This is a genomic window from Psychrobacter urativorans, assembly GCF_001298525.1.
GTDB lineage: Bacteria > Pseudomonadota > Gammaproteobacteria > Pseudomonadales > Moraxellaceae > Psychrobacter > Psychrobacter urativorans_A.
In genome coordinates, this window is sequence record NZ_CP012711.1 from 1 (window position 1) to 49,020 (window position 49,020).

At 40.7% G+C, this 49,020-nt stretch carries 35 protein-coding genes, 11 pseudogenes and 2 other annotated features; of the genes and pseudogenes, 26 read left to right on the forward strand and 20 right to left on the reverse strand.

Features of this window, described 5'->3' with window-relative positions; all coding sequences use genetic code 11:
- Positions 1-125: 125 nt before the first annotated feature.
- Positions 126-983 carry a restriction endonuclease subunit S gene (locus tag AOC03_RS12290; protein WP_084785925.1) on the reverse strand — a complete coding sequence of 286 codons (858 nt, stop codon included), beginning with the start codon at positions 981-983 and terminating at the stop codon, positions 126-128.
- 143 nt (positions 984-1,126) lie between these two features.
- Positions 1,127-2,713 (reverse strand): annotated as a pseudogene (locus tag AOC03_RS12295) (type I restriction-modification system subunit M).
- A gap of 530 nt (positions 2,714-3,243) precedes the next feature.
- On the opposite strand from AOC03_RS12295, the gene AOC03_RS12300 reads away from it, so the two are divergent.
- The 8 genes and pseudogenes from AOC03_RS12300 to AOC03_RS12330 all read left to right on the forward strand — a co-directional run bounded on the left by AOC03_RS12300 (position 3,244) and on the right by AOC03_RS12330 (position 10,646).
- A complete protein-coding gene (locus AOC03_RS12300) occupies positions 3,244-4,155 on the forward strand; it encodes a replication initiation protein (RefSeq protein ID WP_062536897.1) in 912 nt (303 codons plus the stop codon).
- A gap of 158 nt (positions 4,156-4,313) precedes the next feature.
- Positions 4,314-4,952, forward strand: coding sequence for a ParA family partition ATPase (gene parA, locus AOC03_RS12305; RefSeq protein ID WP_062536899.1), 639 nt, complete (start codon positions 4,314-4,316; stop codon positions 4,950-4,952).
- A 3-nt stretch (positions 4,953-4,955) separates the two neighbouring features.
- The gene (locus tag AOC03_RS12310; RefSeq protein WP_062536901.1) at positions 4,956-5,165 is read left to right on the forward strand and encodes a hypothetical protein; all 210 of its coding nucleotides are present in this window, start codon (positions 4,956-4,958) and stop codon (positions 5,163-5,165) included.
- A 215-nt stretch (positions 5,166-5,380) separates the two neighbouring features.
- Positions 5,381-5,629, forward strand: a pseudogene (locus tag AOC03_RS13060) (enoyl-CoA hydratase/isomerase family protein); the annotation flags it as partial.
- Between the two features lie 321 nt (positions 5,630-5,950).
- Positions 5,951-6,607 (forward strand): GntR family transcriptional regulator, encoded by a 657-nt coding sequence (locus AOC03_RS12315; RefSeq protein ID WP_062536903.1) that lies wholly within the window; start codon positions 5,951-5,953, stop codon positions 6,605-6,607.
- A 58-nt stretch (positions 6,608-6,665) separates the two neighbouring features.
- Positions 6,666-7,802, forward strand: coding sequence for a mandelate racemase/muconate lactonizing enzyme family protein (locus tag AOC03_RS12320; protein ID WP_062536905.1), 1,137 nt, complete (start codon positions 6,666-6,668; stop codon positions 7,800-7,802).
- 99 nt (positions 7,803-7,901) lie between these two features.
- The gene (locus AOC03_RS12325; protein ID WP_062536907.1) at positions 7,902-9,017 is read left to right on the forward strand and encodes a mandelate racemase/muconate lactonizing enzyme family protein; all 1,116 of its coding nucleotides are present in this window, start codon (positions 7,902-7,904) and stop codon (positions 9,015-9,017) included.
- 51 nt (positions 9,018-9,068) lie between these two features.
- Positions 9,069-10,646: a BCCT family transporter gene (locus AOC03_RS12330; protein WP_084785929.1), complete on the forward strand. Its 1,578-nt coding sequence runs from the start codon at positions 9,069-9,071 to the stop codon at positions 10,644-10,646.
- Positions 10,647-10,896: 250 nt separating this feature from the next.
- On the opposite strand, the pseudogene AOC03_RS12945 reads toward AOC03_RS12330, so the two are convergent.
- The 5 genes and pseudogenes from AOC03_RS12945 to AOC03_RS12350 form a co-directional block, all read right to left on the reverse strand.
- A pseudogene (locus AOC03_RS12945) lies at positions 10,897-11,103 on the reverse strand (resolvase); the annotation flags it as partial.
- A gap of 38 nt (positions 11,104-11,141) precedes the next feature.
- Positions 11,142-11,747: pseudogene (locus AOC03_RS12335) on the reverse strand (DDE-type integrase/transposase/recombinase); the annotation flags it as partial.
- A 300-nt stretch (positions 11,748-12,047) separates the two neighbouring features.
- Entirely contained in the window at positions 12,048-12,740 is a 693-nt protein-coding gene (locus AOC03_RS12340; RefSeq protein ID WP_062536909.1) for a hypothetical protein, read from the reverse strand.
- Between the two features lie 12 nt (positions 12,741-12,752).
- Positions 12,753-14,780 carry a hypothetical protein gene (locus AOC03_RS12345; protein WP_084785928.1) on the reverse strand — a complete coding sequence of 676 codons (2,028 nt, stop codon included), beginning with the start codon at positions 14,778-14,780 and terminating at the stop codon, positions 12,753-12,755.
- 23 nt (positions 14,781-14,803) lie between these two features.
- Positions 14,804-16,309, reverse strand: coding sequence for a hypothetical protein (locus AOC03_RS12350; protein WP_062536911.1), 1,506 nt, complete (start codon positions 16,307-16,309; stop codon positions 14,804-14,806).
- Positions 16,310-16,994: 685 nt separating this feature from the next.
- Here AOC03_RS12350 and AOC03_RS12625 point away from each other — a divergent pair.
- Positions 16,995-18,230 (forward strand): annotated as a pseudogene (locus AOC03_RS12625) (IS3 family transposase).
- Positions 17,222-17,339: a sequence feature (AL1L pseudoknot), on the forward strand. (Overlaps the previous pseudogene by 118 nt.)
- A gap of 141 nt (positions 18,231-18,371) precedes the next feature.
- On the opposite strand, the gene AOC03_RS12365 reads toward AOC03_RS12625, so the two are convergent.
- The 3 genes from AOC03_RS12365 to AOC03_RS12375 all read right to left on the reverse strand — a co-directional run bounded on the left by AOC03_RS12365 (position 18,372) and on the right by AOC03_RS12375 (position 20,514).
- On the reverse strand, positions 18,372-19,115 hold the full coding sequence (locus tag AOC03_RS12365; RefSeq protein WP_062536913.1) for an SDR family NAD(P)-dependent oxidoreductase: 744 nt from the start codon (positions 19,113-19,115) through the stop codon (positions 18,372-18,374).
- Between the two features lie 52 nt (positions 19,116-19,167).
- Positions 19,168-19,527, reverse strand: coding sequence for an IacB protein (locus AOC03_RS12370; protein ID WP_062536915.1), 360 nt, complete (start codon positions 19,525-19,527; stop codon positions 19,168-19,170).
- 558 nt (positions 19,528-20,085) lie between these two features.
- Positions 20,086-20,514: an Rrf2 family transcriptional regulator gene (locus tag AOC03_RS12375; RefSeq protein WP_062536917.1), complete on the reverse strand. Its 429-nt coding sequence runs from the start codon at positions 20,512-20,514 to the stop codon at positions 20,086-20,088.
- 247 nt (positions 20,515-20,761) lie between these two features.
- On the opposite strand from AOC03_RS12375, the gene AOC03_RS12380 reads away from it, so the two are divergent.
- The 4 genes from AOC03_RS12380 (at position 20,762) to AOC03_RS12395 (ending at position 25,117) form a co-directional block, all read left to right on the forward strand.
- Positions 20,762-21,403, forward strand: coding sequence for an NAD(P)-dependent oxidoreductase (locus tag AOC03_RS12380; RefSeq protein ID WP_062536918.1), 642 nt, complete (start codon positions 20,762-20,764; stop codon positions 21,401-21,403).
- A gap of 432 nt (positions 21,404-21,835) precedes the next feature.
- Positions 21,836-23,077 carry an efflux RND transporter periplasmic adaptor subunit gene (locus AOC03_RS12385; RefSeq protein WP_062536920.1) on the forward strand — a complete coding sequence of 414 codons (1,242 nt, stop codon included), beginning with the start codon at positions 21,836-21,838 and terminating at the stop codon, positions 23,075-23,077.
- Positions 23,074-24,345 (forward strand): ABC transporter permease, encoded by a 1,272-nt coding sequence (locus AOC03_RS12390; protein WP_157049365.1) that lies wholly within the window; start codon positions 23,074-23,076, stop codon positions 24,343-24,345. The genes AOC03_RS12385 and AOC03_RS12390 overlap by 4 nt, the downstream gene beginning before the upstream one ends.
- A 64-nt stretch (positions 24,346-24,409) precedes the next feature.
- Positions 24,410-25,117 (forward strand): ABC transporter ATP-binding protein, encoded by a 708-nt coding sequence (locus tag AOC03_RS12395; RefSeq protein ID WP_062536956.1) that lies wholly within the window; start codon positions 24,410-24,412, stop codon positions 25,115-25,117.
- A gap of 266 nt (positions 25,118-25,383) precedes the next feature.
- Here AOC03_RS12395 and AOC03_RS12735 read toward each other — a convergent pair whose 3' ends face one another.
- From AOC03_RS12735 to AOC03_RS12405, 3 genes and pseudogenes are all read right to left on the reverse strand, one after another.
- The gene (locus tag AOC03_RS12735) at positions 25,384-25,521 is read right to left on the reverse strand and encodes a hypothetical protein (RefSeq protein ID WP_157049366.1); all 138 of its coding nucleotides are present in this window, start codon (positions 25,519-25,521) and stop codon (positions 25,384-25,386) included.
- A gap of 242 nt (positions 25,522-25,763) precedes the next feature.
- On the reverse strand, positions 25,764-26,324 hold the full coding sequence (locus AOC03_RS12400; RefSeq protein WP_062536922.1) for a PepSY domain-containing protein: 561 nt from the start codon (positions 26,322-26,324) through the stop codon (positions 25,764-25,766).
- 163 nt (positions 26,325-26,487) lie between these two features.
- Positions 26,488-27,748 (reverse strand): annotated as a pseudogene (locus AOC03_RS12405) (ferric reductase-like transmembrane domain-containing protein).
- Positions 27,749-28,016: 268 nt separating this feature from the next.
- Here AOC03_RS12405 and AOC03_RS12410 point away from each other — a divergent pair.
- The 4 genes and pseudogenes from AOC03_RS12410 (at position 28,017) to AOC03_RS12425 (ending at position 31,688) form a co-directional block, all read left to right on the forward strand.
- A complete protein-coding gene (locus AOC03_RS12410) occupies positions 28,017-28,625 on the forward strand; it encodes a TetR/AcrR family transcriptional regulator (RefSeq protein WP_062536924.1) in 609 nt (202 codons plus the stop codon).
- Positions 28,622-29,774 (forward strand): annotated as a pseudogene (locus AOC03_RS12415) (efflux RND transporter periplasmic adaptor subunit). Before AOC03_RS12410 ends, AOC03_RS12415 begins: the two are co-directional and overlap by 4 nt.
- The gene (locus AOC03_RS12420; protein WP_062536926.1) at positions 29,771-30,973 is read left to right on the forward strand and encodes an ABC transporter permease; all 1,203 of its coding nucleotides are present in this window, start codon (positions 29,771-29,773) and stop codon (positions 30,971-30,973) included. The pseudogene AOC03_RS12415 and the gene AOC03_RS12420 overlap by 4 nt, the downstream one beginning before the upstream one ends.
- Positions 30,974-30,977: 4 nt before the next feature.
- Complete coding sequence (locus tag AOC03_RS12425; RefSeq protein ID WP_062536928.1) at positions 30,978-31,688, forward strand: ABC transporter ATP-binding protein; 711 nt, start codon at positions 30,978-30,980, stop codon at positions 31,686-31,688.
- 331 nt (positions 31,689-32,019) lie between these two features.
- Here the strand turns inward: AOC03_RS12425 and AOC03_RS13065 are convergent.
- Positions 32,020-32,233: pseudogene (locus tag AOC03_RS13065) on the reverse strand (hypothetical protein); the annotation flags it as partial.
- Between the two features lie 279 nt (positions 32,234-32,512).
- Here AOC03_RS13065 and AOC03_RS12430 point away from each other — a divergent pair.
- A complete protein-coding gene (locus AOC03_RS12430; RefSeq protein WP_062536958.1) occupies positions 32,513-33,721 on the forward strand; it encodes an MgtC/SapB family protein in 1,209 nt (402 codons plus the stop codon).
- A 565-nt stretch (positions 33,722-34,286) separates the two neighbouring features.
- Here AOC03_RS12430 and AOC03_RS12435 read toward each other — a convergent pair.
- Complete coding sequence (locus tag AOC03_RS12435; RefSeq protein WP_062536931.1) at positions 34,287-35,201, reverse strand: hypothetical protein; 915 nt, start codon at positions 35,199-35,201, stop codon at positions 34,287-34,289.
- Between the two features lie 719 nt (positions 35,202-35,920).
- On the opposite strand from AOC03_RS12435, the gene AOC03_RS12440 reads away from it, so the two are divergent.
- Both AOC03_RS12440 and AOC03_RS12445 read left to right on the forward strand, forming a co-directional pair.
- A complete protein-coding gene (locus AOC03_RS12440; RefSeq protein WP_062536934.1) occupies positions 35,921-36,613 on the forward strand; it encodes a methyltransferase domain-containing protein in 693 nt (230 codons plus the stop codon).
- Positions 36,601-37,659 carry an FAD-dependent oxidoreductase gene (locus AOC03_RS12445; protein ID WP_227514349.1) on the forward strand — a complete coding sequence of 353 codons (1,059 nt, stop codon included), beginning with the start codon at positions 36,601-36,603 and terminating at the stop codon, positions 37,657-37,659. The genes AOC03_RS12440 and AOC03_RS12445 overlap by 13 nt, the downstream gene beginning before the upstream one ends.
- Here AOC03_RS12445 and AOC03_RS12450 read toward each other — a convergent pair.
- Positions 37,656-38,744 (reverse strand): type III polyketide synthase, encoded by a 1,089-nt coding sequence (locus AOC03_RS12450; protein WP_062536938.1) that lies wholly within the window; start codon positions 38,742-38,744, stop codon positions 37,656-37,658. The genes AOC03_RS12445 and AOC03_RS12450 overlap by 4 nt on opposite strands.
- A gap of 259 nt (positions 38,745-39,003) precedes the next feature.
- On the reverse strand, positions 39,004-39,129 hold the full coding sequence (locus AOC03_RS13000; RefSeq protein ID WP_227514350.1) for a hypothetical protein: 126 nt from the start codon (positions 39,127-39,129) through the stop codon (positions 39,004-39,006).
- A gap of 708 nt (positions 39,130-39,837) precedes the next feature.
- Between AOC03_RS13000 and AOC03_RS12455 the strand changes: the two genes are divergently transcribed.
- The 5 genes from AOC03_RS12455 (at position 39,838) to AOC03_RS13070 (ending at position 43,383) form a co-directional block, all read left to right on the forward strand.
- Positions 39,838-40,158, forward strand: coding sequence for a hypothetical protein (locus AOC03_RS12455; protein WP_062536940.1), 321 nt, complete (start codon positions 39,838-39,840; stop codon positions 40,156-40,158).
- A 294-nt stretch (positions 40,159-40,452) separates the two neighbouring features.
- A complete protein-coding gene (locus tag AOC03_RS12460) occupies positions 40,453-41,469 on the forward strand; it encodes a hypothetical protein (protein ID WP_062536942.1) in 1,017 nt (338 codons plus the stop codon).
- A 431-nt stretch (positions 41,470-41,900) separates the two neighbouring features.
- Positions 41,901-42,491 (forward strand): recombinase family protein, encoded by a 591-nt coding sequence (locus AOC03_RS12470; protein WP_062536946.1) that lies wholly within the window; start codon positions 41,901-41,903, stop codon positions 42,489-42,491.
- 144 nt (positions 42,492-42,635) lie between these two features.
- A complete protein-coding gene (locus AOC03_RS12475) occupies positions 42,636-42,986 on the forward strand; it encodes an IS630 transposase-related protein (protein ID WP_062536948.1) in 351 nt (116 codons plus the stop codon).
- Between the two features lie 280 nt (positions 42,987-43,266).
- Positions 43,267-43,383, forward strand: a complete 117-nt coding sequence (locus AOC03_RS13070; RefSeq protein WP_227514355.1) for a transposase — start codon at positions 43,267-43,269, stop codon at positions 43,381-43,383.
- 183 nt (positions 43,384-43,566) lie between these two features.
- On the opposite strand, the gene AOC03_RS12895 is transcribed toward AOC03_RS13070, so the two are convergent.
- From AOC03_RS12895 to AOC03_RS12490, 3 genes and pseudogenes are all read right to left on the reverse strand, one after another.
- Positions 43,567-43,740, reverse strand: a complete 174-nt coding sequence (locus AOC03_RS12895; protein ID WP_227514352.1) for a hypothetical protein — start codon at positions 43,738-43,740, stop codon at positions 43,567-43,569.
- A gap of 77 nt (positions 43,741-43,817) precedes the next feature.
- Positions 43,818-44,624: pseudogene (locus AOC03_RS13020) on the reverse strand (CoA transferase).
- Between the two features lie 951 nt (positions 44,625-45,575).
- A pseudogene (locus AOC03_RS12490) lies at positions 45,576-47,675 on the reverse strand (type I restriction endonuclease subunit R); the annotation flags it as partial.
- Positions 47,676-47,724: 49 nt separating this feature from the next.
- On the opposite strand from AOC03_RS12490, the pseudogene AOC03_RS12500 reads away from it, so the two are divergent.
- Positions 47,725-48,966 (forward strand): annotated as a pseudogene (locus AOC03_RS12500) (IS3 family transposase).
- Positions 48,022-48,138: a sequence feature (AL1L pseudoknot), on the forward strand. It overlaps the preceding pseudogene by 117 nt.
- Positions 48,967-49,020: the final 54 nt, after the last annotated feature.

The following is a 49,020-nucleotide window of genomic DNA, read 5'->3' on the forward strand; positions in this document are numbered from 1 at the left end:
TCAAACTTCAATAGTTGCAGTAAAAAATTAGATTTTCTAGAATCTTTTAGTCTGATAAATGCAACAGCTTGATTAATATTAGAATTATCTAGTTTTTTTGGAATAATCGAAGTTCGACCAATCGTTCAAGCAATAGAGAATAAAACGTCATCTTCTCTTACAATAGACCTTTTAAGCGAACCTTCGTGAATACTCTTTGGGATATTCTCCAGTCTTTCTGCTTTAATAAATCCATTATTATCGATATTCATCACTTTCAAAAATGGGATAATTGCTTCGTCTTTGGCTTTGGATAAATCAGCTTTGCTAGGAGTGGTTCCTTTAGTTAGTTTCTCTGATACATCCAATACTTTTGTTATATTCCAACCCTCCAGAATCCAGCCCATTTCTTCCGTAAACTCAAACGCATCAGGGAATAATGCTCGAATGGCGTGATTGTTGGTGTCAGTTTTTGGTATGGCTTGACGTTGTTCGTCACGTGCTGATAATTCGTCAGGTATGGGATTTCCTGCTGCGAGCGCATTATCAAGCACAGGATCAAAATCCACAAACCAACTTTTAAACAACGCTTGCGCCATCGCTTCTAGTGTCTCGTTCATTTGGCGGTTAAGCTCAATTTTGTCATCTAACGAGCCAAGAATATGGGCAATGGCTTTTTGTTTTGGGAGCGGTGGGATTAGTAATGGAAGCTCTTTGATTGTAGGTATATTTGTATAACCTTGCACTGAACCTGATTTATAGGCTAAATGTATTGCTTTAAATACATCACCTGTAACAACATAATAAAGAAAATCAGAATCCAGAATCTCTATGTCTGGACAAATAATTGCTATAGAGCTAGAAATTCCAAATATATCGCCTTTTTTATATCTATAAGCATTTCCAAATGTACCAATTATACCTATCAGGATATCTCCATCCCGTGGTCTACGTTGAGCCTTAGATTCAGTTGAAAATAATTTTTCATAATCAGCTTCACTGATATAATCTACCTTATCTAAGGATAAGTGTACCCACTTTTATATTTTTGGAAGTTAAATATAAAATACCATCTTCTTGACGTTTTACTTTAGAGTGCGCCCCATCTGTGACATGACAAGTTTCACCAATTGTAAGACTCTTATACTCACTCGCCATAACCCAACCCCTCCAAATTCTGACGAATCACCGCATCGAGCTGCTCAGACGCTTGCATTTGTGCGTATAGCGTTTGGCTCAGTTCCGCCATTTTGGTCTCAAACGGGATGCCGTCATCCTCAATCGCCGCTGCGCCCACATAACGCCCCGGTGTCAGCACGTAGTCATTGGCTTTGATATCAGCAATACTTGCTGATTTGCAATAGCCTGCTTCGTCTTCATAGGCTTCATAACCGCCTGCTTCCGCTTCACCGCGCCATGCGTGATAAGTGTTGGCAATGCCTGCAATATCATCAACGGACAGCTCTTTATGAGTGCGGCTAATCATACTGCCGATGTTAGGCGCATCAATGAATAACGTCTCACCGCTACGATTACGCAGTCCACGGGCTTGGCTATGGGCAGAGGTGGCTTGTTTGTCACGGCTGATAAACCATAAGCACACCGGAATTTGAGTGGTATAAAACAGCTGACCCGGTAGCGCAATCATGCAATCGACGAGGTCGTTTTCGATGATTTGTTGACGGATTTCGCCCTCACCACTGGTGGTCGACATGGAGCCGTTTGCGAGTACGAAACCAGCAGTCCCGTGTTCGGACAGCTTGGATATCATGTGCAATATCCACGCATAGTTGGCGTTGCCCGTGGGCGGCGTGGTGTAGCCTGCCCAACGAGGGTCATCGACCAGCTCGTCAGGCGCGCGCCAGTCCTTTTGGTTAAAGGGTGGATTGGCCATGATGAAGTCGGCTTTGAGGGTTTCGTGTTGGTCTTTTAAAAAGGTATTGGCCGCCACATCGCCCAAATTACTTGAGATACCGCGAATGGCAAGGTTCATCTTCGCCAATTTATAAGTGGTACTGGTGTACTCTTGCCCATAGATAGACACGTCTTTGGTGTTGCCGTGGTGACTTTCGATAAACTTCACCGACTGCACAAACATACCGCCTGAGCCGCAACAGGGGTCATAAATCTTACCTTGATAGGGTTCAATCATCTCAGCGATCAGATTGACCACTGATTTTGGCGTGTAGAACTCGCCACCGCCTTTGCCTTCACTTGCCGCAAATTTACCTAAGAAATATTCATAGACGCGTCCAACAGTGTCTTCCTCAGGATTACCAATGCTATCAATGTTATTGACCACATCAATCAGCGCTGACAATTTACTGCTATCTAAGCCCAGACGTGAGAAGTAATTGTCCGGCAATGCGCCTTTTAGGGCTTTATTGGTTTTCTCAATGGTGCTGAGTGCCGTATCAATTTTTAGGGCAATGTCTTCTTGCTTGGCGTGTTGCTGGATAAAGTCCCAACGGCTGTCCTCTGGCAAATAGAACACATTATCTTTGGTATAAGCGGCGACCATGTCGATGTGTTTTTCATGACCCGTGGCAATTAGCTTTTGGCGCTGTGCCTCAAAGGTATCACTGATGAATTTTAGGAAAATTAAGCTGAGGACAATACGCTTATATTCAGAAGATTCGACACTACCACGCAGCTTATTGGCAGTATACTAAAGGGCTTCTTCAAAGCGCACGTCTTTAGTAGTGTCATTTTTATTGACGGCAGGTTTTGCCATAATCGGTGGTCTCAATGTGGGTGATAAGTGATGGTTGGCTGCAAAGTGGTGGACGGGCAGCACAAAGATGACATATGGTAACAGTAAAGGTCTGATCATGACCATTGCTTACCTTAAAGACCTCAATACAATGATTTTAATTTTTGTAATTATTAATGTTGCTTAATCTATTTTCCCTTCATATTTAAACTATAAAAATGTAGAGGGTGAAACTCTATTATTTTTCCATCTTTATTAAGTTATCCACAGAAAAAATTGATTTTTTATTAAAAGGTTTTTATTTAATCGTGTTTAACCTTGTTTACTCTTGTTTAGAGCACTTTTTCCTTTTTAAAATCAAAGGGTTACAAGCCGAGAACACACAAAATGACGCGAGAACACACAAAATGACGCGAGAACACACAAAATGACGCGAGAACACACAAAATGACGCGAGAACACACAAAATATCAAACATGTTTTTTTATATGGTTGATAACTGATTTTATTCGTTATAATATATCTCCTAATTTGGGCAGAGAGAATCTCATATGGAAAACAATCTGGTCGCTAAATCAAATGATTTAGTAGTCGCTAGCTATGCGTTAACTCGTCACGAGCAAAATTTATTATTGGCGTGTGTCAGTCAAATAAACTCGCTACCAGACGCACCGATTGTTTCTATTGAAAGTCGGTTCATCGTTACTGTTGAACAGATTAAAGGTTTATTTTATCGAGGTTCTACTGAGCGTAATGCTTATAGAGATTTGAAAAAAGCCGCTGACCATCTTTTTGAGAGAGAGGTGACGATAAAGTTAGATAATGATGAGACGCTACGCACGCGATTTGTATCTAGTGTTAAATTTCAGCCCAATGATGCACAAGTGACTCTTAGGTTCGCTGAAGATATATTGCCTTATCTAACTCAGCTTAAGAATAATTTCACCCGATACAGACTCGCAGATACGGTAGAGTTAACTAGCGTTTACGCGGTAAGATTGTATGAAATGATTGTGTGTTGGCAAGGGCAAAACAGATGGAGTGAAACTTTAGAGTTAGATGATTTTCGATATATGATGGGCGTTGAGGACAAATATCGACAGTTTAGTAACTTACGTGATCGTGTATTAAATACAGCCGTAGAGCAGATTAACGAAAACACTAATTACAACGTCACCGTTTCCTATCGAAAGGTTAAACGAGAACATCGAAGCGTTACGTTTGCATTCTATAAAAAAGGAGCCCTCTTACTAACAGATGATAAGGGCGCATTGTCTTTAGATAAAATCAGACGTATCGTTCGCTCCTCACAATTCACTGCAGACTATAATGATCACCGCTTATTGTCAGTCGAAGCCAGAGAAAGTAACGAAGCGTTTTGGGCAAGAGCGGAACAACTGATAGCAGAGCGTCCAAAAGAGTTTTCTAAACGACCATTTGATGATTATTTTAAGTCAAAATAAGTAGATATTATCATTAGTTAGTTTGTAATTTTATTCACTATGTCACTGTTTTTACTTAATAAATGCTATTTTTTACAGTATACTCAAATACTCAAATACTCAAATACTCAAATACTCAAATACTCAAATACTCAAATACTCAAAACGGATAATCTCCTATGAAAGTCATCGCAGTATTGAATCAAAAGGGTGGTAGTGGTAAGACCACTATTGCCACTCAGATTGCCCGTGGTTTGCAATTGCAGGGACACAGCGTATTACTGGTGGATAGCGATAAGCAGGGCAGTGCGCGCGATTGGCGCGCGGTTGATGAGGATAATCCGGTGCCAGTCATTGGTCTTGATCGTCCAACGCTAGATAAAGATTTAAAAAGCGTGTCTGATAAAGATTATGTGGTGATTGATGGCTCACCGCAAGCGACTAGCCTTGCTATCTCTGCTATTAAAGCGGCTGACTTTATATTGATTCCCGTACAACCAAGCCCGTATGATATTTGGGCAACCAGTGATTTGGTAGATTTGGTACAGCAGCGCATTGAAGTAATGGATGGTCAGTTAAAAGCCGCTTTTGTAGTATCGCGCGCTATTCAAAATACCAATATTGGTAAAGAGGTAGCGACGGCATTACTAGATTACGGTCTACCAGTTTTGGATACCAGAATCATGCAGCGTGTTGCTTATCCTAACAGCGCTGCCATTGGCAAAACCGTTTTTGATACCGAGTCGCCTAACAGCAATGCAATACAAGAAATGACGGCATTGGTTAATGAAATTAAAACATTTTTTATTGAGGAGTAGGGTATGAGTTTGGCTGCGGGTCGACCGAGTAAGAAAGTAGATAGTGAATTGAGCTTATCAGATGTTACCGACCGTCCTACAAAGACCGTGCGGGTGAACTTTAATCTTGATGAAGAGATGTATATTAAGCTGAAAAAGCATGCGCTTGATAGTCGTAAAACAGTAACGCAACTGCTTACTGAAATGATCGATGAAAAAGTGATTGAGCGGTAGATGAAGTAAAACTTAATTTCAGAAATTTCCATTTTTACATATTAGTAGTTATTTGATTAAACAAAAATAGGGCTTTCTTTATGTAGAAAGCCTTTTTTTTATTTATATGGCTAAAAAAGTATTGTTCAAAAAGAGATAGATCGTCACTTTCAGTATAAAACGGTAGAAGAAATAATAGAACCTTTTCAAAGTGACGCTCTCAGAGGGGTGGATGGGCATATCAAGAAGTAACTAACCTTTTTTTAAAATCACCTACCTTTCTTAAAGTAATGTTGCAAAAACTAATAAATGTTATAAGCAAGTCGCTTAATAAATATCTTGAAATGGAAAAAAACATGAGTATTCACTTTATGAGCACTGCAACCTTCTACAAAAACTTTCATGCTGTTTTAGTCGATAAAGATAGCTTTCCTAACTGGGCTCCTAGCAAGTTATATGCTTTAGATCACTCTGATATAGAATAATACTTCTAAAAACTTGTCAAAAGTTAACAGTAAAGACCTATTCACATCACCCTCAATCAAAACCGGTCGCTCGGAATAGAACTATTTAAGTTCTATTCCGAGCGACCGGTTTTCTTCTGATTAGAACTCATGCGCATTACTGTATCTTTGATATGTAGCATCTAAAGATATCTCCATTGCTTTTTCACAATCTAGAGCTAATTTAATCCAATAGTTCAGGAAATTCTTTACAAATAAAGCCACTTAGTATAATTTATAAAAATGGATTGTCGATAATTAGACAAAGTTAAAAAATAATAATTAAGCAATGGATGAATTTTTATGTCTGGTAAATTTTCCAAAAGCTCGTTAAAACAGCAAATCGCAGAAGAAATCAAAAAAATGATTTTTGAAGGCAAGTTAGAGCAGGGAGAAAAAATCACCGAACTTCAGGTATCACAAAGCTTAGGGGTTAGTCGAACCTCGGTAAGAGAGGCGGTGTTGCTGTTAGAGCAAGAAGGCTTACTGATTTCTGAACCCTACAAAGACACGAGAGTGACGACCATTACCCAAGAAGAAGTCCTCGAAATCCTAATTCCAATGCGGCTGCAAATTGAAATATTTGCGCTAAAAAAAGGCTTTTCAGTTTGGGGAGAAAAAACGAAAACTCAGTTTAGAGCTATTCTAGAAGAGATGAAAAAAGCCATTTTTTATGAGGATTTATTAACATTTATTGAGTTAGATATTCAGTTACATGGACTGATCGTTCAGTCTTCTGGCTTAGAGAATGTCATTCGAATTTGGGAAAGTATTGTCAATAGAATCCGCCTGCACTTTTTACATCAAAACAGTAGATCTGGAACGTTGGAAAAGTGGCTTGTTGAGCATGAAGAATTGATAAACGTTTTGGTAAATGGGAGCTCTGTCGACGAAGCAATCGAGGCGTTAAGAAGTCATATCGTCGATACCAATCTTCCAGACGTGTATTTATTGGATTAAAAAGCCGTTTGACAGCTAAGTGAAACGGCTGTTTTAAAGTTCAAAAATAAGGATATTTATGAAACTTGAAATTGACAAAATCGACGTATTTGTCGTTGCCGGACCCGATGCTAAATACAAAACCTCCTCGCATTATGATGACTTGGTCATCACCAATACCATTGTCAGAATACGGACAGCTGATGGCTATGAGGGATTTGGCGCTGCAATTTCTTGGACGGAAGGTGGCATTGATAAAAGCCTTGCAGAGTCTATCCGTCATTTGCTGCCCTTTCTGATTGGCAAATCGGCGCTGCACAGAGAAGCTATTTATTCTTTGATGGCAAGTCGCTGCGTACAAATGAAACCACAAGCATTGTCACCGATAGATATTGCGTTATGGGATTTGGTGGCGAAGTTCGCAAAAATGCCGCTGTACCAGATGCTTGGTGGCGCTAGAAATAAAATTTTATCTTATGCCAGCACGCCTTTCCTACCGACTATTCAAGCTTATATCAAACACGTTCAAGACTTAAAAAACCAAGGCTATAAGATTATTAAATTCCACACTTGGTGCATCTTTGAAAAAGATATGGCGTTAGTGGCAGCGATTCATGAGGTGTTTAAGGACTCGGGTCTTAAATTCATGATGGACGTAGAAAGCGCTTATACCAGAGAAGAGGCGCTAAAAGCCGCGCGAATTTTAGAAAAGCATGATTATATTTGGTTTGAAGCGCCATTATCCGACACTGATTTAGAAGGCTATAGAGACTTAAAATCCCGTGTTGATATCCCTATTCTAGCCGCTGGAAATACCTTACTTTATCTTAATCAAATTGAGCAAGGTATTCAAAACAACGGTTGGTCAAGTGTCCGTGTCGATGCCACGCTTGCAGGTGGCATTACTCAAACTCAAAAAATTATGGGGCTTGCAGAAGCCAATTCGATGACCGTTGAGCTGCAATCTTGGGGTTATACCTTGTCGCAAGCTGCCAACCTGCATCTCATGTTAGCTTATAACAACAGCACCTATTTTGAGCAAGCCGTTCCCGTTGAGCCTTTAGAGTTTGGCGCACTAACGACGATTAGAACGGATAAAGAGGGCTATGTACACGCGCCAGATGGCAATGGATTGGGTATTGAGATGGACTGGACGTTAATTGAACAAGCGAGCAGTTATAAAATTACTCTGGATACAACAGGTTGGACAGCATAAAACGGTTTTCTTTATTGATACCGATATCGCCACAGATAACCACCAACAACTCAAAATACTGTATTAACTTAAGAAAATTAATTAAAAGGATGTTTAAAGATGAAAATAGTAGATATAGAAGTGATTAGCCTAAGAGTTCCAGCACTTGATCAAGCTTGTGAATGGGGCGAAGATGCGCTCATTGTGCGCGTGATTACCGATACGGGCTTAGTCGGGATTGGTGAAAGTGACACCTCACCGTTAGTAGCAAAAGCCATCATCGAAGCCCCAAATTCAAACCTATACTGTTCTGGTTTAAAGGCACTCTTACTGGGTGAAAGTCCTTTAGAGATTCAAAAACTTTGGGACAAAATGTATTGGGGTTCTAATTATTTAGGCAGACGCGGTGCGGGTATTCATGCGATGAGTGCCATTGACATTGCGTTATGGGATATCGCTTCTCAATATCACCAAGTGCCTATTCATATCTTATTGGGTGGTAAGTATCGAGATAAAATTCGCGCCTATGGCACTTTTATACCCGCAGATATTCCAGACGATAACAGAGTGATTGCTAGAAAACTCAAAGAAAAAGGCTTTACCAGTCTGAAATTTGGTGGCGGCATCATGGGTAATGATCCGATTACCGATTATGAATTGGTGAAAGCCGTTCGCGAAGAATTGGGTGACGACTTTGAGCTACAAATTGACTTGGCTTCTAAATGGAACACCTATAGCCATTCAGCTGATATGTTCAAAAAATTAGAGTCATTCCATTTAAATTGGATTGAAGAACCTGTATTAGCTGATGATATGAAAGGCTATCTCAAACTGGCAAAACTGGCGGTGACCAAAATAGCTGGTGGTGAGTCATTAACCACACGCTATGAGTTTGAGGATTTTATAAGGCAAGCACAGCCCGATATTATTCAGCCCGATATTACTCGCTGTGGTGGTATTAGTGAGATGCGTATTATCAATAATATTGCTGAAATGAATGGCGTTAAAATGATTCCACATGGTTTTAGTACGGGGATTTTATTAGCAGCTACCGTGCAATTCCTAGCGGCTACCAAGTATGGCGACTTGATTGAATATTCACAAAGTGAGAGTCCGTTATTTACCAAACTGGTCAAGAATTTACTGCCATTAGAAGAGGGTCATGTAAGGGTGCTGGATACCATTGGACTTGGCGTAGAACTCGATGAAAATATAATGGAATTATACAAAATCTAAAGTAGTTAAAGGATTTATAGATTTAAAACCAAAATGGAATTGGGGATCGTCATGAGTAGACAAGTAGATAAACTATTAATTTCTGTCAGTATCGCATTGGTAGTCATTGTGGTTGGCGCTTTGTATCTTCAGCCGGAGCAATCACAAGTGGTTGCAGGTGCTATCTTTGGGAAAATGACAGAGTGGTTTGGCTCGGGGGTACTGATATTCACTTTCCTCGGTGTTTTATTACTGGCTTTCGTGGCAACCAGTAAATATGGCAACATTCGCTTTGGGGAAGAGGCACCGGAGTACTCCAACTTCAAATGGATTTCAATGATGATTGCCTGTGGACTGGGCTCAGCCACTGTCTATTGGGCGTTTGTGGAATGGGCTTATTATATTGAAACCCCTGGACTTGGCATTGAGGCAAACTCGCAAAAAGCATATGAGATGTCATTACCTTACAATATGTTTCATTGGGGTTTCAGTGCATGGACGCTATACGCCTTAGTCGCACTTCCTATTTGCTATCATTTATATGTACGCAAAAATGCAGGGCTGAGTTTAAGCGCCATTGTTAGCGCGATTACGGGTATTAAGCAAAGTGGCGTACTAGGGCGTATTATTGATGTCATTTTTATCTTTATCTGTTTTGGCGCGTTAAGTATTACCTTAGGCGTTTCGGTTCCATTGGTTAATAATGTCTTAAGTACGGTATTGGGCATTGAACCCTCATTTACGATGAATATCGTGTTGATTCTCATCATTTCTGTCGTCTATTCGCTAAGTTCTTATATCGGCTTACAAAAAGGTATGTCAAATTTAGCAGATTTTACGACAAAACTGGCGTTACTTCTCTGTGTTGGGGTTTTAGTTTTAGGACCGACGAATTTTATTATTGCAAATACTACTAACTCTCTGGGCTTAATGCTGCAGAACTTTGTGCAAATGAGTTTATTTACCGATCCTATTGGTAAAAGTGGCTTCCCGCAGTCATGGACGATATTTTACTGGTTATACTGGATTACTTATGCGCCTTTCACTGGTATTTTCATTGCTAAAGTATCAAAAGGTCGCACGCTGCGCTCAGTCGTTATCAATACCTTAATTAGTGGTAGTGCCGGCTGTTTCTTGTTCTTTGGTATTATTGGTAGTCTAACCATTGATCGACAGTTGACAGGACTGGTCGACGTGGTTGGGATGTTAGGGGCGGGTCAAGATAACAATGCCATTATTGCCGTCTTACAAACATTGCCATTCAGCAGCGCTTTCATGATTTTGTTCTGTGCAATCTCCGTCCTATTTCTTGCCACAACTTTGGATGGTGCTGCATTTACTATGGCTTCTACAGCAACACCAAAATTACAAGGCAATGAAGAGCCACATCCGGTGCATCGCCTATTTTGGTGTGTGATGTTAGCGCTAGTACCATTGACGATGATTTTTATCGGCGCAAGTTTAGATACGATTAAAACCAGTGCCATCATCACCGGTATTCCGATTCTCTTTATTATGATACTTATCATCGTTGGTTGGTTAAAATGGATGGTGAAAGATTTTGGTGATGTGCCCTCTGATAAAATCGCTGAAGTATGTGCTTCTGGCATCAAGGAAACGCGACCAAAAGAGTTGAATGAAAAGGGATAGATGATTTAGTAGATAGCGTTATATCTCAAGGGCAATGATAATTTAGTTTAAAGGAAAGACTGCTTACAGAGCAGTCTTTCCTTTAAACTATGTTATACCATAATGTTAGTCTTTTAGACAGTTTGATAAAAAAACAGCTCTATTCTAATAATAAAAAAATACAACTAATTACTTTACTAATAAGCTTCAAATCTATATTTTACTAGCGTTTAGTGCTTGACCTTCAATATAAAGATAAGTAAGTGAGTGGCTAAAGAGATGAAGTTCTCAGGTTTTTAGATACTGTTGCTATCAGCTGCCTTGAGCACTTGGCTGTCTTTTGAATGTCTAAATAGCTATGACCTGATTTAAGCAGACTGGCGATAATCTTACGCTTCTCAATATCCATTCGACGACCCACGTATTTGCCTTCCGCCTTGGCTCGAGCGATACCTTGTTGTTGACGATGGCGTCTGTCGGTAACCCTCCCAAACCTAAGACACCTAATAAATAGAATTAAGCTGCCTGATTGAGTTTCTGTATTGGCATAAAACTACCATTGCCCATATTAGGACGTTCATGATTATTGTGGTACAACCAACCTTCTGCTTGCTGACGGACTTGATCTAAAGTGGTAAATAACTCTTGGTTTAACCAATCATAACGCATGGTTCTATTGTAGCGTTCAACATAAGCATTCTGCTGTGAATTACCAGGCTCAATATAACTGACCGTGATGCCTTTATCTTTGGCCCAGTCTTTGAGCGCATTACTGATATATTCAGGGTCGTTATCACATTTTATCTGCATAGGCTTACCTCGATACTTAATGAGCTGATTGAGACTGCGAATGACCCTTTGAGCCGGTAGCGAGAAGTCAATCTCGACCGTGAGCGCTTCACGGTTATAATCATCAATCACATTGAACAGTCTAAAGCTGCGACCATCAGTTAGGGCGTTGTGCATAAAGTTCATGCTCCAGCTTTGGTTTATCCTATTAGGTACAGCAAGTGGTATTGGTTTAATGCGGCGCCTGGGCTTGATTGTAAGGTTTAATTCAAGTTCACAATAGATGCGATACACACGCTTGTGGTTGTATGGCAGTCCCATGACATTACGCAGAGTTACCAATGGCTCGAGGGAAATCATCTAGCATCGCTTGCTCACGTGTGTTGTTGGCAATTTGCGACATCACACCATTACTTTTATAAAATTTATCAGCAACGGTATTGGTATAATTCCATGTCTTGATTGGTCAGCTTAAGGGAAAGTCCTGAGACGTTGACCATATTTTAGTGCTTTAAATTCCGTAAAATACTAAAACATAAGAGAGCCCTGTAGAGGGCTCTCTTATTTCTTTAAATGATTTAACCATCATTTACAATTTTGATTGTATTTAAGGTTTCACCTAAATTAATCTTTTTAAATATCACTCAGTACTTTTGGTTTATCTGATGAACTTGTCGGCATTTTGAATTCAATACCAGCCTTTTTAAATAGTTTTGGATATTCCACCAAAGCCATAGTTGAATTTTTAGCAATACCAGTGATATCTCCGATCACACCTTTAGCATCAACTAAAGACATTCCTGTATTAGTCAAGCTTTTTGGATTTGATATTAAACCCGTACTTACTTGTTTAGCGCCTAGCGCCAATTCACGAGCCGTTAAACTTGCGATTGCAAAGTTTGTTGCAGAGTCCAACAAATGTGTCTTCTGCTCCGCATTCAATGCTGCCAGCTTAGCTACTGTTCCTTCTTCATCTTTTTGAGAGGCTTCTAAAACAGTATTAGATAACGCTACAATTTGTTTTTCAATTGCGTCCTTTTCTTTCAGATCAGAGGTCGTTTTTAGACTTTTCTGTTTTGCTTTTAATTCATCTGAATCTTGTTTACTTGCGAGTAATGAAGCTAAAGCAGTACGACTCTGAGTAAACATTACATTGGTTGCTTTAGCCTGCGTGAAGAAACCGTTAATATCCATATTTGAAGAAGATACGCCAGTAACAGATTCAGATAATGACGATGCCATCTTACTCAGCGACCCAAAACCTGCATAGACGCTTGATGTTCCCATTGAAGCTGCTATTGCTAAAACAATTGCAATTTTTTTCATACCTTGTTATCCCTATTTTGAAGAATCGGCTTTTTGCACGATTTGATTTAAAATTTTTGGTAAAGTCTCAAACATCTGAATGTTATACATTTCATGCCGATGCTGATGATCTATACCCTTTAATCTGATTTCTTGTTGCAAACCATAAGCCCCTATTTTTTCAGACTTTTGGTTGAATATGCGTGCACCACTAGCCATAACCAATGTGGCGTCACAATTACTTTTGTCTGCATTACATTTAATACTGTCTTGTTTCACTTCAGTCTTAAGTACCGGCTGTAAACATTCATCTTTTGGAATATAAAAGTTAACTTTCATATCTTTTTTAAACCCAGCATTTTCAGTCATAGCAACGACCGCATCTTTCAGTAGGGTCTGTCCTTTAAAGCCTGAACCTGTCGCATAAAACGGTCTTTTCGACTGACTGGTAAAAGCGTGGTAAATCAAAGGACCAAAACCATAAAATGGAATTTCACCGACTTGCTCGGTATGTAAGCTTGGACATAAAACACGCGATTGCTTCGAGTCACCCACTGGAGCAGAACTATCAAGCAAAACTCTGTCTCCAGAACGCACGGGTAAACGATCACTGCTGTTGACAGGGAAATCTAATTGCGCGGTAACTTTCGCACCTTGACGTTCCAAAACAGTCGCTTCCCATGTTGGAATCAGAATATTACGTCCTGTTGCCTTATCTGAATGATAAACATGGACTTTCATTCCGGTACTTAAGCGTTCCCCCGCATCATCAATGGTAATGCGTTGACCACTTGAACTCGAGACTTTTAAATCAGAACGAGTAAATTGAATCCCTTTTTGAAATTGTTGACCTAATTTCAAAAGTGCGTTTTTCAATACAACTTCTTTACGTGCCTCTAGAGAAAATCCCATTCCTTCTGAAATCACATCTTTAATATCATCTGTTGCATGTGCTGAGTAGATCACGCGACCAGAACGATCAATCATTTCACCAAACACTTCACTATGGAGAACTTGTTGCTGAGTTATTTTCCCAATCTGCTGTTGATAAGCAATTACAGGAATGACATTAATCCGAATAAAAAATTCAGGTAACTCACGTTGATTAATGTCTTCACTTTGCGCTAATACAGTCTGTTCACTAACACTTTGTGCCATAGCACTATAACGTCGATTGACTGGAGTCAAAGTAAATGAAGCTTGCTCACCTACTGCATCAGAAAAGATTTGCTCAATTAAATCTTTTGATTCGCCTTGATAAGTCAGTACATCAACCACTAATGCTTTAGGCTTATTTATAGCCTGACGTGTATTGGTTGATACTTTACTAAAGCGTTTACTACGACCCTGCATCAATATTGGCAGTGCCACAGCATAATCACTGTCCGCATGTACCACACGAATCAAATCGCCATCTATTGAACTCAGCTCATCTTGTGCAGCGATCCCTTGCTTAAAGCCTTTATCTAGAACCAAATAAGATTTCCACTTATCAATCACTTGGGTCTCAGTTTCAGAAATTTTAAGTTTCGATTTTAATTCTTCAGTCACTTGCTTAGTCAATGTCAACAAAGTACTTTGAAATTTCTGTTTAATGGCTGTTTTTGTGGTAGGGGAATCAATTTCAGTAGTCAGTACCTGAATCGGTTGCGACAACGTCGCACTGTCACTATAAATGACCTCGCCCGACAACACGTTAGTGAGTTTTAGACTTAAGGTGACTGGCAGAAAAATTTCTGCTGTCGAATCCTTCTTGACAATGTATTCACTCGCGCGTAAAACTTCTAGAGATGCTATATAAGTACGATTTTTAGTTTTTTGCGAAATAGTATCGACAACTTGTTCACCGAAATTTTGTTTTAAACCTTGTACAAAAAATTGCTCGGCTTGTTTACGAATGATTTCATTGTCAATCGCTTGACTAAAATCACACACAATAGAAGAACCATTCGCTTCATATTTGCTAGGATTGGTACGACAACCTTGCTCCAATCCAAAAATACCTTTCGATGGGTAGATTTGAATATTCGCATTTGCCCATGCTGAAACAAGCATCGGCATAGCCAAACATAAGACTTTGAATTTTATGTGCACTGTGTACCACCGATGCAGAGTGTGATGGTATTTCCAGCTAGTAATCGCTCAGCACTTGATAACGTTGGGCTTACTTTACGTAGCGCTTTAGCCAATTCTGCACTAATCGGTTTGTCACTCTTATAGGTCATGGTCATTTCAACCAATTTGCCGTCTTGAGTGCGAATATCGATATTTTCTGCGCCATCCATTTCATCTAAAGCAATATACAAATCATCCCCTAGACGTGACGAAACATTACCAGAAACACTTTTCACAAAAACGGTAATCTCTTTACCGTACATCGAGCGATTTTTTGCATAACCTAAAATCTGTGGTCCAACTTGGCTAACGGCTAATTCACCTAGTTTCTTTGCTACATTAGTACGGCACGAGTCTGTGGTCGCACCTGTCGATGATTCTGTACGAGTTTCCCCGCCCATTAAAGTTGAATCATCTACCGAATAAATTTTAAAACTTACCGCACCATCGCAGACAAATTGACCCGTGGCACTCGAACGACCACGATCATAAATATAAGAGCTACCAGCCATAAACCAGTCCGCTTTTTCTTTACGCGCCGCGATTACTAGCTTATTAAGCTCTACATCACTCATGAGTTGTTGAATTGTCATACTACGACCATTTAAATACTGACTTCTGAAACGGTCAGAATCGAGCAACCGCAAATCATAACGAGATGCAGCACTTGCAATTGCATTTAATGTTTGATTATTACGCTCAGCTTTAGTACTTGGTGTTTGATATTCCACATATTTCACAAAACTTTGAATATCATTTTGACTTTCAGATTGGCTATATTTTGCCGACTCACTGGCATTGTAGCTACTTGAGGATGCTGATTTACCTGAATTATTATGGCTTGCTGAACGAGCTGAAACACCAACCCCCGCTCCATAATAATTATCATAGGCATAGCCTGAGGCAGCAGCTGAACGTCCTTTTGTAGAATAAGAATCTGACGCACTGGCTTTGGCACTTTCACTAGCTTTGTAACTGGCATCTTCATTATAGCTATAGCTACGATCTGCAAAATAAGAAGTAAATTCTTTAACTGGCTTAGCGTTATCTTTTGGTACGCCGAAGTATTCATCCATCACAATCATAATCGGACTGGTGCGACCATTTTTCTTTGCCAATCCTAAATCATTAAGAATTGAACGAAATTCTTGGTCATCTATTTCCAGACTAACTTGAGTGACTAATTCATTGTTGCTGTTGGTACTACTGCCTCGGTTTAGCACATAATTACTGTCAATTTGTTTGACAATGTCATTTAAATATTGACTCGCTTCATTCATCGCCTGCGGACCATTAATACGCTTAATGAGCGCAATGACAGCATCAGTTTTTGCATTGTTGTATGCTTGATTACGTGTGCCATTCAGATCTTTTTTGATGATAGGTGTAGCACCTTCCCCATGCACTTTAATAATTTCAGCATTACTAACTTGAACAACCCCCAAACACAAAAGTATCAATATAGCCTTTTTCATCACTCACCCTTTTAATTAAAATTTCTAGCTACCTTTATAATTTTTTTACTAGATTTTAAATTCAGGGCTTACTCGATAATTATCTCTGTCAGAAATTAAGGTCGCCTTCTTTAAAGTTTGCGTAAGTCCTAAAATTAATTCATTATATACAAAAAACAAACATCCAAGTAACAAATGTTAGTATTAAACCCAAAAAAATAACGCTGCTTTTTATTGATTTTTTAAGAAAAAATTCTTACAGAAAGCTAGTTCAACTTATTAATGGTATGAGGTTCTATTTACATAGAATGCAAAATATACATACACTATCAAGATATTTATTACTGAAAAAATTATTGTTTTTATGGTGCATCACTTTACCGAACAGGCTCTAGTCTAATCCAAATAAAACCGATACAATCCTATTAAACAATCGCATTTAATGATATAAACGATGACTTATTCAATCGACTATCGCAAACAGGTACTTTCCAGCATAGCTGATGGTATGACTATTCGAGAAGCTTCGCTGTTTTATTGACTTATTACCAGCACAATTCACAGTTGGCAGCAGAATTGAGTCCCTAAAATAACGAGAAATAAAGCACTGAACCGCCCCGGTATTGTCGGAGACTTAACTTTCTGAGAGCGTACGACAATGAAAACATGAAACTACACTCCTGAGATTAAAGAACGCGCCGTTTACATGCTAATAGAAGCATTAAGCGACTATCCATCTACATGGTCAGCCATTCAAGCCATAGCGTCAAAGATTGGCTGTACACCTGAAACTCTACGATTATGGAATAAAAAGCATATCGAGCAAACCATTCCTGCCTCAGTACAAGCTCAAAGCCAAGAGCAACGCATTAAAGCGCTTAAACGTGAAAATAGAGAGCTTAAACAAGCCAACGAAATAATACGCAAGGCTGCTGCTTTTTTTCGCCCAGGCGGAGCTCGACCACACGCCTTAGTAATGATTCAATTCATTGATGATCATAAAGGTCATTATGGGGTCGCGCTAATCTGTTGAGTACTACCGATTGCCCCATCAACTTATTATCGCGCTAAAGACTTAAGCGACAACCCACACAAGCGCTCACTGCGCAGACAGCATGACGATTATTACATCAGCGAGATCAAATATATTTGGCAGGATAGCAAATGCCGTTACGGCGCTCGTAAGGTTTGGCAGCAGATGAAAGCGGATGGCACTCGTGTAGCACGCTGTACGGTAGAACGTTTAATGAAGCAACATGAGCTGCAGGGCGTCTGGCGTGGCAAAGGCAAAATTACCACCAACATCCGTGACGACCAAAAACGCGCTGATGACTTTGTCAATCGTAACTTTAATGCTCATCGCTCTAACCAGTTGTGGGTTGCGGATTTTACCTATATCAAGACATTGAGCGGCTGGGTGTATACCGCTTTTATTATTAATGTGTTTGCACGCGCTATTGTCGGCTGGAAAGTATCTAATCGTATGAACACGGATATGGTGATAGCAGCGTTAAATCAAGCGATAGTAGATAGGAACAATCCTAAGAATTTGATTCATCATAGCGATAGGGGCATTCAGTACTTATCCATTCGCTACACTTCTAGGATGACTGACTCTGGCGTGATTGCCTCTGTGGGTACGACTGGTGATTCGTACGACAATGCACTGGCTGAAACGGTCAACGGGCTTTATAAGTCTGAGGTGATTCATTATTTAAAGCAGAACTGGAACGGTGTAAATGATGTTGAATTAGCCACGCTTGAATGGGTGGCACTGCGAGCACAGCTCTTGTCTTGCTAAGCTAAATCGATAATTAATCGATTTTTAACGCTTCTCAGGTTTAATACAACCCATTTGTATAGCACGATTGGTTATGTGTTACCTTTTGAGTTTGAAAGACGGTATTATGATAATTTAACCCTATCAGGCATCGCTGCCTGACTCAAGTAAATCAGCAGCCGATATAGTCGGGGCGGTTCAGAACGCAAAAACCGTAGTATATAACAAGTACCTTTACTTAAAAGGCATCATTAAAATTTCGCGTCCCGCACTACCAATAAATTAGAGTTGTATCAGTCATTGTTAACGCATAAATAAGCCACCATTCATATCCCACGTCGCCCCCGTCACTCCAAACGCATCGCGTTGCAGTAACTGAGCGACAATATTTCCAATAAAACTGGGGCTACCCAAGGCTTTTACAGGGATAACATTTTCTAATAAATGTTGCAGTTTTTCAGGCGGAACCAGCTCATATACAATTGGTAAATCTATAGGACCAGGGGCAACTGCATTCACGGTAACGCCATTTGCTGCTAAATTGCTCGCAAACACCTTAGTCATGGTCAGAATGCCTCCTTTGCTCGAAGCATAATGGACGCTGGCGGCTGCACCGCCATTTTGACCTGCTAATGACGCCATATTAACAATACGTCCGTAACCTTTTTCTGCTAAATAAGCACCAAATACTTGGCAACCAAATAACGTACCGCGCAGATTAACGTTGATAACCTTATCGAACTCCTCAGCAGTCACCTCCATTACAGGCGTCATTAAAGTAAGCGCTGCGTTGTTAACAAGACCATTCACTTGTCCAAAATGCGCTTCAACATTCGCTAATACTTGCTCAAAATCCTGTTTTTTGGTCACATCTAACTTAAACCCAACCGCAGTGTCGGCATCAGAATCAAGTTTCTTGGCTGTCTCGACTACCTTTTGCTCATTAACATCCGTTATTGCTACGCGAAAACCGTTGCTGATAAGCGCTTTGGCGATATATTCACCTAAGCCTTGTGCAGCACCAGTGATTACAATGACATCTTTCATTATGGCTCTCTTTTAATAACTATCTTTGGATAGTTCGCTCTTAATAAATGTCTTATTCAGGAACAACCAATTCTCTACCGATACGGGCTTCAATCTTACAATATTTCCATAATTTATAAGTACCGTCACCAACAGGAACTGTTCTAAAGAAATTACAAGCGGCAATGATCGTTTCGATATCTGGTACGTCAGCCATGATATAAGCCATCCAAGGTGCCGTTGAGGCGGCGCCTACTTGTAGACGGTCGTCATCCATAATACCTAGAATGTTTAACCCCGGTAATTCGTCAATATTTTGTATCATTTGGCTAAATGCCTGCCAAACTTGCTTCATCTCTTCTATCGGAGCATCCATAAAGTTTTGGTTAATACCTATACAAAATAATACGCGGTGTGACTCTAGCTTTTCCATTGAGATACCTTCTTAAATTGGTTTTAGACTGAAATAAAAAGTAAATGGCTGATGATGCTAACGACGGTTACGATAGCGCTGAACGATTATTTTAAACACTTTATCAGAACCATTTTTTACTTAATTAGAATATAGAATCTGGCTAAATGCTGATTCACTTTTTTGTAATAGTCTAGTAATTTAAAGTCTCTCTACTTTTAAAAGGTGTGAATATTTGGTCATGTAGATGAGTTATATCTTGATAGCCACTACTTAATAACCACTAACTGTTAAGTAGTTAGCGTTTTTAGGTAATCAATCAGGATAGGTTGTTTGTCATAACTATTTGAAGGGTAATTAATCGAAGGGTAATTAGCTAGTCTCACTGAGATATACCCCTCTAAAACCTCCTGACAATCACGCTAATCTGCATTTTTAGCTTGATTAGTGCGTTATACAGGCTTCGAGACTTGCTATCTTAATAAAGATTTTTTCCAAAACTTTTTATGACTTTATCGGTCAGAGGATGACAAGTTTGAAAATGAATAGCCTATATAACAAATCACTCTCTTATAACGTCTATTGTTGATTACGGATTTGCTCAATCACATCCGCAAGACTCGATTTTTCTAGTTCTTCTTTTAAAACCTCTTCTACCCGATGCAAGATAGGGTTAATTGCTGATTGAATATGCATCCCTACCAAACAACGCTCACTGGTATCTTGATGGACATCAAACAATTCTTGTGATTTATTATCTGCATATACCGCTTCATACACCGCTAATAATGGAATCTGCTCTGGTGGCTTCGTTAAGCGCGCACCGGCAACCCCAGCGCGCACATGAATCAGACCAGCCGCTTTTAACAGACTCATGATCTTACGAATCACCGCTGGATTGGTATTAACGCTAGAGGCGATAAAACTTGATGAGGTTACCTCATCTTGGTAAATGTCCAATACCGCTAAAATGTGAATACCGACCGAAAAACGTGTCGTGATAGACATACCGCCTCTCTCTCTTATTTATTAATTTAATAACCTACAGAATAACATTTTTATGACACTCACTACTTTTGACAGTTTACGGTTCAAACACGCTTATTAAAAGCTGGTTTTTTTTAATAATTATTCATAGTTGACTTCAATAAGTATTCATTTTATCATACCTGTAACTTAAATAGTTACAGGTTGGTATTATATTAATGACCACCTTGCTGTTTCAATATTAATTAACAATAAACAGGAATACATTATGAAAATTGCCATTATCGGTGCTACTGGTCAGTCTGGACGTTTGATTATGCAAGAAGCTTTGGACCGAGGTCACAAGGTGACGGCTATTGTTCGTAGCCCAGAAAAATTACCACAAGACAGTGCGATTGATGTGGTCGCAAAAGATATTTTTGAGTTGACGGCTGCAGACTTGACGCCATACGATGTGGTAATTAATGCGTTTAATGCAACTTTTGGTACGGAAGAGCAGCATGCAACGGCAGGTCATGTGTTGATTGATGCGCTAAAAGGGCATACCAATACTCGTCTCGCTGTTGTCGGTAGCGGTGGTAGCTTATTCACGGATGAGAGTCACAGTGAGCGGATTCATGAATCAGTAGGTTTCCCTGCTCAGTTCTTAGATACGGCATTACAGATGCGTAAAAACTTGGAAGAGCTGCAAAGTACGTCAGATTTGAATTGGGTCTATCTAAGCCCTTGTGGTCTATTCGATGCGCAAGGCAAACGTACAGGCCGTTATGCTACGGGCAGCGATGTGGCCTTAGTGAATAGCAAAGGTGAGGCGTATACCAGTTATGCTGATTTTGCCATCGCCATGCTTGATGAGATTGAGCAGCCTGAACATCGTAACGAGCGTTATGCTGTCGTCTCAGAATCTTAAGAAACATTAGATATTATTGGTCGTTATTAATGCTCAATAGTCGCTTGTTGATGTTGCTGTGGCAATGATTTCAGCAAGTGACCACATTATTTGGGGTAACACTATTTAAGTGTGAATCAATTTATATTGATAAGCCATTAAGTATACCAATACAATCAGCAGTTCTAAGTCACCGTATCGGTGACTTTTTTATGCCTAAAGTTATTTACCATCATGTCTCTTATAGGAGCAGTTGCCATTTTTGAGTGGTTTACACGTGCATCAACTACTTATATTCTTGAGGTAATCTAGGAAGCTGCAGCCCAATCCTATCTATTGCTAAAATATCGGCTATTATTACTTTAGTAAAATCTTTCAGGTAAACTTCCATAATGACTAAATGTAGCAAAGGCTATGCTTAGATAGCTCTCTACTCTGAACGGGAGAAACTCATTGCGCGCTATTCCTTATAAATCTATCGTTAGCGCACTATTGCTCATATGTATTGCTGCTTTTTTAGCTTTTCGCTGGTGGCAAGGACCATTATTACCAAGCTATAGCATATCCTCTATGCCTTTAGTGCAGACGGTAGTAGCGACTGGACGTGTTGTTGCCGTATCGCGTACTGAAATTGGTAGTGAAGTCGCTGGGGTGGTACTAGAGCGGCTGGTACAAGAAGGCGAGCAAGTAGCAGCAGGGGATTTATTGCTAGTACTCAGTTCAGATGAAGTTACCGCTCAAGTGCGTCAAGCAGAGGCAGCGTTGGCAGAGCTTATAAGTAGTAACCGTCCACAGGCAGCAGTGGATTTGGTCAATGCTGAAGTAGCGTTGGCACAAGCCACCCGTAATGTCGAGCGTAGACGTGAGTTGGTAGCCATATCGGCCATCTCTGATGAGGAGATGGAGCAGGCAATCCAAGCACAAGCACAAGCCCGTAATAACCTTGAAAACGCCCGCCTGAAAGCAAAGGCATTATCCTCTGGTGGTGTGGAGGAGGACTTATTACGTGCCCGTATCGCAGCATTGCAGGCTCAGCTCAACAAAACGCAAGTACGTAGCAAAGTATCAGGCACTATCCTGACCCGTAATGTGGAGATAGGCGATTTAGTACAGCCGGGTCAGAGCCTGTTCACTATCGCCCTTGATGGTAATACTGAAATACGCGTACCGCTTGATGAGCGTAATTTATCCCGACTGGCTGTGCAGCAACAAGCTATTGCAATTTCTGATGCTTATCCTGATAAGCCATTCCCCGTGCGTATTAGCTTTATTGCGCCAACCATAGATCCACAGCGTGGTACGGTAGAAGTGAGATTGGCAGTCGATCCTGTACCTGATTTCTTGCGTCAAGATATGACGGTATCGGTGAATATCGAAACGGATCGACGGGCAAAGGCATTAGTGATTCCCAATGATGCGCTAGCCAATGTTAAAGAAAGTAATGCTGAAGTTCTGCTATTGCGTAATGGTCAAGTACAACGCCAACAAGTGAGATTAGGATTACGAGGGTTGTCAGCATCAGAGGTGCTCTCAGGTTTAAGCGCAGGCGATGAGATTTTGGTTGATGCCACTGCCTCACTAGCTGATGGCGCACGAGTTAGAACCAAGCTACAAGCAGCACCTTTTGCTAATACTGATGCTGATAAGATTATGAGGGCAAATAATAAGAGCCAATCAGCGGAGACAGTCAATTGACGGCTTTTTTCGGTAGACTTTGGATTGAAGCCACCATTGCCATCAGTTTTTTGCGCGAGGGACGAATACAGTCGCTCATGATTACTCTGGGAGTGGCGATAGGTGTTGCGGTTATTATATTTATTACCGCATTGATTCAAGGATTACAGACCAACCTTATTGACAGTACCCTCGGTAGTCAGGCACATATTCGCTTAGTATCGCCAGATGAAGTCAACCTAATAGCGCCGCCTGCTGATGATACGCTACAACTGATACAAGAAGACAAACGTCCGCAGCGTCTGCGTTCAATCAATAATTGGCAGCAAATCACAGATACTTTAGATCAACAACCGCTCTTAAAAGCAGTATCACCAAACGTATCTGGGCCTGGTTTCGTACGGCGTGGTGAGGCACTAGAATCAGTAATTTTAGTAGGTACTGATTTGGAGCGCTATCAACAGATCATACCACTCAATGAGTATTTAATCAGTGGCGAGCTCCGAGTGGGCGCAGATAATGTATTGATTGGCAGTGAGTTGGCTAAAAGTTTGGGTGTAGAAGTCGGTAGCAAACTGCGTTTAGATACTGGTCAAGACGATGGTGATAGTAGTCCCAGTAATAACCTTAGTAATAAACTCAGTAGCAACAGCGCTGTAGTCAATATCGCTGGTATATTCGAGCTCGGCGTACGAGAGCTAGATGCGCGCTACGTTTATCTAGACCTAAAACAAGCGCAGTCCTTACTTGGCTTGCCGGGTGGTATCACAGTCATTGATTTGACGGTTGAAGACATCTTTGAGGCGGAGAAAATCGCTGCACAAGTCGGGCGCTTGACCTCGCTGCAAGCAGAAAGCTGGATAAAAACCAATGCCCAATTGCTGAATGGTCTCACCGCTCAAAGCCTGTCCAGCAATATGATTGTAGGTTTTGTAGCAATCTCGGTGGCTTTTGGCATTGCCAGTGTGTTGTCGGTCAGTGTAGTTCAGCGTACGCGAGAGATTGGTATCCTACGAGCAATGGGCGCAACCCGTCAGCAAATCTTGCGAATATTCTTATTTCAAGGGGCTGTATTTGGCTTGCTAGGCTCTATTGTCGGTAGTGGCGTCAGCTATGTATTGGTATGGTCTTTTAATACCTTTGGACCCAATATATTTACGATTCCAATATCGATAAACTTAATTTTAGTGACTATGTCGTTAGCAACGCTAACCGGTGTTATAGCAGCCGCTATCCCAGCGCGGCGAGCAGCGGCACTTGATCCCGTGGTGGCTATTCGCTATGTCTAATAATGATTCCAACGACACTTTTAACAATCGTTCTGCTAATCTTTTTAATAAGACGTCAACCCTTATGTCCAGTCAATATCACGAAGTTTTGCGTCTAGAGGCACTAAAAAAATCTTATAACATCGGTCAGCCTAATGAGATTGAAGTGCTGCATGGTATTGACTTAACGATTAATAATAATGACTTTGCAGCACTGATTGGTCCTTCAGGTTCGGGTAAAAGTACCTTATTAAATGTACTCGGTTTACTTGATCAGCCAACCAGCGGTGAGCTATATCTGTTGGGTCAAGCAACCAGCGCCATGAATGATGCCGGTCGCACCGCTTTACGTGGTAGTAGTATTGGCTTTGTTTTTCAGTTCCATCATCTGATTCAAGCCTTTAGCGCCTTAGATAATATCTTGATGCCGCTAACGTTGACACAGGGTCGTCCAGATAAGTTCGCTATTCAAAAAGCGCATGAACTACTGGCAGCTGTTGGGCTAGAGCGCTTCGCTGACAGTAAACCTAACGAGCTCTCAGGTGGTCAGCAACAACGTGTGGCCATTGCACGAGCATTGATAACTCAGCCTGCATTGTTATTGGCTGATGAACCTACGGGTAATCTGGATACGGTTACGGCTGGCGAAGTATTTGAGCTGTTTCGCAAAGTCAATCAGGAACGTGATTGCGCAGTATTGCTGGTCACTCATGATCCGCGCTTGTCAGCATCTTGTGATCGCACGATTAATTTGGTTGATGGTCGGATTGAGAGTGATACGTTGAATAATTGAAAAATATAGTATTGATAATAAAAGCCATTTTGGTGGTGCACTTATCAACAATATTAGAGACTTATTTAAGCATTCGTTTTTTAACGATTTACCTCACTCTATAATTACCTAACCATAAATTTCCAGTTCAAACATCATGAGTATAAGTTTTTTTAGTATAAGTCTATTTGTTTTACACAAAAAATCGTCTCTACTTTTGATGTCTATTGAAAGACTTTTATGCCATAGGCTATGAGAGAAAGCTCTTAAATATAGCAGCATTTTCTCTACCTATCCAAATCATCCGCCTTATCCTTAAAGGTTTCCACAACGACAGCAAAAATGTCATCCCAATCCGCATCATTTGCCAAAAAAGGATAATCCTTAGGAAGCTTATTACTCTCAACACCTTTATTTTGTGGCAAATTGCGAATAATCCTATTTTGTTAAAAGCAGTATTAGATCAATGGCTGCGCATTATGAAAGAGTTTCCTAAAAAACTCAGTTTAAGCTAAAACTATTTTAAACTCAGAATACATTCAACCAAAAAGCTCTAACCGATACTTGAGCACCGCTTAGAGCTATTATTAAGTAAGATTACGATGGAGCATTAAAGATTAGTAAGCAGCATTCTTAATCGTCATTGTAAGAGCGATCTAGTCGCCTACTAATCTAGGCGATTACTAATAACTTTGCCAGTCATGCTATCGATAACCATTTTGTGTATTTCATTACCTTTAGCAACTTTAATCTCATAAACTGACTTGCCATTGTCAACATCAAATCCTGCTTTAATAATTTTTCCATTTACATTTTGAGTAGCTTTTTGCATTGCTTGGGTTAGGCTAACTTTAGCCTGTTTCATCGCTTTATATTCGGCCATATCTTCTCTATCAAGCTGATCTTGTTTAGCGCTTAAAACCTCCCCTGTATCAGCATCGATTCTTATTTTATATTCGGTATCATGAGCGATGAACTTGACGTCGTATTTACCACCTACCGAATAACTTTTTTGATCAAACTCTGCACTGACAAGATCCCCTTTAATCGTTTTATTACCAATAGCAATGGCTTGTTCAAGGCTGATTTTACTTTGTGCTGCTGCTACCGCTTCACTGACCTTTAAGGTTGGTGTCGCAGCTTGTGCGATAGAAATAGTAGCGCTGCCAGCCGCTACCATACCAAGTGCCATAACAATAGACTTGCTAAACATTGATAGGGTTTTCATGATGTTCTCCTTGTCTTTGAGGTTTTACAAGCTGCTGCATCAATCAATCCGCATTAAAGAATATAATAAAATCTTAGCATGTTAAGGATTGATTTAGTTATTGTATTTATTGAGAAAGTATTAATGATAGTACAGGTCAACTCTTAACTAAACCTTAAGCTTTCTAGCGGAAATCAAAGAACTCATAATGAATATTCTGCACAGGAATGCCATTTTCTTTCATTAATTCCTGTACTCTTTTTAAAAGACCTTTCGGACCACAGAAAACTAATCTGAATACTCTTTGGATCAACTTCACTGGCTGCTTGGCGAATGGTTTTGGCCATAGCATCACTGCCACTCGGGTTCGCTACTAACTGGACGCCTGACTGCTCAGTTATTTCCTGCATGCGCTCAACACTAGGAAAAGCGCGCGATGGATCGAAACAATACACCAAAGTGGCACGGTCAAAATGATTAATGGTTTTATCCTGCTGCCAAGAAATAAAGGGTGAAATGCCGACGCCTGCACCAATCCATATTTCACGTTTTGCACCCTCTTTCCGTTTAAAGCGACCATAAGGCGCATAAATATCGGCCAACATACCTACTTTGGCTTGTTCATTTAGCTTTTTCGTATAATCACCTAATGCTCGAATCACGAAATGAATATTTCCAGTATCAGAATGGGCATTGGCTATGGTAAACGGATGTGGCTCGCGCAACCCTGATTCTTTAAGAGAAATAAAGGCGAATTGACCTGCCTTGAATGGAAATTTCTTACTAACTGGCTCAAATTCTAAATGTATCGCTGCTTTACCATGGGATATAGCGGCTAACTTGTATTCACCAGCTTTGGCGATGAATGGATACAATAGCATTTTATACAGCGCTGCAATCACGCCTACTGTGCACAGCACTGCCAACCAGATGCCTGATGGGCTCGTCAATGTGATAGGTGACTTAATGCTTAACCAATGCAGAATGACAATCAGAAAAAGCGGGCCTGAGAATTTATGCAACCAACGCCAGTTGCCATAAGGGATTTTTCGATTCAGCGCCAGTAGGATAATTAAACCTAGGACGACAAAGCTAAGTTGACGCACTATACGCGTCCAATATTTAGGAAGTTCTAGAATAGGGGCAAGTTCCCAAGTGTCTAGTTCAGCTTTAAAAACGAAATGATAGACGGCAAAAACCAGTGCCCATATGGCGAGCCACTTATGAGCGTCATAAACTCTATCAAGACCGCCAAAAAACCATTCAACACCGTGCCAACGGCTAGCCAATATGCATGAGCTGGCCATACATGCTAAAGCCGCAGCGCCCAGTATCAAACTTGCGGTTGCTGAGGTTACCCACGTTTCAGAGGGGATTTGCATGAGCACAGTGATTGATGTAATGAGCACGATGCCAACGATAGCTTGCCAAGCTTTTATAGCCATAATGATTCCCCTAAGAATTGCTGTACTCTATAACAGTTACTGTATTTATAACTTTACCATACGCGGTAAAACATAGGAGAAACTTAGTGCAGCTTAGGAATTGTGTTAGTTGCTAACTTTAATTTCATATCAATAATCTGATAAGGAAAAAGACATTTTCAGCGCTTATACCTGATGTTGACGAGCGTATTAAATCTTGATTTATTTCTTGCTTTGATTGTACTTTTAGATAAGATAGTAATTAATTACTATCTTATTCGGAGTGGTCGTGAATCCCTACCCAAAGCATCTACCGGCTGATGAGCGTCGCGCCGTAATTATCAAGTCTGTCGTGGAGCTTGCCGGTACACAAAACCCGAGTAAGATTACGACTGCCGCTATCGCTAAACATATGGACTTGACGCAAGGTGCGCTATTTCGGCATTTCCCGAATAAGGAAGCCATTTGGCAGGCAGTCATGGAGTGGATGACAGACAGCCTATTAACCAAAATCGATGGATCTACACAAGGAATTGAATCGCCTTTGAGAGCAATGGAGGCGATGTTTATGAGTCATATCGAATTCGTGACCGAGCACCCAGGTGTACCGAGAATGGTGTTTGGGGAGCTACAATCTGCTGAATCAACACCAGCTAAGCTTGTAGTGCAAAGCTTAATTCAGCGCTACGGTGAGCGTTTGCATTTGCTAATAGATAAAGGCAAGGACAGCAGTGAATTACCGTCATCTCTTGATAAGGAAGCGGCGGCAATGCTGTTTATTGGTACGATTCAAGGATTGGTCATGCAGTCGCTGCTAGTAGGCGATGTGGGACGCATGCAGCGCGATGCGCCACGGGTCTTTAGGATTTATCAGCGCGGCATAAGGGATCTTCAATGAAAAATTCACCTTTACAACGTCGAACTTTAGCGCTGTTTGCCGTTATTATTCCATTGCTGGCTCTCTTCATCTATGTCGGTCTACGATCAGGGCCGCTAGCCCCTATTGCTGTGACGGTAGCAAGTGTGGAGTCCGGAGCCATCACACCAGCGCTGTTTGGCATCGGCACGGTAGAATCACGTTATACCTACAAGATTGGACCGACAATTGCAGGTCGCGTTAAAAGCTTGGACGTGAATGTGGGCGACCAGGTTAAAGCTGGACAGGTACTCGGTGAGATGGAGCCAATCGACCTCGATGATAGAGTGCGCTCCCAAGAATCAGTATTCAAGCGTGCAGAAGCGGTATTAGAAGAGTCGAAAGCTCGGCAAGTCTATGCAAAAATACAGGCGCAACGCTATGAGGGACTATTGGAAATACAAGCGGTTAGTGAGGAGAGCGTCGCTACGAAAAAACAGGAGCTACAGGTTGCTAATGCTGAGCTATCCGTCGCTCAGGCAGACCTTGCTCGAGCACGCTCTGACAGTGAAGGACTGGTTGCACAAAAGAAGTAATCTACGCTTGATCGCACCGGTCGATGGGGTGGTTGCCGTACGTGATGCCGATCTTGGCACCACGGTCGTCGCAGGGCAGGCAGTGATAGAGGTAATCGACCCCAAAAGCTTATGGATTAATGTACGCTTCGACCAAATCAACGCATCGGGACTGGCTGGAGGCCTGCCGACTCGTATTTTTCTACGCTCGCGTACCGACCAAGTTTTGAAAGGTAGCGTGATGCGTGTGGAACTTAAGGCTGATGCGGTAACTGAAGAGATGCTAGCGAAGGTGATATTCGATAATCAACCAGAACCTCTACCGTCTATTGGAGAACTGGCAGAAGTTACCGTTGATTTGCCAGCGCTCTCAGTCGTTCCTCTGATCTCTAACGCTGCCGTCCAGCGCCAAGGGGGCAAAGTCGGTGTCTGGCAGATTGTGGATGGTGATCTGCGTTTTTCTCCGATCAAGCTCGGTGTATCCGACCTCAATGGTTATGTGCAGGTGCTCGAAGGTCTTAACCAAGGCGACCAAGTCGTGACCTATAGCGAAAAGGCATTGAAGCCGAGTAGTCGTATCAAGGTGGTTGATCGCATCTCAGGAGTGTCACCATGATCAGCTTAGCTGGTCGTGATATTCTCCATTCTTGGGGGAAATTCGTCTTCACTGGCATTGGTCTAGGTCTACTAATCGGTGTCACTCTCGTCATGGCAGGAGTGTATCGTGGCATAGTAGACGATGGCAAAGCCTTGCTCGACAATAGTGGTGCTGATCTTTGGGTCGTGCAAAAGGACACACTAGGTCCTTATGCGGAGTCATCCAGCATTAACGATGACGTGTATCGCACCATTCTAGCTATGCCGGGTGTTGCCCAAGCAGCGAACGTCACCTACCTAACCACGCAGGTACATAAGGGCGAAAGTGATGTACGCACTATGGTGGTTGGCATTGCACCCGGTGAGTTGGGAGCGACACCTGGATGGCCTCCTTATCTGGTTGCTGGGCGCCAAATTACGCGCGCGCACTACGAAGCGGTGGCCGACATCGCTACCGGCTTTAAGCTGGGAGATTCTGTCACTATTCGCCGCAATGATTATATCGTTGTAGGGCTGACACGGCGCATGGTATCTTCTAGCGGCGACCCAATGATATTCGTTCCGCTCAAGGATGCCCAAGAAGCTCAATTTCTTAAAAATAACGACGCCATTTTGCAAAATCGACGGCGTACCGAAGCCAATCCTGCCTTCAATCGCCCCGGTGTGCCAGGCTTGCTGGAAGCTGTGATTGCTTCGCAGAGCACCAATTCATCTGTCAACGCAGTACTGGTCACACTAGAGCCCGGTTATGCGCAGAATGAGGTAGCCGAATCTATCCAGCGCTGGAAGCGTTTGACCGTCTATACTCGGGCACAGATGGAAGACATCCTCGTCGGTAAGCTGATCGCTACATCGGCTAAGCAGATTGCTATGTTTCTAGTCATTCTAGCTATTGTTAGTGCAGCTATCGTCGCTTTCATCATTTATTCGCTAACTATGGATAAAATACGCGAGATCGCGGTATTAAAGCTCATCGGCACCCGCAATCGGACTATCGCTGCAATGATTATGCAGCAGGCGCTCGCATTAGGCGTAATCGGCTTCGTAGTCGGCAAGATTACCGCTACTTTCGCCGCACCTCTGTTTCCCAAATACGTACTGCTCACGCCAATAGATTCCGTAATAGGTTTTTTTGCCGTGCTCGTGATTTGTATACTTGCAAGCATCATCGCCATTCGTATGGCTCTCAAGGTCGATCCGGCCGAAGCGATAGGGTAACCCAATGACTAAAAAAGGAATATACATCGAAGGGCTAAGCAAAAGCTTTGGCAAAGGTGACACTGCTGTCTATGCGTTGAAGGACGTAAATATGCATGTTGAGCCAGGTGAAGTTGTTGGATTGATCGGGCCTTCTGGATCAGGTAAAAGTACGCTGCTAAAATGTCTAGGCGCTGTGATCGATCCAAGCGCTGGTCGCATGATGTTGGGTGATCAAGTCATCTATGATGATGGTTGGAAAGTCCGTGATCTACGCGCCTTGAGACGCGACAAAATTGGTTTTGTCTTTCAGTCACCATACTTGATTCCGTTTCTTGATGTCACCGACAACGTAGCGCTACTGCCGATGCTGGCAGGCGTCCCGAATGCCGAGGCACGAGCGAAGGCACTTGAGTTACTTACCGCACTTGATGTACATCAACGAGCTAAAGCCATGCCTTCACAGCTCTCCGGTGGTGAGCAGAAACGGGTTGCTATCGCGCGTGGATTGGTCAACCAGCCACCAGTAATCCTTACGGATGAGCCTACTGCGGCTCTCGATAGTGTGCGTGCCATGGCGGTGATTCGCATCCTAAATGATATGGCGCGGAAGTTTGAGACTGCCATCATCGTTGTCACTCATGATGAAAAAATTATTCCAACTTTTAAGCGTATCTACCATATACGTGATGGTGTCACCCATGAGGAAGTTGGCGAAGGCAGAGAGTTCGAGTGATAAAACGAATCATGTATAAAAGTATCATATGTCATAGCAAAAGCCGCAGTCTTGATCACATCAACTAAGTAAAATACTAGACAAAAAGGTTGCTAACGCTATATATATAACGTAGCGTTAGCAACCTTTTTTTAATATATAAATAAATTCGTTAATAAGGTTTATCTATATTTTACTACTCATAAACTTAAAATTTTTAATACTTGATTTAATGGATAGAAAAGCATTAAAAACAGTTTAAGCTATAATAAGTATAGCTAGTTCAATAGTCAAAAGCTTAGTTTAGAGAAGGCTAAGAACTAGTTTTGGGTATATTAATAAAGAAATTAAAGCCAGTAAACACTGATGTAGGAGCCGCGACGAAGACCGTAATGAAATAGGCGAGTTGCTGCAAACTGTTATACTTGGTCCAGCTCTCGTCGGGCGGAAAGTTGAGCGACCGATAATGCAACCGATGCCGCGTTTGGAAAGACCTCCCAACTTACAGGGACAATCCTCTGCCCCTGATCGGTAGAAAACAGCAGAATGTAGATGACAATACCATTATTTATGAATTAAGATTGTTTGGATAAGACTGGGTAATAGATACTATAGATAGCCTGTTAGCTCAGTTAGCAGTCTTAATAGGTTTATCACTAGAGCATACAGCAAGCACTATGACAACGTTAACCCAGTGAGAGCACTTCACATGAACGGCTATTCGTCATGCTGCGTAATAAAAATCTCCCAAGTTTAGTTATACGGATTTGACAGCAGGGGTCATAGAGAGTGGGAGGAGTTTCATAATTGTTAATACATTTACGATTGAACCTGTCCAAAACTTAATGACTGCATCTACTGCAGCACTAGGTTGTGGACTACTCATTGGTCTAGAAAGAGAGCGTAGTAAACAACGTGAAAATCAACACAGCTTTGCAGGTATTAGATCTTTTGCAATTTGCTCTCTATTAGGGGCAATTTGTTTTTCTTTCGGTTTTTTTATGGGAATCATAGGGGCATTGATAGTAGGTGGTATAAGTATCATCTCTATTAATAAACAAATTGAAGATCCAGGTGTAACCACTGAACTTGCTTTTATACTCACCTATTTTATAGGTGGACTATGTTTATGGTATATTCCTTATGCAGCTGCACTTACAGTAGTTCTTACCTTCCTTCTAATGACAAAGCATTCAATGCATGGAGTAGCGGTTAGGTGGATTACTGAGCTTGAATTCAAAAATGGTATCTTTTTACTTGCTTTACTTTTAATTGCACTTCCTTTAACCCCCAATAGGGCTCTTTGGGGTTCAGTACTAAATCCTTATATTATCTTAAAATTATTGACATTGATTTTAGCCATTCAAGCACTAGCACATATGGCAAAGATGCTTCTACCATTACGCCACGCCATGTTATTATCTGCCTTAGCATCAGGATTTGTATCCAGTACCGCCTGCGTTGCAAGCCTTGGAATGGAAGTTCGTCATGGTCGTGCCGATGCAAAAGAAAATGCTGGAGCTGCCCTTATATCCTGTGTCGCAACAGTGGTACAACTTCTTATTATTGTTGCAGGTGTAAGTTTTAGTTGGCTTAAAATTTTATTATTCCCATCTATTATTGCCATTATAATTTTAGTTATTCCTGCAATATGGTTGATGAGAAAACCTCGATCCGGAGAGAAAGCTAAGTTAGCTGATACACCCATGTTTAGTTTAAAAGAGGCAGGTATCATTGTAGTGACACTTACTATTATTCAAGTACTTGTTTATGGTTTAAGTTTATGGCTGGGTGACGCAGGTCTTGTTGCAGGAACCGTACTCAGTTCTATGTTTGAGGTGCATGCAGCAATGGCTGCCGTAGTAATGCAAGGGAACCCAACTAACCCTATTTTATTGCTCGCCTTATTATTAGGTTTAGCGACACATGCAATTTCTAAATCAATTAATGCGGCAATTACTGGTGGTTTTCAATACGCACTTGCTTTTGTTCCAACCCAAATTATTCACATGACTGTTTTAATTATCTTGATATATACTATGACGAATAATTAAAAAATTTCTCTAATTTATGGGTGTAATGGACATTTTTCATGCTGATACAGGGTTTAATGACATATGCACATTTACGTCAGAGCGTTTCTAAAAGTTTAAGGTAAGTTGCTTCACACCCTCGATTTGAGGTCGAACCCATCGAAAAACCTCGAAATGTCATCAACAAATACACTGTGATGTACACTAAAAGTAAAAATCTACAGTTAATAATGTAAATATCAGCAACTTACCTATCAAGCATGGTACCCAAATAGGGAACCGAACCAGTGAAGGCATTTAATTGGTTCGGTATAGATATGCCGATAATGCCGGTGCAGTTTAGTTATCTTAAATTCAGTGCTAGAAGTAATTGCTGAAAGCTTAGATAAATTAGGAGAAAATAAAAGATTAAAAGTGATAGCGTTTGCTACCTTTTTAAAAGTCAAAAGGAGTGCTCGAAAGGCTCAAATCCTATGACTGGTAAGCCAGTCAATATTCCTGAATGAGTAACAATCAAAGTTACCTTAAGTGAAAATTTAATAGACTCAAGAATCTGAAACCTGATTTTAAATCCATAGTTAGAGTTTTATGTTCTATGGCGTTTTGCCATATATTTGCCAAGTAAGGGCAAGCAAAATGCTGGTAATTGAAAAGCACCCAGTAACGGTAAAAACACCGCACCCATGAAGGGGGCAGTTATGGTGTAAGCAAGTAATACATTGCGTCCGCCACACACCAGCGCAGCGACAATGGCATTTTCATAGCCAAAACGCCGATATATGATATAAGCGGTAAAATAAAATACCAATGCCAATACAGAACTTAGTACCAGTAATAACAACGCTTGCCACGGATCATGGTCAAAGGTTGTACGAAATCCTGCCATTAGTCCCAATGGAAACAACATCAGCAGTAAAATATTAAACTGTCCAATTTTGGGATAATAACGTGACAAAACAGCAGGTGAAACAAACCGACGCACTCCCACAGCTAGCACCATTGGCATAACAATATAAACTAACAAGCGATTGACATACATACCAACGTCTATATGCGCATTTTCATCGCCTAATAGCCACAATACGCCTAATAATGTACATGGCATAACGAGCGTAGCAGCGATAGTTTTTGCCGTCGCCAGTTGTGCATCAAACCCCACCGCATTGACCAACGCACCACTACCAAACAATGGGGCAGTGGCACCAAGACCTGCAATAGCCAATAGCCAATCGCCACGTACACCGAGTGCATAAGCAATTAATGTTAAAACCAGACTCATTCCCCCGCTTTGTAATAAGGCAAAAACCCACACATAGCTTGTCGCTATACGCTTTAACAGCGCGTATTGGTCGATGCCCAGTAAAGTAAAAAACATCAAAAAGAACAGTATTTGGGGTAAATATACCAATATCGCATTGGATAAGTTTGGAAAAACAAAGCCCACAATGGCGCAAACTGGCATAATTAATGTGCTATGACGCGCAATAAAACGAAGAAGCATGACCTTTCCTAATAAAAATATTCATAAAAAAGCGGGTATTACTTCACCTTTTTTACCATCTGTTATGCAAATAATCCCCACATGATACTCTTTTAGTATTTTAATTATCTAATCATGACACTGTTACAGTTTACTGCCTTTTTAAGGCCGTACCATTTTTTTACTAGAAAGACGCCGCATATTTCATGGTTTATACTGGTGTTTGCAGTAAGCTTCTTATGCTCTCTAGGTTTGCGACATTATCAATATAACTATTGGACAAATGAATACCATAAAAAGTATTTCTTTGATGCGTATGCTGAACCACGCTGGGATTGTTTGAGATTCAACAATTTTAGAGAGTATGAAAATTCCGAGGTATCTCATACATCTGCCACATCGATGCATATATAGCACACCGACATAATTTAATGAGTTGGTAATTGCTAAACTGATTGAATAAGTTCGGTTCCCTAGTTAGGACTTGAATTTTTGACTATACCGTTAAAGACTGCCTAGAATTTAATTTTATCATTACGAATATGGAATTGAGCCATTTATTCTTTAGTAGTTTACGTATAGTATAATTATTAGTTTTTAGGGAGATGATGAAAGATCATCAGAGTACTTAGGAATTACATAAGAAACAAACCAAATCTAGAGCAACGAGTCTCTCTGTACTGTATTTATAGTGAAGGTGTTGTTATTTGCGGCATTAAATAAATTCCTGGAAAAAAACTATGCTATCACATCGCTCAAATGAAAAAGAAATTCTTGATTTAGGTCCGGGCAACTACACCGCGGAAGAATTTACTCATTGTCAAAAAATGCTATTTCGTATCAACCAAATTCTTGGAACCTTTCACGGGACAGTGAATGTGTTAAAGAAAAGTGGGGAAAAAGCGCATGTGATGGATGTTGGATGTGGCGCAGGCTTATTTATTCTTAATCTCAGTCGCCATTTTCCAAAGATGACATTCCATGGCATTGATATCTCGTCTGAAGCGATTGATATGGCTAATCATGAGAAGTCCGTATTTACATCGGATACCTCAAATGTGAAATTTGAGAAAATGGCTGAGCCTGAATTAACATTTGATGAAAATAGTGTTGATATCATTTTGGCAACCATGGTTTGCCACCACATGAGCAACGAAGAAATTATTGCCTTTTTCAAACAAGCATTACGCACCACAAAAGACAAAGTCATCATTAATGATTTGCACCGCAACCCCATTGCCTATTGGTTTTATTACCTTTTCAGTCCAATCTTATTTCGCAATAGGCTCATCACCTATGATGGTCTTATCTCCATCAAACGTGGCTTTATCCGTCAAGAATTAATTACCTTGTTAGAACAAGCAGGAATGAAACACTACCAAGTTAAATGGTGTTTCCCATTTCGTTGGAGGGTTATCATTTGGAAGAAGTAGTCATTATCGGTGGTGGCGTTGCGGGACTAGCGTGCCTAAATGCATTACTGGATCAAGGTATAGCGGCGCTTTTAATCGAAGGCTCAACCATCGGCACACCTAAAATGTGTGGCGAATTCTTAGCACCGATTGCGGCGCAGCAACTACAGCTTTGGGATATTGACCCTTTTATCCCCATTCCTCATGCCACGTTTTATGCTGGAAGCAAACAATTAGATATTCACTTCACTAAGCCCTCTGCTGGCATATCAAGAAGTGATGTTGAGCTAAAGTTAGCTGTACGAGCACGCAGACTGGGTGGACGCATACGTGAAAACACCTATCTAGAGTACACAACACCCGCCACTGAAAGAACGCCATTTTACTTCAAATTATCCACGGGTGAAATCATTGAGGCTAAAAGTGCTTTTTTTGCAATAGGTAAACTTGGCAACAACACAGACAATAAAAAAATCACTCTGCCTTATTTTGGTTTCAAATTGCATTTTTCCCATACCGAAAATGATCATAGTCTTAAGATGTTCAGTCTGGATAAAGCTTATTTGGGAATCGTTCCAATCAGCGAGACAGTAAGTAACTGTTCCTGTTTGGCAAAACGAGAAGTGGTTGATGCTGCAACTTCGCCGAATGAATACTTTCAGCATCTGACACAATCTCATCCTGTGCTTAAAAAACTATTCACCCCGCTTGATCTTAGCGCTATCGATATTATGTCGGGTCGCGCACCTGCATTTACTCAAAAAAACCCGCCTAACTGGCCTAACAGCTACTGGATAGGGGATGCAATAGCGTCGCTTTACCCTGCGATTGGTTCTGGATTTGCGCATAGTGTTGATAGCGCTATTCAAGCGGTACAGTTTTACTTAAAACAACAACCTGAGCTCTATCGTATCAACTATTCGAAATCGATTAAAACAAAAGTACTATTAGGGAACGTACTTAACGCCGCATTACTGCAACCAAAGGTGGGTCAATCGGCTCTTCCTCTACTGAAACGATCACCTAAGCTGGTGAACTTTGTACTCAAAAAGCTTGATTATGTTTAATTCGGCTGGTTTATCTTAAGTAACATTGACTCTAAGGTTAATCCAGGTCCAAAAGCGCAACTAAAAACAGTTTCTTGATGATTCTTAACTGTCAAATTAGCCATCAATTCTTTCAAAACAAACAAGATGGTGGCTGATGACATATTTCCATACTCACGCATCACATGATAAGCATGCTTGTTTTTGTCTTTTGTAATATTTAACGCTGTTTCACAGGCTTGCAGTATTTTCATACCGCCTGGATGAATGGCATAGTGATTAACATCGGTGATCGCTTCCTGTCTTAATAGTTTCTCCATAAACTCCGCAATCCCTGACTCAATCGCTTCTGGAACATAGGATTTTAAAACAATATCAAACCCTGAATCTCCTATGTGCCATGCCATATCTTCGCTAGTCTGTGGTAATAAATCGCACTTGAAGGCCTCGATCGATAGGCTCTTCCGATTCTCAGCCATAGGCTGAATCAGTGCCGCTGCTGCCCCGTCTGCAAAAATCGCATTTGAAACCAGATGATCCAAATCATCATCATTTTGAAAATGCAGACTGCAAAGTTCAACACTCACCACTAAAACAACAGCGTCTTTATTCGCGCGACAGGCATCATCTGCCACCTTCAACGCGTTAAAGGCACCGTAACATCCCATAAAATTGATTGCTGTGCGTTTGGCACCGGTGTGCAACTTTAATTGCTGCACAATTTCAATATCTAAGCCGGGCGCATACATGCCTGTACAACTGACTGTAATAACATGTGTGATATCGGCAAATGTGGCATCGGACTGCTCCATACACTGCTTGATAGCAGAGACGGCTAACGGCAGCGCATGCTCTTTATAAAGTGCCATCCGACCTGCGGTGGTTAAATCAGGTGATGATATGTCACTTTTGGAATTTGAGAGATGCCCCATATCGCTGAGCACACTATGCCGCGATTCAATACCCGTCGCATTATAAATAAATCTAAGCAGTCTTTTTTTTGCAGGAATCAAGTGCAACCGTTCTGCAATAAGCTCTGCGGCTTCACTTTGCTTGAATTTATGCTGCGGGACTGCGGTTCCAATGGCGGTAATACTGCTTTTCATCCTGAAATCCTGCTTTATAAAGACTGAATAACAATATTACATGTTTATTACTACCAACCCTATTAAAATATAAGGTGGTGTTCTAAAAAGCATGCTGGCATCAGACATAACCATAAGTCTTAGTAAGCAAAACAATTAGCCAATATTTCAAAGCTTGTATAGCGCACCGAACGTGTTCCTATAACAGCGCTTATGATAATAAGTTCGGTTCCCTAGTGAGGACTCGAATCTTCGGTTACAGGATAATGATCCTAGTAGTTTAAGCTTTTTGGATAACTCCTTTGCCATATTCGTACATTAATCCAAGATTGTATTTAGCTAATGAATTGTTTTGATTAGCTAAATTTTGATACCATCCTATAGCCTTAGAATAATCTTGACGCACACCAATACAAACTGAGTTATTGCTGGTTAATATGTAAATGCTATTGATGGTTAAGCGGACAGAGTCCGCCTGATTTCTTTATGAATAACTCGACCACTGTTGATATTATTACTTAAAAGCTAGAGATTTCTTAGCAAGGGTTAAATACATGTATAGAGAACTGAGCTCGTTATTATGTGTTCTCAAACTGACTGTTTATATAGAGCAAAATAAAAAATAAAAAAGCCCGCAAATATTTGGTTTATAGCTAATGGTTTACCTCCTACAATAGTCTACATTCAAGATATCATCTACTTACACCAGTCAAAAATACTTCTAGTTAATTATTATAGGTACACTGTCATATACACTGAGCTCGATTTACCTACCATTAGCCTAAAATATTAGAAATCAAATAATTTGCTATAGACCGATCGTTTATGAACAACCTTATTATGGTTTCATTAACAGAGTTCTTCGGATTACTCCCTCAAAAGATACTCTAGATTTGTATAAACCCGCAACAATAGAACAACTTGCTGTTACTATTACTACCTGATGAATTCTTAATGATCAACAATGAAAAAAAATGTTGGTTACGATTGAAGAGCTTTTACTTGGCAAGCAGTTATTAGGTACTTAATCACTATAAGGGGGTAAGCCATTAACCTATTCACTCTAACGAAAATTTCAGTAATAGCAGTAGCACTGCTCACCTCATCACTCAGCTTGGCAAATAATAAAAACAGCAAAAGAGTCGTTTATCCTGGTCCTGTCAAAGTATTACCAACAATTTGCACCAAAGGCGGTAGTGCGTCAGTCATTATTAAAAGTGTGGATGTTGGCGATGGTTATCATGCTGACATGCTGCTAAACGGCAAAGTAGTTAGTGCCTATTGTGATGTGGGTGATTGCGCTCTACTTTATAAGTATGGCATCACCAATGTGAAAGCTAAGGTTAAGCTTGGTTATACTTACATGGAAGAATACGAGAGTACCAAGACCTGCACAATTACCGATATAGAGCTCACCCCTGATCAGAAAATGTAAGGCGACAGCTCAACTAACTTCGCTTATAGGTATTGGTTTTTTTACTAAAGCTGCAATGCCCTAACAGATGGTAAATCCTTTATGCTATTTAGTTTCATTGATGCTTATAATCATGAAGCGTTAACGGTGGAGATTGATTTCTCTATGCTGGCTTAAAAAGTCACACGGAGTTTGAACGAGCGATTAAAAATATTTGAGAAAAATGGTTTTATTTGAGGTAGCAGATAGGCGAGTAATGATACGCCGCTCTGAATTGCTTATTAAACAATATTGATAAATTATCAAGGATAACCAGTGAAAACTGTCAAACTACTACCTATCGTACTTGCTTTAGGCGTAACGCTTAGTGCTTGTCAAACCAAGAAAATTGATTGCAGTAACAAAGAAGGCTTATCTGCTGTTATCGCTGCACTCACTAAAGATGCAGAACAAGAGATTAAATCAACCAATCCCACCGTTACTCTCTCAGCGATTCGGGCAGCAATAAATAACCTTGCTTTCTCTATCAAAGAGGTGCGAACCTCAAAACAAGATCCCAATAGTACCAAAGTTTTCTGTGAAGCAGCTTTCGTAGTAAATGTACCGGTAAACGTCATTGAAGATGCGGAAGAGGCCATGAAGAAAGCAGGATACGATAGTAATGTCGAACTTGCTTTAGAAGAAAATGGGTTCGAAATCTCATCTGCTGCTGCCAATAGCTATCAAGCAACGATTTCTTATAATCTGCAACCTACAGATGATGGTAAGAGCACTCTATCAAGGATTGATGAAGGAAAAACACAAGTCGTCAATGCTATTCACGATTTAATTGTTTGGTCAATGGCAAAAAACGAGCTTGCAAAACAAAGTGATAAAATCACTCAAGACGTAATTGTCATACCAGAAGTTAAGCCTGAAGTTAAGATTGAAACAGCACCAGCAGAAATTGAACCAGTACAAACTATTGATACGGCACAAACCTTTAATAATGAGCCCGTATTTGAGGAATTCTTCCAAGCTAATACTGGTGAAAATTATTTCAACTGTGCTTATAAAGGAAAAACAGCCAGTAAAAAATGCTTGGTTACCATAACTGAAGTGAACGCCTCAATAGATTCTCGAATCAGAGAGCGTTATGAGCCCCATTATACATTTCCAAAAATGGTTATTAAATGGCCAGACGGAGATGTGAGTCGCTACGTTTCTCTGAGCGACAATAGCAATGATGAAATCCTTAATCTGGCTAATAGAAACGCATATCAAGTTCGTGACAACAATCCCATAGACTTATTTATTGATAGTCAAGGCGAAGAGCATGTTCACTTATGGTAATCGTCACTCAGATTTTGGATAGCTCGTGTTTAGCCATATAGGACATTTTTTCAAAATAACCGCTAGCTAGATTTTTAGAATTTACCCGTAATGCGAGATCAGCTAAAACCATTACAACTAAAATTAATGATAAAGTATTCAAGTTCAATACCACTGGCATCAGCTTTAAAACCATTGATAGATAAGAGTAAGAATAACGAAGCTAACAATAGAGATATTACACAGTGTGGCTTGTTATCCAAAACGCTAATCGCCCTAACAAGCCTAGTCAAAATAGTTCGAGGTAACCTACCATTAGCCTATACCCAAATCATAAAATATCTAAACGATAATTCAACTATCATTAAACTTGTTTTAGTAATTAAATGATAGTAATATCTCGGTATTATCAATGAACATTAATTATTAAGTCTAAGTAATAGAGGTGGGTTATGACCGTTCGTATTTATGTGAGAGCCAGTACTAAGGATCAGGACGCTACCAGAGCATTAGCGGATTTGGTTACGTTCAGTACACGCTATGGTGAGACCTATGTGGATTACGTTGAGCACTTCAGTGGTACAAAGCTCGAAAGACCAGCACTCACTCAGTTACTCAATGACGCTGAGCAAGACGATATCTTATTGGTTGAAAGCGTGGATAGACTGAGCAGACTATCCCAAGATGATTTTGCCATCCTAAAACAGCGTATTAAAGATAAAGGCTTACGATTGGTGGTGGCTGATCTGCCAACCACGCATACGGTGAGTGAGGGTATGACTGGTGATATCCTAAAGGTAATTAACAACATGCTGATCGACTTATTAGCAACGATGGCTAAGTTAGACAACGATAAGCGTAGAGAGCGTATTAAGCAGGGATTGGCGAATAGCGGATATAAACCTAGTGGTAAGAAGCCAAACACAGCGAAACACAAGCGTATTAAAGACTTAGCCCGTCAAAACAATATGACAAAAGATGAGATAGCTAAAGCGGTTAGCGTTGGAGTGGCTACCGTTTATCGGGTGTTAAAACAGGGGTAGTAGCTGAGGTATTTTAAATATTAACCCATCATTATTATGATGAGTACTATATATTATTTTTGTTCATAAACAGCTGATATATAGTCAAGCCCACTTAAAAGTGTTATAAACTAATGATCAAACTTAATTGTTATTATAAAGATCATGACGTACTCACTAGATTTTCGTAGACAAGTTCTCAAAAGTATAGATGATGGTATGACCTACGTTCAAGCAGCTGAATTCTATAATCTCAGCCCAACCACCATACAAAACTGGAAGAGACGTGTTCATAGCAAAGCAACCAGGCAAACCAAGCCCTATAAAATACCAGATGACGTGCTACTCAATGATGTCAAAGAGCATCCTGATGATTATCAATACGAAAGAGCTCGTCGTTTAAACTGTAGTAAAACAGGCATTTATCATGCCTTAAAAAGCCTTGGTATCAGTCAAAAAAAAGACCTTAGAACATCCAAAAGCTTATCTGATCAAAAGAACAGCGTATCACAGTAAGCTCACTAGCTTGCCGCAGCAAGGCTACCCCATTGTGTATATGGATGGAAGTGGCTTTGAGGCTGAAACTATTCGTCCTTACGGCTATGCACCGATAGGCAGACCTTGTATTGATAGCTACAACTGGCAAGCAAAAAATCGAACCTAATGTCATCGGTCCTCTCTATGAAAAGATGCTGTTTGCGCTTGATTACTTTGAGCACAACATTAACAGCAGCTCATTTTACCACTGGTACAAATACACGCTAATTCCAAGTCTTAAAACTAAATGTGTGTCGTGATGGATAATGCCCGTTTTTATAAAAATAAGCATATTCAAAAGCTATTAAATAGGCATGGTCATCGTATTCTTTGGTTGCCACCCTACAGCCCTGATCTAAATCCTGAGCGAGCATAAAGCAAAGCACTGCTTTGCCCGAGCCCAAGACGAGAGCTGTGCTCGAGTGGGAAAAGAAGTGGGCACAAGCAAAGTTTCTACCCCAATGCTGGATGCAAAACGACTTATTTAAATTATTTTATGATATTTGCCCTAGCCATAACCATTTTATTTTGAACTGACTATAGTAATATCTGTCTCCTACTAATCATTTAGATGTGCAAATAAAAGGGGTTTTTGTGCTTCTATCAGGTTTAACACAGGTGTCACGCAGGCATCAATTTCTTCGAATAACGTTTGCCAGTAAGCCATAGGTTGGTTTGAAAATGCCTTTTCTACTGCTCGCCCTGCTACAATACTTTGTAATGTATTAGGCATTACACCACATTGCCAATGATCTTTAATATAGCCAACTAGATGTAATGTCTTGCATAGTGTTTGCCATTATTTAAGTTCTAGGGCACCAACAGCCATATAGCGGTCATCTTGAGCCCTATAGATTCGGTAACAGGGTAGTGACTCAGCGGAGATATACTCAGTGACATTAGATATTGATCATCAATATCCTTAATTGTTTTATCACTATTTTTTGACATAATCATATGATTATACAAATTATGCGTCATACTAATAGATATATGTCGGCCCTTGCCTATATTTTTAGCCGCAAAAACAGCAGCCAATATAGAGAATGCAATGTCGCTACTAACTAATAAGTCTGCAAACAGTACATTAGGCTGAGCTTGTTCGCCCGAAGTAGTTTTTAACTGAGCAAGCGCTCCACTCATTGCCATAAAATTGATGTCAGATCCTGCTTTCTCAATCCAAGGTCTGGCTAGAACTTTGAATGCGTCAGAAGTACCGAAGTTAGTAATAGAAACCATTAACAACTTTAGATTAATAGTATTCAAAGTAGTAACATCTAATCCCATATTAACAAGTTATCCAGGGATAAAGTCATCTAACATTACATCAACATTTTTTAAACGCTCTTTGATTATGTCAACTCATGCAACAGTACTAAAATTTACTTTCTCAGAATATATACCATGATTTGAAATATGGAATAACTCACCAAACGTATATGTTGCATCGGCATTTTCTAATTCAATTTTAACAACTTCTGCACCTAATTCAGTCGATAGGCGTGCAGCGAATGAGCCTGTTAGATTACGAGTAAGATTCACCACTTTGAGCCCTTTTAAGCTGCCTTTGATCGTCGCTACCGTATCATTATTACTAAGTTTAGTATTACTGGACATTCAGAAAAACCTCATACTGTTGTATTATATTAACTAATAAATACGCGAAAATAATAAATAAATTTAGAGTTTTCGAATTAGTAAATCCGCCTGGATTTTCATCTATGAACAGATGATTATAGTCTATAGTCAAGCAGCATAAGCATGTAAATCAATGAGTTAGATACATATATCCATCAAAAATATTCGGAAATAATTTGGACACCAATCTGGACACCAAAAGGCAATTTTTATTATCAAGAACCCTTATAATACAATGAAATTAGGTATAGTTATCCCCAAGGGTACTTTTGAGGGTAATTACACCCTCTTCAATCTTTTCAACATTTATCAGAATTATTTCAACTCTAGAAATCATATATAAATCTTAGAATTATAAGATCGGTTCTAAGAAAACAGACTATGATACCTATATTTTTTAACGTTCTCTTAATAATATTAAGCTCGCGGCTCTTGAATGAATAGACTTGTTCGATAAAAATTTTTTACAGCGTACGATACGGTATATATCATCTTTTGAGTCTATAAAGCAGCCTTGTGATAATTCTTAATCCGTTAAGATAAGAGACCTAACTCAAATAAACGACCTCCCATCCATATAGTCGGAGTGGTTGACACGATTGATAATCTTGAATATCTAATACTGACTTATGATAGGACATAAAATATTTCGTTACTTTTAAGCAAATGGTTGTAAAATTCTAGCCATCATTTACTTATTTACTCATTTACTCATTTACTCATTTACTCATTTACTCATTTACTCATTTACTCATTTACTCATTTACTCATTTACTCATTTACTCATTTACTCATTTACTCATTTACTCATTTACTCATTTACTCATTTACTCATTTACTCATTTACTCATTTACTCATTTACTCATTTACTCATTTACTCATTTACTGAAAGGTTAGCTTATTTTGCTTAGGCAATCCATCAAATATTTTCAAACTACCCGATGCTTCTTAAAGTTCTCCGCCTGCTCGAATATTTCTTTATACACCTCACCACGATCAATGGGCGGATAACCCCACTCATCAAGTAATACCATCAGATCGAACTGGAGCTCAGCCTTGATATCTTCGCGCTTGTTCCAGTCTGTGTATTTAGCTTTGTCGTCAATCACTTGTTTGACGGCTTTAGACAGCTCTAGCAGCTTGTCTTCAGGATAAGTGAAGTCGTATTTATGGGCCAGTGACAGCAGAATGTCATAAAATGCTTTTTCCTCAAAGTCGATGCCCATCTCACCGAACGAATCCATTTCAGCCCTCAGTTCATGGTATAGCTTGATAATTTCATCGGAGAAGTCACCTAGCACATCGTCACGGAGCACATCTTGCTCATCACGCTCATTGTACTTAGCGACTAAAGCTGTCATTTTTTTAGTGAAGTCGACGCCCTTGACCTTATTGGTCTTCTTTAGCTCACCAATAGCTTTGGCCAAGAGTTGCTGGAGCAGCTCTAGCTTGGTATTGGGCTGTTTGATGGCTTCTAGTTTCGCAAGGTAATCATCATCGAATAGGTCAATCTCACCATCGCTGGTTTCGCCCAATTTAAAGATTTCCTCCACCCCATCACTAATTAATGCCGCTTTGACCAAGTCACGTACCTTTTGGTTCATCTGCTCGACGTCAGGGGCTCCGCCCGTGGTGATTTTAAACAGAATGGTACGAATGGCTAGGTAGTAGTGAATACTGTCCTTATGCGCCTGTGTGAGCTCATTACTTCCGACGCAAATGTCATAAGCAGACTTTAGACGCTTTGCTAAGTCCATAAAGGTTTTTTCTAGTTTCTTACTTTGCAGGGTAAAGTTAGCAGCAGCATTGAGGCAGTGCAGCTGTTCAGTAGGCGTGCCTTTAAAATAGGGGCCGCTGTCAAAGGTGTGGAACATGGCTCCAAGCAGGCTCAGATGGTCTTTGACCACCACCACTGACTGTCTGATGTCATCAATATCTTGCTCTTGACCGCCCGTATAGTGCGATAGGGCTTGGTTCATCTGCTTTTTAATACCGATATAATCCACCACTAAGCCGTTCTCTTTGCCCTCAAACTTACGGTTGACCCGTGAGATGGTCTGAATCAGGCTGTGCTTTTGTAGCGGCTTGTCGATATACATGGTGTCCAAAAAGGGGACGTCAAAGCCAGTGAGCCACATATCAACGACGATGGCGATTTTAAAGTTCGATTGACCATTCTTAAACTGGCAATCGAGCTCTTTGCGGTAGTCCTTGTTGCCCAGCTTATCCCACAAGGCTTTGGGGTCGTCTTGGTTACGGGTCATGATCATCTTGATCCGTTCCATAGGCTTGACCTTTTTCTGCTCTTGCTCAGATAAGACAGATCCTGTTGCGCAAGCTCTAATTTCATCCCATTCAGGACGCAAGGCAATAATCTGTTTATAAAACTGGTAGGCAATGCCGCGACTGCTACACACAAACATGGCTTTGCCTTTTTGGGTGGTGCCCTCAAAGATACGTGCCTCATAATGCTCGACAAAGTCTTTGGCAATCGTTTCAATGCGGTCAGGATCGCCTAAGATGGTCGACATACTGGCCATGTCAGTTTTGCTTTTCTCAATCTGATAATCATTAGCACCAGCATCGCTACTGGCTTGGTAGTATTTCTCTACCTCGTCCAATTGACGACCATCAAGCAAGACTTTGGCAGCGCGACCCTCATAAATAATACGGACAGTAATATCATCAAATACCGATTCAGTCATGGTGTAGCTGTCGACCACAGGCCCAAAGACTTTAAGCGTGGCATCGACTGGTGTTCCGGTAAAACCGACGTAGGTGGCGTTCGGTAAGGAATCATGCAGATATTTGGCAAAGCCGTAGGTTTTTTTCACGCCCTCATCAGTGACGGTGATTTTTTGATCGAGGTTGATTTGGCTACGGTGCGCCTCGTCAGAGATACAAATGACGTTGGTACGAGTGGTTAATAACGCCAAGTCTTCGGTGAATTTATGAATGGTGGTGAGGAATACGCCGCCACTCTTACGCCCTTTCAGCTGTTCTCGCAAATCCGCGCGACTCTCGACACTGAACCGCCCCGGGATTGTCGGAGACTCAACATTCTGAGAGAATACGACAATGAAAACACGAAACTACACTCCTGAGATTAAAGAACGCGCTGTTCGTATGCTGATCGAAGCAGCAAACGACTATCCCTCCACATGGTCAGCTATTCAAGCCATTGCCCCCTAAGATTGGCTGCACGCCTGAGACCCTGCGATCCTGGCATAAAAAGCACATCGATCAAACTATTCCTGCCTCAGTGCAAGCGCAAAGTGACAAAGAGCGCATCAAAGAGCTTGAACGCGAGAATAAAGAGCTTGAACGCGAGAATAAAGAGCTTAAGCAAGCTAATGAAATCATCAGAAAGGCTGCGGCTTTTTTCGCCCAAGCGGAGCTCGACCTTCCACCCAAGTAATGATCAGTTTTATTGATGATAACAAAGCTGAGTATGGGGTCGAGCTGATCTGTAGAGTCCTACCGATTGCCCCGTCAACTTATTATCGTGCTCAAGACTTAAGCGACAACCCACACAAGCGTTCACTGCGCAGTCAGTATGACGACTTTTACATCGGTGAGATTAAACGTATTTGGCAGGTCAGCAAATGCCGTTACGGTGCGCGTAAAGTCTGGCAGCAGATGAAAGCTGATGGGTTAAAGGTTGCTCGTTGTACCATAAAGCGTTTAATGAGCCAGCATGGCCTACAAGGCGTTTGGCGCGGCAAAGGCAAGATTACCACCAACAGCCGTGACGACCAAAAGCGTGCTGGCGACCTAGTTAACCGCGACTTCACCGCCCATCGCCCTAATCAGCTATGGGTCGCTGATTTTACTTATATCAAGACAACTAGCGGCTGGGTCTATACCGCCTTTATTATTGATGTGTTTGCTCGCGCTATTGTCGGTTGGAAGGTATCAAAGCGCATGAACACCGATATGGTGATGGCGGCATTAAACCAAGCAATAGCAGATAGAAACAATCCCAAAGATGTCATTCATCACAGTGATAGAGGGGTTCAGTACTTATCTATTCGCTATACCGATAAGATGACGGGCTCTGGCGTGATTGCTTCTGTTGGTACAACAGGCGATTCATACGACAATGCATTGGCTGAAACGGTCAATGGGCTTTACAAGTCTGAAGTGATTCATTATTTAAAGCAGAACTGGACTGGCATTAACGATGTTGAATTAGCCACGCTTGAGTGGGTGGACTGGTTTAATAAAACCCGTTTGCATAGCACGATTGGTTATGTGTCACCCTTTGAGTTTGAAAAGCGGTATTATGATAATTTAAATCTGTCAGGCATCGCTGCCTGACTCAAGTAGTTCTACCTCCGATAAAGTCGGGGCGGTTTAGTATTTTGTATTTCT

Bases quoted from the DNA above. Each gene is read 5' to 3' on its own strand.
- AOC03_RS12440 (WP_062536934.1), top strand. From the start codon at position 35,921: ATGCTATCACATCGCTCAAATGAAAAAGAAATTCTTGATTTAGGTCCG.
- AOC03_RS12400 (WP_062536922.1), bottom strand. From the start codon at position 26,324: ATGAAAACCCTATCAATGTTTAGCAAGTCTATTGTTATGGCACTTGGT.
- AOC03_RS12350 (WP_062536911.1), bottom strand. From the start codon at position 16,309: ATGAAAAAGGCTATATTGATACTTTTGTGTTTGGGGGTTGTTCAAGTT.
- AOC03_RS12470 (WP_062536946.1), top strand. From the start codon at position 41,901: ATGACCGTTCGTATTTATGTGAGAGCCAGTACTAAGGATCAGGACGCT.
- AOC03_RS12450 (WP_062536938.1), bottom strand. From the start codon at position 38,744: ATGAAAAGCAGTATTACCGCCATTGGAACCGCAGTCCCGCAGCATAAA.
- AOC03_RS12365 (WP_062536913.1), bottom strand. From the start codon at position 19,115: ATGAAAGATGTCATTGTAATCACTGGTGCTGCACAAGGCTTAGGTGAA.
- AOC03_RS12340 (WP_062536909.1), bottom strand. From the start codon at position 12,740: ATGAAAAAAATTGCAATTGTTTTAGCAATAGCAGCTTCAATGGGAACA.
- AOC03_RS12370 (WP_062536915.1), bottom strand. From the start codon at position 19,527: ATGGAAAAGCTAGAGTCACACCGCGTATTATTTTGTATAGGTATTAAC.
- AOC03_RS12325 (WP_062536907.1), top strand. From the start codon at position 7,902: ATGAAAATAGTAGATATAGAAGTGATTAGCCTAAGAGTTCCAGCACTT.
- AOC03_RS12895 (WP_227514352.1), bottom strand. From the start codon at position 43,740: ATGCCTAATACATTACAAAGTATTGTAGCAGGGCGAGCAGTAGAAAAG.
- AOC03_RS12315 (WP_062536903.1), top strand. From the start codon at position 5,951: ATGTCTGGTAAATTTTCCAAAAGCTCGTTAAAACAGCAAATCGCAGAA.
- AOC03_RS12380 (WP_062536918.1), top strand. From the start codon at position 20,762: ATGAAAATTGCCATTATCGGTGCTACTGGTCAGTCTGGACGTTTGATT.
- AOC03_RS13070 (WP_227514355.1), top strand. From the start codon at position 43,267: ATGGATAATGCCCGTTTTTATAAAAATAAGCATATTCAAAAGCTATTA.
- AOC03_RS12300 (WP_062536897.1), top strand. From the start codon at position 3,244: ATGGAAAACAATCTGGTCGCTAAATCAAATGATTTAGTAGTCGCTAGC.
- AOC03_RS12475 (WP_062536948.1), top strand. From the start codon at position 42,636: ATGACGTACTCACTAGATTTTCGTAGACAAGTTCTCAAAAGTATAGAT.
- parA (WP_062536899.1), top strand. From the start codon at position 4,314: ATGAAAGTCATCGCAGTATTGAATCAAAAGGGTGGTAGTGGTAAGACC.
- AOC03_RS12310 (WP_062536901.1), top strand. From the start codon at position 4,956: ATGAGTTTGGCTGCGGGTCGACCGAGTAAGAAAGTAGATAGTGAATTG.
- AOC03_RS12435 (WP_062536931.1), bottom strand. From the start codon at position 35,201: ATGCTTCTTCGTTTTATTGCGCGTCATAGCACATTAATTATGCCAGTT.
- AOC03_RS12430 (WP_062536958.1), top strand. From the start codon at position 32,513: ATGACTGCATCTACTGCAGCACTAGGTTGTGGACTACTCATTGGTCTA.
- AOC03_RS12330 (WP_084785929.1), top strand. From the start codon at position 9,069: ATGAGTAGACAAGTAGATAAACTATTAATTTCTGTCAGTATCGCATTG.
- AOC03_RS12425 (WP_062536928.1), top strand. From the start codon at position 30,978: ATGACTAAAAAAGGAATATACATCGAAGGGCTAAGCAAAAGCTTTGGC.
- AOC03_RS12320 (WP_062536905.1), top strand. From the start codon at position 6,666: ATGAAACTTGAAATTGACAAAATCGACGTATTTGTCGTTGCCGGACCC.
- AOC03_RS12420 (WP_062536926.1), top strand. From the start codon at position 29,771: ATGATCAGCTTAGCTGGTCGTGATATTCTCCATTCTTGGGGGAAATTC.
- AOC03_RS12395 (WP_062536956.1), top strand. From the start codon at position 24,410: ATGTCCAGTCAATATCACGAAGTTTTGCGTCTAGAGGCACTAAAAAAA.
- AOC03_RS12345 (WP_084785928.1), bottom strand. From the start codon at position 14,780: ATGCCGATGCTTGTTTCAGCATGGGCAAATGCGAATATTCAAATCTAC.
- AOC03_RS12375 (WP_062536917.1), bottom strand. From the start codon at position 20,514: ATGTCTATCACGACACGTTTTTCGGTCGGTATTCACATTTTAGCGGTA.